The sequence below is a fragment of the Nocardioides convexus genome (assembly GCF_011090295.1).
This window is the reverse complement of sequence record NZ_JAAMYA010000001.1, coordinates 216,533-269,868: the sequence shown is the minus strand read 5'-3', so window position 1 is coordinate 269,868 and position 53,336 is coordinate 216,533. Positions and strand designations below refer to the sequence as shown.

Sequence of the window (53,336 nt, the reverse complement as noted above, 5' to 3'; positions counted from 1 at the left end):
CGGCGTGCTGCAGGTGCTCACGGCCGACGGGCAGGTAGGAGCGGTAGACCGGGAACGCGGCCAGCAGGCTCGACCAGCACCTGGTCCACCTCGGCACGCCAGGCCGGGTCCGGGACGACCTCCGGACTCGGCGGCGATCTCGCGGGCGATGCGTCGTACCTCCGCACGGAGGATGGTGTCCGCGACGTGCCGCTTGTTGGTGCGGACCAGGCTCTGCCCAGGGTGGTACGCCGCCGCGCAGCCGCTCGTCGAGGGCGCCGAGCGCGGACTCGCCGGCGGGGTCGACGAGCACCCGGTCGATGGTCGCGAGCACCTCGTAGCCGGTGGTGCCGGCGGTGCTCCACCGCGCCGGCAGGTCCTCGCCGGGCTCCAGGATCTTCTCCACCACGACCCAGGCGCCCCCGGTGAGACTCGGCCAGGTCGTCGAGGTACGCCGCCGGGTGGCGCAGCCCGTCCGGGTGGTCCACCCGCAGGCCGTCCACCAGCCGCTCGCGGAACCAGCGCGCGATCTCGACGTGGCTGGCCTCGAAGACGTCGCGGTCCTCGACGCGCACCCCGGCGAGGGTGTTGACCGCGAAGAAGCGCCGGTAGTCCATGTCCTCGTCGGCCGTGCGCCAGGAGACCAGGCGGTAGTGCTGGCGCGCGTGGACGACCTGCGGGTCGTCGGTGTCGCCGGCGGTCCCGGGGCTGATCGGGAAGCGGTGGTCGTGGTAGCCGAGCATCCCGTCGCTCAGGTGCAGGTTGCCGATCGGTCCGGCGGCGTCGGGCTGGTCGTCGTCACCGACGACCGGAAGCAGCACCTTGCCGCCGCCGGCGGACCAGTCGATGTCGAAGAAGCGGCCGAACCGCGAGTCGCGGCCGTGCTTGAGCACGTCCCACCACCAGCCGTTGGTGGCCGGGCTCTCCACCCCCACGTGATTCGGGACCACGTCCACGAGCACGCCCATCCCCCGCCGGTGCGCCTCCGCGGACAGCCGGGCCAGGGCGTCCGGCCCGCCCCGGGCCGGATCGACGCGGGTCGGGTCCACGACGTCGTACCCGTGGTCGCTGCCGGGGTGCGCCTCGAGGATCGGGGAGAGGTAGACCCAGCCCACGCCGAGGTCGTCGAGGTAGGCCAGCAGGCTCCCGGGTCGCGTCGAGGTCGAAGGACTCCCGGACCTGGACGCGGTAGGTGCTGCTCGGGACCCGGCTCACTGCTCTCCCGCCATCGAGGCGACCGAGGCCGCCGGGCTGACGTCGGCCTCCGGCTCGGGCTCCTGCCACTGCCTCAGCACGACGACGCAGCGGTGCGGCAGCGCGAAGACCTCTCCCGCGGCGAGCCTTCTTGTCCGGGTCGCAGCCTGCCGCTGGTGTCGAGGACGACCTGCCAGGCGGCGGCGTACTCCTCGTCGGGAAGGGTCACGTCCTGGTCGCCGTCGCCGTTGAGCAGGATGAGGAAGTGGTCGTCGCGGATCGGCTGGCCCTGGCGGTCACGGCCGGCGATGCCGTCGCCGTTGAGGTACATCCCCAACGTGCGCAGGCCCGCCCAGTCGCCGTCCTCCATCGGGCGGCCCTCGGGGTGCAACCAGACGATGTCGTTGAGCCGCTCCCCCTCGCCGGTGCGGACCGTCGTACCGGTGAAGAAGCGCTGGCGGCGCAGCGACGGGTGCTCGCGGCGCAGCCGGGTCAGGCTCGCTGACGAACTCGCTCAACGGGCGGTCGGTGCGCTCCCAGTCGATCCAGGCTGATCGCGGAGTCCTGCGCGTAGGTGTTGTTGTTGCCGTGCTGGGTGCGGCCGGTACCGTCGCCGTGCAGGATCATCGGCACGCCCTGGCTGAGCAGCAGCGTGGCGAGCAGGTTGCGCTGGTCGCGCGCCCGCGCCTCGTTGACGCCGCCGTCGTCTGTCGGCCCCTCCACCCCGTGGTTCCAGGAGCGGTTGTCGTCGGCGCCGTCGCGGCCGTCCTCGCCGTTGGCCTCGTTGTGCTTGGTCTCGTAGGACACCAGGTCGCGCAGGGTGAAGCCGTCGTGGGCGGTGACGAAGTTGATGCTCGCGACCGGACGCCGGCCGGTGTGCTCGTAGAGGTCGGCCGAGCCGGCCAGCCGGCTCGCCAGGGAGCCGAGGTTGTGGTCGCCGCGCCAGAAGTCGCGGACGGTGTCGCGGTAGGCACCGTTCCACTCGGTCCACTGCGGCGGGAAGTTCCCGACCTGGTAGCCGCCGGGGCCGACGTCCCACGGCTCGGCGATCGACTTCACCTGGCTCACGACCGGGTCCTGCTGGACGAGCTCGAAGAAGGTGGCGAGCCGGTCGACGTCGTAGAACTCCCGCGCCAGCGCCGAGGCGAGGTCGAAGCGGAAGCCGTCGACGTGCATCTCGGTGACCCAGTAGCGCAGCGAGTCCATGATCAGCCTGCAGCGAGTGCGGGTTGCCGGCGTTGAGGGAGTTCCCGGTGCCGGTGTAGTCCATGTAGTACTGCTGGTCGTCGTCGACGAGGCGGTAGTACGCCGGGTTGTCGATGCCCTTGAGGCTGAGCGTCGGGCCGAGGTGGTTGCCCTCCGCGGTGTGGTTGTAGACCACGTCGAGGATCACCTCGATGCCCGCGTCGTGCAGGCTCCTTGACCATCGCCTTGAACTCCTGGACCTGCCCGCCGGGGACCGACCCGGCGGCGTACCCGGCGTGGGGCGCGAAGAAGCCGAGGGTGTTGTAGCCCCAGTAGTTGCGCAGGCCGCGCTGCAGCAGCACGTCGTCGTGCACGAACTGGTGCACCGGCATCAGGCTCGACCGCAGTGACGCCGAGGCCCTGCAGGTGCTCGATCACCGAGCGGTGCGCCAGCCCGGCGTAGGTGCCGCGCAGGTTCTCCGGCACGTCGGGGTGGGTCGCGGTGAGGCCCTTGACGTGGGCCTCGTAGATCACCGTCTCGGCGTACGGCGTGCGGGGGTGGCGGTCGCCCTCCCAGTCGAACCACGGGTTCGTCACCACGCCGAGCGTCATCCGGTCCAGCGAGTCCTCGTCGTTGCGGGACTCGGGGTCGTCGAAGTCGTAGCCGAACAGGCTCTGGCCCCAGTCGATGTCGCCGATCGTCGCCTTGGCGTAGGGGTCGAGAAGCAGGCTTCGCGGGGTTGCAGCGCAGGCCGTTGGCGGGGTCCCACGGGCCGTGCACGCGGTAGCCGTAGCGCTGGCCGGGCTGGATCGCCGGCAGGTAGCCGTGCCACACGTAGCCGTCGACCTCGGTCAGGCTCGACCCGGGTCTCCTTCCGGCCGCCGTCCTCACCGACGTCGATCAGGCAGAGCTCCACGCGCTCGGCCACCTCGCTGAACAGCGCGAAGTTGGTCCCGCTGCCGTCGAACGTCGCGCCCAGCGGGTACGCCGCTCCAGGCCAGGTCTCCACCACGTGCACTCCCTCTCCGTCGGAATCCTCCGAGGCAAGGTGTACCCCCCCACCGGTGCTTCACCCAGGCCGTGGGGCGAGTGTCACAGTCGGGAGTTCGGCACGAAGCGCGGCTCCGGGTCCGGATCGTCCCCGCCCGGGCGCACGAACTCGAAGCCGCCGGTGCGCACCAGCACCAGGTCCGGCTCGTCCGCCCGCAGCGTGGCGGCGCAGGTCGCGTGCAGCGGTGGGCGGTGGAAGGCGTTGCGGGCATCCTCCTCGGCGTCGCCGAGGAAGACGATCGGCCGGCCCAGGCTCCCCCGCAGTGCCCGCACACGCGCGCGAGCGCGCACCGCACGACCGTACGACGGTCCGGCGCCCCCACGCTCACGCGCTGGCCTGGTCCGAGCGCGACCACCCGCCCAGCTCGCGGCGGCGCTGCTGGCGCGCCTCCTGCTGGCGGCGGCCGTGCTCCACGGTGACGTTCTCACCCGTGGGCGGCTTGTCGTCGGAGGTCAGCCGGTTGGGCAGCGAGAGCTTCATGACCACCCGCAGCACCTGGCCGTACTGGCGGTGCAGCGGGCCGGTGGTGTACGGGATGTCGTACTTGTCGCAGAGGGCGCGCACGCGGGGCGCGATCTCGGCGTACCGGTTGCTGGGGAGGTCGGGGTAGAGGTGGTGCTCGATCTGGTAGCCCAGGTTGCCGCTCATCACGTGCAGCAGACTTTGCCGCCCTCGAAGTTCGCGGTGCCGAGGATCTGGCGCAGGTACCACTGGGCGCGGGTCTCGTCGTCGAGTCTCGTCCTCGGTGAAGTGCAGCGCACCGTCGGGGAAGTGCCCGCAGAAGATGATCAGGTAGGCCCACAGGTTGCGCATCAGGTTGGCGCTCGCGTTGGCCTTGAGCGTCTCCTTCCAGCGCTTGCCCGTCAGCGCCGGGTAGAGGACGTAGTCCTTGAGGATCTGGTTGCGGCCCTTCTTGAGGATCTGGCGCAGGTGGCGCTTCATCTCTTTCGGGTCCTTCTGGCCCTTCCGGATCGCCTCCAGGTCCAGGTCGTGCAGCGCCACGCCCCACTGGAAGAGCCCCGCCAGCAGCGCGTTGTAGACCGGCTGGCCGAGGTTCACCGGGTGCCACTTCTGCTCCCGCGCCATCCGCAGCACGCCGTAGCCGATGTCGTTGTCGTAGCCGAGCACGTTGGTGAACTGGTGGTGGATGTAGTTGTGGCTGTGCTTCCACTGCTCGGCCGGCTGCCCGGTGTCCCACTCCCAGGTCGAGGAGTGGATCTCGGGGTCGTTCATCCAGTCCCACTGCCCGTGCATGACGTTGTGGCCGATCTCCATGTTCTCCAGGATCTTGGCCAGGCCGAGGCTCACCGCGCTGGCGGCGACGACCGGTCGTCGTACCTTGGCGGGCAGGGGGGCGCTGGCGATCATCCCGATCCGCGCGGCGGCGGCCATCCAGCGCTGGGTGGTGATCACGCGGTTGATGTACGCCGCGTCGCTCGCCCCGCGCGACTCCTCGATCTCGGCACGGATGGCGTCCAGGCTCGCGGCCGATCTGCTCCACCTCCTCGGGGGTGAGGTGGGCGTACTCGGTGACGTCGGCGATGGCCATGGGAGGCTCCTTGGTGGTCGTCGGAGAAGAGGTCGGTCGGTCAGATGTCGAGCACGCAGGCGCCGACCGGGACGGTCACGCAGGTCTGCACCTGCTCGTTGGGCTGGTCGAAGTCGTGGCCGTTGCGCAGGTCGCGCACGGTCCCGGAGATCTTGGTGACGGTGCAGGTGTGGCAGATGCCGACCCGGCAGCCGTAGGGCATGCCCACACCGGCCTGCTCCCCCGCGTCGAGCACGGTGGTGGCGCCGTCGACCTCGGCCGTCTTGCCGGAGTTCTGGAAGGTGATCTCCCCGCCCTCGCCGCCGTCGCCGGAGACCTGCAGGGAGAACCGCTCCAGGTGCAGCAGGTCCTCCAGGTCCGCCTTCGCCCAGTGCTCCTCGACCGCGTCGAGCATCGGCGCCGGCCCGCAGGCCCAGGTTTCCCGCTCGCGCCAGTCCGGGGCGATCTGGTCGAGGGTGGCGAGGTCGAGCATCCCCTCGGTGTCGGTGTGCCGCTGGATCACCGTGAGGCTCGGGTGCTTGTCGTGCAGGGCCTCCAGGCTCCTCGCGGAAGATCATCCGCTCCGGCGAGGTCGAGGAGTAGTGCAGGACGACGTCCGACATGGTGCCGCGCCGGTCCAGCGTGCGCAGCATGGACATCACCGGCGTGATCCCGCTGCCGCCTACCAGGAACAGCGAGCGAGGCGGGGGCGGGTCCGGCAGCACGAAGTCGCCGCTCGGCGTCGCCAGGCGCACGATCGTGCCGGGCTCCGGGCCGTTGACGAGGTGCTCGGAGAGGAAGCCCTCCGGCATCGCCCGCACGGTGATCGCCAGCGTCCGCCCGGAGCGGACCGGCGGCGAGCTCACGGAGTACGAGCGCCAGTGGTACTTCCCGCCCACCTGGACGCCGATCCCGACGAACTGCCCGGGCCGGTGCAGGTAGCGCCAGCCCCAGCCCGGCCGGATCACCAGCGTCGCCGCGTCATCGGTCTCCGGGATCACCCGCTCCACCCGGCCGCGCAGGCTCACGCGAGCTCCACAGCGGGTTGATCAGGGTCAGGTAGTCGTCCGGCAGGAGCGGGGTGGTGAGCTTTGTCGGCAGCCTTGCGCACCCGCTCCCAGGACGGGCCGCGGCGGTCGACTGTGGTCTCCGTCATGCCTTTCAGTGAACCGTTGTGCACTGAAAGTCGTCAAGACGGATGTTGTGCGGGGTGCGGGGTACAGCCCGGAGCCTCTGGTGACCTGGCTGACCCGGGAGGGCCTGGCTCAAGATCAGGACGCGGTGAGGACCGCGCTGCCGCGGAACCGCCGGGCCCGGGCGGCCAGGTCGACCGGTCCCATCCCGGCCAGGCTCCTCGGCCACCACGGCCGCCACCGAGCGGCAGAACGCGGCCGCGTCGTCGTGCTCCGGGACGATCCGGTCGACCAGCCCGGCATCGCGAAGGGCGAAGGCGCCGACCTGCTGGGCGCGGGCCATCGCGGCGGCGTGGCTGGTGTCGCCGTGGCGGATCACGCTGGCCCCCTCGGGCGGCAGCGGGGAGAGCCAGGCGTGCTCGGTGGCGACGATCCTGTCCGCGGGCAGCAGGGCAAGCGCTCCCCCGCCGGTGCCCTCGCCGAGCAGGACGCAGACGGTGGGTGTGGGCAGGGTGACCAGGTCGGTGATCGAGCGGGCGATGAGACCGGCGAGCGCGCCCTCCTCGGCCGCGACCGAGAGCGCGGCGCCGCGGGTGTCGACGACGGTGACCAGCGGGAGCCGCGAACCGGCCGCCAGGCGCATCCCGCGGGCGGCGACGCGCAGCGCCTCCGGCCCGGACGCCTCGCCGTGGGTGCGGTCGTGGCCCACCACGACGCAGGGCGTGCCGCCGAGCGTGGCGAGCGCCAGGACCAGGCCGGGGGCGGTCTCGCCCACGCCGCTGCCGTGCAGCACGACGGCGTCGGCGGCTCCCTCCCCCAACAGACTCGCGTACGCCGGGCCGGCCGGCCTGCCGGGTGCGGGTGATCGCGTCCCAGGCGTCCGGTGCGGCGGGCTCCGGCAGGGCCGGTGCGGCGGTCGGCGAGCCCGGGTGCGCCAGCACGCCCAGCACCCGCCGTACGACGTCGCGGAAGTCCTCGACCGAGCCGACCCCGTCCACGATCCCGTGCCGGTGCAGGTTCTCCGAGGTCTGCACCTCGGCGGGGAAGTCCTCGCCCTCCAGCGCCCGGTAGACCTTCGGCCCGAGGAAGCCCACCAGCGCACCCGGCTCGGCGATCGTGACGTGGCCGAGCGAGGCCCACGACGCCATCACGCCGCCGGTCGTGGGGTGCCGCAGGAAGACCAGGTACGGCAGCCCCGCCGCCCGGTGCGCGGCGACCGCGGCGGCGATGCCGGCCATCCGGACGAAGGCGGGCGTGCCCTCCTGCATCCGGGTGCCGCCCGACGCGGGCAGCCCGAGCAGCGGCAGCCCCGCGGCGGTGGCGCGCTCGACCGCGGCCACGATGCGGTCCGCGGTGGCGCGACCGATGGAGCCCGCGAGGAATCCGAACTCGGAGACGACCAGGGCGACCCGGTGCCCGTCGACGGTGGCCTCGCCGGTGAGGACGGCCTCGTCGAGTCCGGAGCGCTCCGCGGCGGCCGTCAGGCTCGGCGGCGTACCGCTCCTCGATCGGACCGTGCTCGGGCGCCACGTCCCAGGACGCGAACGAGCCGGGGTCGGCGAGCAGGCTCCACGAGCCTGCCGGGCGGAGCGGCGGGGGGTGGTCATGCGGCGGACACTAGGTCCAAGCGAACGAGGTGCGCCTTGGCAATTGCTGCCATGGCGAGCGCGCCGGACCGTCAATAACGTCCAGGACATGGTTGCCCCGCTCGATGATGTCCTGGTGCTCGACCTGACCCGCGCGCTCGCCGGCCCGCACGCCGCGATGATGCTCGGCGACCTCGGCGCGCGCGTCATCAAGGTGGAGAGCCCCACCGGCGACGACACCCGCTCGTGGGGGCCGCCGTTCGTGGAGCCGGAGCAGGGCGAGCGGGAGTCGACGTACTTCCTCTCGGCCAACCGCAACAAGGAGTCGATCACCCTCGACCTCAAGGACCCGGCCGACCAGGACGTGCTGGCGCGCCTCGTCGAGCGGGCCGACGTGCTGATGGAGAACTTCCGGGTGGGCGTGCTCGACCGTCTGGGCTTCCCGGTCGAGCGGCTGCACCAGCTCAACCCGCGGCTGGTCGTCCTGCAGATCACCGGCTTCGGCCACGACGGCCCCGAGGCGAAGCGCTCCGGCTTCGACCAGATCGCCCAGGGCGAGGGCGGGCTGATGTCGCTCACCGGCCTGAGCGAGCCGACCAAGGTCGGCGTACCGATCGCGGACCTGCTGGCCGGCATGAACGGCGCCTACGGCGTGGTGGCGGCCCTCTTCGAGCGCGAGCGCACCGGCAAGGGCCGGGTCGTGCACACCTCCCTGCTCGCCGGCATGGTCGGCGTGCACGCCTTCCAGGGCACCAAGTGGACGGTGGCCGGCGAGGTCCCGGGGCTCGCCGGCGGCCACCACCCCTCGATCGCGCCCTACGGCATGTTCCGCACGGCCGACGGCCCGGTGCAGATCGCGTGCGGCTCCGAGCGGCTGTGGCAGGACTTCTGCCGCGAGTTCGGCGTGGACCCCGCCCGCGAGGGCATGGCGACCAACCCCGAGCGGGTGGCCCACCGCGACGACGTGATCGCGCTCGTCGAGTCCCTGCTCGCCGACCTCCCCGCGGCCGACGTGCTGACCCGGCTGGACGCGGCCGGCGTACCGGCGGGGAAGGTGCGCACCCTCGACGAGGTCTACGACTGGGAGCAGACCCGCTCGCAGGGCCTGCTCATCGACGTCGAGCACGCCACCCTCGGCACCGTGCAGGCTGCCCGGCCCGGCGCTCCGCTTCGACGACAACGACTACGCCGGCGGACGGCCCGAGCACGTCGCTCCCCCGACGCTCGGCCAGCACAACGAGGCGATCCGGGAGTGGCTCGACTCCTGAGCGGTGTCCCCGCTCGGGCCTAGCCTGCGGGTCATGAACCGGACCGACCGTCTCTACGCGCTCGTCGAGGAGCCTGCGTGCGGCCGGTCCGCGCGGGCTGAGCGCCGGCCGTCTGGCCACGCGCTTCGAGGTGAGCGTGCGCACGATCGAGCGGGACCTGAGTGCGCTGGGGCAGGCCGGCGTACCGCTGGCGACGAAGCAGGGCCGCACCGGCGGCTACAGCCTGGACCCTTCGATGAGCCTGCCGCCGCTGAACTTCACCCCGCGCGAGGCGACCGCGGTCGCGATCGCGCTGAGCAGCGGGACCGGTGACGCCGTCTTCGCCCGCGACGCCCGCAGCGCGCTGCAGAAGATCGCCGCCGCGATGCCCGCCCACGCCCTCGCCGAGGCGTACGCCGCCGCGGCCAAGGTGCGCGTCATCGTCCGGCCCGGCGCCGTCCCCGACGCCGACGTGGCCGAGACCATCTGGCGGGCCGTGCACGGCGGCCACGTCCTCCGGATCGGGTACGTCGACGGGGCGGGCACCGAGAGCGACCGGGACGTCGAGCCGCAGCACGTCGTGGTCGCCCCCGGCGGGGCGTACCTCACCGCCTGGTGCCGGCTGCGCGAGGACGACCGGATCTTCCGGATGGACCGGATCTCGCGGGCCGAGCGCTTGGCCGACGTACCGCGGGGGCCGCACCGGGTCATCGAGCCGGAGGCCGTGGGGCACGAGGTCCGCACTCCGGAGAGCGCGTTCGGAAGAGTCGCGGGAACTCCGACATAGGGCTGTCGCCAACCGCTGCGAGCGTGGTCGGCACCCACCCATCCGCACGGAGGAGACACTCGATGAGCGAGACCGCAGCAGCACCCACCCCCGGCACCGTCCCCTGGTTCGAGGTCGCGACCGACGACCCGGCCGCCGCCGAGCGCTTCTACGGCGGCCTGTTCGCCTGGACGTTCAGCGCCGACGAGGCCTCCCAGGCCGGGGGCCTCGACTACCGGCTGGTCACCGGCCCGGCGGGAGGCGCCCCGATCGGCGGGCTGTTCGGCACGGGCGGGCGGTTCCCGTCGCACGCCGTGTTCAGCGTGATGGTCGCCGACGTCGCCGCCACCTGCCGCGCGGCCGAGGAGACTCGGCGGGACCGTGGTCAGCCAGCACCTCGACGTCGGTCCGGGCGTCCCGGCGTTCGCCTACCTGCGCGACCCGGCCGGTCAGCAGATCAGCGTCTTCTCCCCCGCCGCCCCCTGAGGACGGCGAAGGGCCCGACCGCACGCGGCGGTCGGGCCCTTCTTGTCCCCGGTCAGGCTCACCGGTCAGCCCAGGTCGACGATGGCGGCGACGGGGCCACCACCCTCCGGGCCCTGGTGAGCAGCCGAGACGGACACGAACACGGCCGGGTCGCCCGTGACGGCCGCGGTCACGCCGCCGACGCAGGACTTGATCTGGCGGTGCCAGTGCACGTCGGAGTCGTCGAGCATCGCGTTGCGGCGCCCGCGGACCTCGCCGTTCTGCGACGCCTCGCACTTGAGGAAGACGTTGACGAGCCTTGCCGTCGAGGTCCGCCGTGCGGGGACGCTCGGGCAGGTCGAGACCGGCCGACTTGATGGCCTCCCAGATGCCGTCCTGGTCGAGCGCGTCCTTCATGACCGAGTGGCCGATCCGGTACCGGCCGCCGACGCCCTTGGCGTTGCCGACCACGACGATCTGCGCCACGTCGAGTCTCGACGCCCGAGGAGCAGGAGGCGACCGAGGAGTACAGGTCGCGGTTGTTCATCACGTCCGCGTCGGTGGGCATCTCGATCTCGCCCAGCGCGACGGCGATGCCGAGGCCGGTGACACCGTTGGAGAGATCCATCGACTCGTGGGTGTGCTCGGTCCAGACCTCCTTGCCGCGGCTGTGCGCGTCGCGGATGGTGTGGATGGTGAGCAGCGGCGTCTTGGTCTGCACGTAGTGCACGTCCGCGACGTCGGTGATGCCCGCGCGCTCCATGGCGACCTTCACGCCCGCCGCGACCTTCTCGATCATCGCGGTGTAGCCGATCTCCTCGGGCAGGATCGGCTCGCTCATCGCGAAGCCGACGGTGAGCCGCTGCTCCTCACGGCTCGGGTCGTCCTCGGGGACGTCGACCGTGGCGAAGATGGTGGCGTGGGGGCTGATCACGCCGTCGGTGCCGCCGGACCACACGATCGGGACCTGCTTGACCTGGTCCTCGGGCGCGCCCTTGGCGACGAGCACCTCGCGGAAGGCGCGGTCGGCGATGATCCGGGTGTAGTCGTTCACCCCGCCGTTGCCCTCGGTCTTGCCGATGATCGCGATGACGCGGTCGGCGGCGAAGACGCCCTCGTCGATGAGCCTTCGCCGACTCGGAGGCGTCCGCCACGGAGTGGATCGGAACCTTGCGGACCTCGATGGCTGCGGGCATGTCAGGCTTCCTTTCGGTGGTGCTGTCGGTGGGGCTGTCGATGGGGCTGGTCAGGCTGGGACGGACGATCGTGCCGGCCCGTCCGGAGACGGCCTTCACGATGCTGTTGAGGTCGGTGATGACGCCGGCGCGGCCGGACTCCTCGACGAAGCGGCAGATGGCGTCCACCTTGGGACCCATCGAGCCGCCGGCGAAGTGACCCTCCGCGGCGTACCCGCGCATCTCCTCGAGGCTCACCTCGCCGATGTCGCGCGCGTCCGGCGTGCCGAACCCGAGGATGGCGTGGGCGACGTCGGTGGCGATGACGAGTTCGGTCGACCTCGATGCTGCGGGCCAGCAGGGCCGCGCCGAGGTCCTTGTCGATCACGGCCTCGACGCCGGCGAGCGCGCCGTCGGGGCGCTTGATCGTCGGAATCCCGCCGCCACCGTTGGCGATGACCACGAAGCCGGCCTCGACGAGGGCGATCACCGCGGGGGCGTCGAGCACCTCGAGCGGCTCGGGCGAGGCGACGACCCGTCGCCAGCCGCGCTCGCCGCGGTCCTCCCAGGTCTCGCCGTGGTCGATCATCGTGGCGGCCTCGTCGGCGGAGAGGTAGCGACCGACCGGCTTGCTCGGCTTCGCGAACGCGGGGTCGGCGGCGTCGACCCGGGTGCGGGTGACGAGCGCGGCCGTGGGACGGACGATCCCGCGGGCCGCCAGCGCGCCGTCGAGGGCGTTCATCAGGACGTCGCCGAGCGTGCCCTGGGTCTGCGCACCGCACCAGTCCAGCGGGACGGGCGGGACGACCGCGGCGGCGAACTCGTTCTTGACGAGCAGGTTGCCGACCTGGGGGCCGTTGCCGTGGGTGATCACGACGTCCACGCCCTCGGCGACCAGGTCGGCGACGGCCTCCATGGCAGCCTCTGCGGCGGCGATCTGGTCCTCGGGACGGGCCTTGCCGTCGGGCGACGTCATCGCGTTGCCGCCCAGGGCGAGAAGGATCCTCATGCGACGAACGTAGTGAGCCGGGTCACCCCCGTTCATCGTGAGGATCAGCCAATGCCGGGCCTCAACGCTGGCAACTCCTGCCAGCCGAGCTCGCGCGCCAGCACCTCGGCCACGTCCGTCGGCGTCCGGCCGAGCAGCGCGGCCAGCGGGACGGGTCCGGTGGGCAGCCCGTGCTCGTCGTAGTAGTCGAACATCGCCCGTAGCCACGGGTGCGTGTCCGGCTCCGCGTCGACCCGGCGCACGGGCACACCCGCAGCGCCGGCCACGTCGGCGGTGGTGACCAGCGCCGGCCCCCCGAGCTCGTACGTCGCCCCGAGGTGACCCGGCGTCGTGAGCACCACGGCCGCGGCCTCCCCGACGTCGTCGAGGTCGACCAGCCCGAACGGCTTGTCGACGGCGTAGGGCACCGCGAGCTCGCCGGAGCGCAGCGCGGGCAGCAGGTTCTGCACGTAGGCGCAGGGCTGCAGGATCGTCCAGTCCAGCCCGGAGCGGCGCACCAGGTCCTCCGAGACGGCCTTGCCCACGTGGTGCGGCATCGCGGGCACGTAGGGCGAGGCGACCGAGTGGTAGACCACCCGGCCCACCCCCGCGGCGCGCGCCGCGTCCAGCACCGAGCGCACGTACGACGGCTCGTCGGGGTGCAGGTTCGGCGCCACCAGGTGCACCGCGCCCGATCCGTCCAGGGCACCGGCCAGGTCGGCGAAGGCCGCCCTGCCGAGCGGGTGCGTCTCCACACCCGCCCGGGTCAGGGCGGCCTCCACGGCGCGGCCGGTCTTGCCGGTTCCTCCGACGAGCGCGACCTTCACGACGACCCTCAGAGGGTGTCGACGGCGGCGTACGCCGCACCGTCGGCGAGCCGGCCGTAGCCCGGGCCCCGGTCGAAGAAGGCGTCGTCCTCGGCCGGCACCGGACGGGAGGCACGCTCGGCGGCGGTCGCCTCCGCGTCGTACCCGAGGGTGTCGTCGTCCAGCGAGCCGGTCAGCACCACGCCGTAGTCGGCGAGCGCGGCCTCGGCGGAGACCTTCTGCCACACCACGTCGCGCACGACGGTCGCCGGGTCGCGGTCCAGCGGGTTGCCCCAGCCGCCACCGCCGGTGGTGCGGATCCGGATCACCTCACCAGCCTTGACGGGCTCGGCGTCGGCGAGGGCGTCGACCTCGCGCTCGTTCGGTCCGCCGGCGTCGATGACGACCTCGAACGGCTTGCCCGCCTTGCCGCCCTTCACGCCCCAGCAGGCGAGGATCGAGCGGTCCGCGATGGACATGAAGTGGGCGTCCTTGAGCATCCGGATGTGCTTCTCGTAACCGAGACCGCCGCGGAACTGCCCGGCACCGCCGGAGTCCTTGGCCAGGGAGAGCGACTCCACGACGAACGGGAAGCGCGACTCGGTGAACTCGGTCGGCAGGTTCCGCGAGTCCGGTACGACGTGGATGGTGTCCTCGCCGTCGGCGTAGTAGCGACCGCCGGAGCCCCCACCGAGCACCTCGCGCATGAGGTACGAGCGGCCGTCGAGGTCCTCGCCGTACACGCCGGTGTAGCGGATCGTCTCCTGGTCCGCGGGCATCCGGCCCTCGACCGCCTTGGCCAGCACGCCCGCGAGCACGCCGAGCAGGCGCAGGATCACGAAGGTGCGGGCGTTCGTCGGCGCCGGGAACACCGGCGTGAGCAGCGTGCCTGGCGGCGGGAAGCGCATGTCGATGAGCGGGACGACGCCCTCGTTGACGTCGAGACTCGGCCATCCGCTCGGGGGTGTCGGCGAGGTTGCGCAGGATCGGCGCCAGCCACTTCTTGAGGAAGACCCCGTCGGAGTAGTCGCCGCAGTGGTTGATCGGGCCCTTGGCCTGCGGGCTGGTGCCACCGAAGTCGAGCACCGGGCGCTCGCCCTCGGGGTCGTCGGCCGGCGTACGGGTCAGGGTGATCCGCTGGGTGTGCAGGCTTCGGGTCGTCCACGCCGTCGTGCTCGGCGTAGTCCTCCCAGGTCCAGGTGCCGACCGGGATCTTCGACAGGATCTCGCGGCGGTAGGTCTCCGTCGAGCGGTCGATGACCGCGTCGAAGCAGGCCTCCACGGTCTCGATGCCGTAGCGGTCGAACAGGCTCGCCCAGGCGCCGCGCGCCCATCAGGCAGGCCGAGCACTCGGCGTCGAGGTCGGCCGCCAGCGACTCGGGCATCCGCGAGTTGCGGGTCATGATCGTCAGCGCCGCACGGTTGGGCTTGCCGGCGTCCCACAGGCTTGATGGGTGGTACGGCGAGGCCCTCCTCGAACACCGACGTGGCGTGCGAGGGCATCGAGCCCGGCACCGCGCCGCCGATGTCGTCGTGGTGGCCGAAGGCCTGGATGAAGGCGACCACGCGGCGCTCCCCCTCCGGGCCGGCGAACACCGGGACGGTGACGCACAGGTCGGGCAGGTGGCCGATGCCGCCCTCGGAGAGGTAGACGTCGTTGTGGAAGAAGACGTCACCCTCCTGCATCTCCTCGATCGGGAAGTCCCGAGCGACCGGGTGCACGAGCGCGGAGTACGAGCGACCGGTCAGCCTTGCGCAGCAGGCGGTCGTGGATGCCGGCGCGGAAGTCGTGCGCGTCGCGGATCATCGGGCTGCGCGAGGTACGCGCGATGGCGGTCTCCACCTCGTGCTCGACGGCGGCGAGCGAGCCCTGGACGATCTCGACGAGCACCGGGTCGGCGCTCTTGCCGGCGTCGGCGGTCAGCGTCCCGAACGGGAACTGGGTGGGGGCGCGACGCGACGTGGTGTCACCCTCGTGGTGGTGCGGTGCGGGGGCACCCTGGACGGCGGCGGTCTGGCAGACTCAGGCACATGTCAGGCTCTCCTCGGTGCGCGTCACGATGATGTTGGCGTAGTCGTCGACCCGGGCGGTGAAGCCGGGGTGGATGGGCACGGTGGAGCCGAACTCCTCGATGATCACCGGGCCGGTGAGCACCTGCCCGGCGGGCAGGTCGGTGCGCCAGAAGACCGGCGTCTCGACGTAGCCGTCCTCGGCGTCGAAGCAGATCGAGCGGGAGCCGGTCTGCTGCGGCTCCGGCTTGGCCTCGTCGGCGCGCAGGATCTCCGGGCGCTTGATCGGGCCGATGCCCGAGACGCGCAGGTTCACCAGGCTCCACCTGCTGCGAGGGGTCGCCGGAGAAGTCGTAGCCGTAGAGCACCCGGTGCTCGGCGTGGAAGCGGTCGGCGACCGCGGCCATGGTCTCGGCGGTGATCGGACCGTCGGGCACGCCGACGCGCACCTCGAACGCCTGCCCGAAGTAGCGCACGTCGGCGGTCCGGGCGAAGACGTGGTCGGCCTCGGCGAAGCCCTCCGTGGTCAGGGCCGCGGCGGCGCGCTCGGTGAGCACGTCGTACTCGTGCTGGAGGACGGCGGGGTCGAGGTTCTCCTGCAGCGCGACGTGGGTCTGCACGTAGTCGTTCTTCACGTCCACGGTGAGCAGGCCGAAGGCCGAGACGTTGCCCGGGTTCGGCGGGACCAGCACGGTCGGGATGCCCAGGATGTCCATCAGCCGGCACAGCAGCAGCGAGCCGGAGCCGCCGAAGGTGGTCAGCGTGAAGTCGCGGACGTCGAGGCCCCGCTTGACCGTGACCTGGCGCAGCGCGTTGGCCTGGTTCCACGCGGAGATCTCCAGGATGCCGTTGGCGCAGGCCTCCGGCGTGATGCCGAGCTTTGTCGGCGAGCCTGCTTCATCGCGGCCGTCGCGGCGTCCACGTCGAGGGGGATCTCGCCACCCAGCAGGTGCGGGGGGATCCGGCCGAGGAAGACGTGGGCGTCGGTGATGGTGACGTCCGTGCCGCCCTTGCGGTAGCAGATCGGGCCCGGGTCGGCGCCGGCCGAGTGCGGGCCGACCTTGAGCGTGCCCTCGGGCGAGAGCCACGCGATCGAGCCGCCGCCCGCGCCGACGGTGACGACGTCGATCATCGGGATCTTCGACGGGTAGACGCCGACGCTGCCCTCGGTGGTCAGGGTGGGCTCGCCGTCGATGACGACCGAGACGTCGGTCGACGTACCGCCGCCGTCGGAGGTGAGCACCTTGTCGAAGCCGGCGACCTTGGCGATCAGCGCGGCGCCGAGGGCGCCGGCCGCGGGGCCGGACAGGACGGTGGTGATCGGCTGGTGCACGACCTCGTCGGCCGAGAGCACGCCGCCGTTGGACTTCATGACGTAGAACGGCATCGCACGGCCGCCCTGCGCGGCGAGCCGGTCCTTGATGTTGTTGACGTAGCGGCTCAGACTTCGGCTTCACCGCGGCGTCGACCAGCGTCGTCATCGAGCGCTCGTACTCGCGGTACTCGCGCAGCACCTCGCTGGAGATGGAGACGACCGCATCCGGGTGCTCCTCGGCGATGATCGCCCGCATCCGCTCCTCGTGGGCGGGGTTGGCGTAGGCGTGCAGGAAGCAGACGCCCAGGGTGTCGATGCCCTTGGCCTTGAACCAGCGGGCGACCTCGCGGGCCTGCTCCTCGTCGAAGGGCCGGATCTCCTCGCCGGTGAAGTCGAGCCGGCCACCGACGCCCTTGACCAGGTCACGCGGGACGATCCGGTCCGGCTTCACCCAGAAGTAGGAGTTGCCGTAGCCGTCCGGCACGGACTGGCGGGCGATCTCGAGCATTGCCTCGTAGCCCGCGGTGGTGATGAACCCGAGGGCGTCGACCTTGCCCTCGAGCAGGCTGGTTGGTCGCCACGGTCGTCCCGTGGCTCACCGCCACCACGTCGCCGAACTCCGCACCCGCGATCCCGAGCACCTTGTCGATGCCCGCGAGGAACCCGTCAGCCGGGTTCGCCGGCGTGCTCGGGGTCTTCGTGGTGACCACGGTGCCACTGTCCTCGTCGAAGGCCACGACGTCGGTGAACGTGCCGCCGGTGTCGATGCCGATCCTGATCCGCCTCGCTGTCATGCCCCTTATTCAAGTGACCTGCGTCGCGCCGGACGACGGCATCTTCTGCCGACTGATGGGCCGATCGCGGGCAGATCTTGCCCGCGGGTCCCGGATCAGGGGCTCGCGCAGCCACTCGAACGCGCGGGCGACCTGCAGCAGGCGCAGGTCGGCGCCGTGCGGGGCGACGATCTGGACGCCGACGGGGAGTCCGTCGGGCGTCGTACCGGCGGGCACGGAGATGGCCGGGCAGCCGGTGACGGTGATGAAGTACGCCGAGCGCATCCAGTCCAGGTACGACGCCATCGGCTCGCCGTTGATCTCCGTCGGGAACTCCTGCTCCACCGGGAACGGCGGCACCTGGGAGACCGGCAGGATCAGCACGTCGTGCTCGGTGAAGAACTGCCGCATCGTCTCGGCGAGCGCGGTCCGCTGGGTGTAGGCACGCGCGACGTCGGCACCGGTGAGCGGTGCGCCGGCGCGGATGTTGTCGGCGAGCGAGGCCTTGAACGCGTCGGGGTGCTGCTCCAGCAAGGACCCGAGCTTTGGCCTGCATGTGCCAGGCGCGCAGGGTGCGGAAGGTGTCGTCGGCCGTCCCCAGGTCCGGGTACGACGACGCGACCCGCGCACCCGCGGCGGCGAACGTGCGTCCCGCCTCGGCCACCACCGCGGCCACCTGGTGGTCGACGGCGAAGGCGCCGCCGAGGTCGGTGCTGACGGCGACGCGGAGCGCGCGCAGGTCGGCGGGTGCCGGCCCGGCGAAGGTCGAGCCGGGGTCGCCGAGCGCGAGCGGGACCCGCGGGTCGGGGCCGGCGAGCACGGAGAGCAGCAGCGCCAGGTCTCCGACGTTGCGGGCCATCGGGCCGCCGACCGAGGTGGTCTCCCACTGGTTGTAGTGCGGCCACTCGGGCACCCGGCCCAGGCTGGGCCGCATCCCGACGACGCCGCAGAAGGACGCGGGGTTGCGCAGCGAGCCGCCCATGTCGGAGCCGTCCGCGAGCGGCACCATGCCCGCGGCGAGGGCGCAGGCCGCTCCCCCGCTGGACCCGCCCGCCGACCGGGACGGGTCGACCGGGTTGCGGGTCGTGCCGAAGACGGTGTTGAAGGTGTGCGAGCCGGCCGCGAACTCCGGCACGTTGGTCTTGCCGATCGTCACCGCACCGGCCGCGCGGACCCGCTCGACGAGCAAACTCGTCGTGGTCGGGGACGTGGTCGGCGTACAGCGGGGAGCCGAAGGTGGTGCGCCAGCCGGCCACCGTGTGGGTGTCCTTGAACGCGAACGGCAGCCCGTGCAGCGGGCCGACCGGCTTGCCGGACGCCAGGGCCTCGTCGGCGGCGAGGGCGCCGGCCCGGGCCCGCTCCTCGTCGAGGGAGACGATCGCGTTCGGACTCGGGGTTGCGCTCGGCGATCCGGTCCAGGTGCAGGCTCCAGCGAACTCACGGGCGGAGATCTCCCGCTCGCGGATCGCGCGGGCCTGCTCCCGCGCGGTGGCCTCGACGGTGAGGCCGCTCATCGACGACGGCCCAGCAGCCCGCCCACGATCACCCCGGCGAGCGCCAGCGCACCGCCGACCGCGACACCGGTGAGGAAGGACTGGCTGTCGCCACCGCCGATGCCACCGGCGGACGCGGCGGACCGGGGCGCGGACGCGGTGAAGACCGGCGCCTCGCCGGGGGCCGCGGGCTCGACCGAGGTGACCTCGGCGGGCAGCCCGTTGGCGATGACCTTCTCCACGTTGCCGAAGAACTCCGCCGCCATCCGGCGCGAGACGCTGGTGAGCATCCGCTGGCCGACGCCGCCGATCATGCCGCCGACGACCGCGTCGGCGTCGTACGTCAGACTCGGTCTGCTCGCCGGAGCCGGTGAAGCCGACGAGCACGGTGGCGTCGATGGTGCCGGGCGCGCCCGAACCCTTGAGCTTCATCGTCAGGCCCTCGCCCTGGCGCAGGTCCTGCAGCGTGCAGGAGCCGGAGTAGGTCCCGCGGATCGCGGCGACACCGGCGCTGACCGTCATCGCGTAGGCGTTCTCACCCGTCGCCTCGAGTTTGCTCGCAGCCCGGGATCGTCGCCACCAGCACCCGCGGGTCGAGGATGGCCTCCCAGACCTTGTCGACGGGGGCGGCGATGGTGTTCTGACCGGTGATCTTCATCGGGTCTCCTCGGACTGCGCGGACTGGGCGGCCGCCCGGAGCGCGAAGAGCCTCCGACGGCGAGATGGGCATGGCGGTGATGGTGATCCCCTCGGCGTCCTCGATCGCCGCGGCGAGCGCGGCCGAGCCGGGGATGACCCCCGCCTCGCCGGCGCCCTTGATGCCGAGCGGGTTCAGCGGGGACGGGGTCTCCAGGTGGTCGATGTCGATGTGCTCGGGGACCTCGGTGACGTAGGGCATCAGGAAGTCCATGAACGAGGCGTTGAGCAGGCTGGCCGGACTCGTCGTAGGCCATCCGCTCGTAGAGCGCTCCCCCGACGCCCTGCGCGACGCCGCCGTGGATCTGGCCCTCGACGATCATCGGGTTCACGACGTTGCCGCAGTCGTGGACGACGGCGTACTTCACGATCCTGATCTCCGCGGTGTCCGGGTCGGTCTCCACGATGACGGCGTGCATGCCGGAGGCGAAGGTCGCCCGCGGCGGGGAGTAGAAGTCCTTGCCCTCCAGGCCCGGCTCGTCGCCCTCGGCGACCGGCGGCTTGCCGGGGTCGCCGACGCTGAACTGGGTGGCGGCCTTGGAGGCCTCGTCGAAGGCGTAGCGCAGCGGGTTGGAGAGCACCGCGACCGTGCCGAGCGCGATGCTCGACTCCGGCGCGCCCTTGACGCTGACGACGCCGTCGACGATCTCCAGGTCCTCGACGGCGGCCTCGAGCGCGTCCGCGGCGATGCGCAGCGCCTTCTCCCGCGCCCGCAGCGCGGCCAGGTGGATCGCGGACCCGCTCATCACGGCCGCGCGCGAGGCGAAGGTGCCCACGCCGTAGCCCATCCGGCGGGTGTCGCCGGTGGTGATCTCGACGTCCTCGAAGGGGACGCCGAGCGCGTCCGCCACGATCTGCGCGAACGCCGTCTGGTGGCCCTGACCCTGGCTGGTCAGGCCGGTGGCGACCTTCACCTTGCCGGAGGTCTCGATGTGCACGTGCGCCCCCTCGTAGGGGCCGACGCCGGTGCCCTCGACGTAGCAGGCGAGCCCGATGCCGAGCCTGCGCCCGGCGGCGGCGGCCTCGGCACGCAGCGCGGGGAACTCGTCCCAGCCGACCAGCGCCTTGACCTTCTCCAGCATCTGCGGGTAGTCGCCGGAGTCGTACTCCAGGGCGCGCCCGTCCTGGAAGATCAGGCCGTGGTCGTAGGGGAACTCGTCGGGCTGGATGAAGTTCGCCGCCCGCACCTCCGCGCGGTCCTTGCCGAGCGCCGCGGCGATCGCGTCCATCGTGCGCTCCATGACGAAGCAGCCCTGCGGCCGGCCGGCGCCGCGGTAGGGGGTGACGATGACGGTGTTGGTGTAGAGCGAGTCGAAGCGCACCCGGTAGGCACCCGGCTTGTAGGGGCCGAGCAGGCTGGGTGGAGGTGATGATCGGGACGATCAGGCCGTACGGCGTGTAGGCGCCGTGGTCGTGCCAGAAGCGCACGTCCAGGCCGAGGATCCGGCCCTCGTCGTCGTAGCCGACGTCGACGTGGTGCACCTGCGCCCGCTCGTGCGCGGAGGAGATGAAGTGCTCACGGCGGTCCTCGGTGAACTTCACCGGCCGGCCGAGCGTCTTGGCGGCCAGCGGCACCAGCAGGCTCCTCGGGCCACGGGTGCACGATCTTGACGCCGAAGCCGCCGCCCACGTCGGGGGTGATCACGTCGACCTGGCCCAGGTCGAGGCCGAGCCTGGCGGCGATCGCCGCGCGCACGCCGGTCGAGGTCTGGGTGGAGGTCCACACCTGCAGGCGGTTCTGGTCGGGGTCCCAGCGTGCGGCGGTACCGCGGCCCTCCATCGGCATGCAGGCGCTGCGCTCGATGTCGAGGTCCAGGCTCAGCGTGTGCGGGGCCGCGGCGATGGCCGCCGGCGCGTCGCCGTTGGACTGCTCCGTCGTCGCCGCCACGTTGCCCGGTACGTCGTCGTGGACCAGGTGCTCGGCGGCACGTGCCGCCTCGATGCCCACCACGGCGGGCAGCGAACCGAACTCGACGGCGATCCGCGCGATGGCGTCCTCGGCGACGTACCGGTCCTCGGCGACGACGATCGCGATCGCCTCGCCGACGTAGTTGACCTCGTCCTTCGCGAGGGCGTACTGCGTGCGGCCCTCGGTGAGCGTGGGGTGCGGGATCAGCAGCGGCAGCGGCTCGGCCATCGCGCCGGTGAGGTCCTCGTGGGTCCACACCAGGTGCACGCCCTCGACGTCGAGCACGGCGTCCACGTCGATGGAGACGATGCGGGCGTGCGCGTGCGGGCTGCGCAGCACGGCGACGTGGAGGGCGTCGAGGGCCACGTCGTCGACGTAGCGGCCGGTGCCGCGGACGAGGCGGTCGTCCTCGACCCGCGGGACCTTCGCGCCGAACATCTTGGTCGTCATGCGGTCTCCTCGTCCCGGGCCAGGCTCGGCGGCGCGGCCGACGGCCTTGACGATGTTCTGGTAGCCCGTGCAGCGGCACAGGTTGCCGGCGACCATGTCGCGCGCCTCGTCCTCGGTGGGGTCGGGGTTCTCGGCGATGCCGGCGGTGATCGTGGTGAGGAAGCCCGGGGTGCAGAAGCCGCACTGCAGGCCGTGGCACTCGCGGAAGGCCTGCTGGACCGGGCCGAGCGATCCGTCGGGCCGGGCGAGGCCCTCCACGGTGGTGATCTCGTAGCCAGCCGCGGAGACCGCGAACATCAGGCAGGCCCGGGTCGGGGCGCCGTCGACGAGGATCGTGCACGCGCCGCAGACGCCGTGCTCGCAGCCGACGTGGGTGCCGGTGAGCCCGAGGTCGTGGCGCAGCGCGTCCGACAGCAACCGGCGCGCGGGCACCTTCACGTCGTGGCGGACCCCGTTGACGCTCAGGCTGGATCTCGTGGATCTGTTCGGTGCTCACGCCTGCTGCTCCTTTCGAGCGTTCTGGTACGCCGCGGTCACGACCCGCGCGGTCAGCACCCGGGCGAGGTGCGCGCGGTAGTCGGCCGTGGCGTGGATGTCGGTCTCCGGCTCCAGCACGGCGAGCGCCGCGTCCGCCGCGCGGTCGAGCGCGGCCGCGGTGACCTCGCCACCGAGCGCGTCGGTCAGGTCGACCACGGCGGGGACGTCGGACACCGAGAGGTAGCCGGCACGCACGTTCGTCACCCGGTCGCCGTCGACGGCGACCATCGCGGCGACGCCGCACATGGCGTAGTCACCGTGGCGGCGCGCGATCTCCTCGAAGGCGACCCCGGTGCCCGCGGCGAGAGCCGGGAAGAAGGCCTCCACCGCGATCTCGTCGTGGTGCAGGCTCGACTCGAGCGGTCCGACGTACAGGTCCTCGACGGCGATGGTGCGCCGTCCCTGCGGCCCGGTGACGTCCACCGAGCCCCCGAGCAGGCGCAGCACCATCGGCATCTCCGCGGCGGCGTCGGCGTGCACGAGCGAGCCGACCGTCGTACCTCGGTTGCGGATCGTCGCGTGCGCGACGTTGGCCAGCGCCAGGGACACCAGCGGCTGGACCCGGGCGACGCCCGGGTCGGCCAGCACCCGGGCATGCCGGGCCAGGGCGCCGATGCGGACACCGGAGGCGTCGGCGACGACGTGGTCCAGGCCGGGCAGCGCGTTGATGTCGACGAGCACGGCCGGCGCCGCCAGCCGCATCGACAGCAGCGGCACCAGGCTCTGGCCACCGGCGAGCACCTTGGCCTCCGGGTGCCCGGCCAGGGCCTGGAGGGCTTCCTCCAGGGTCCCCGGCCGGACGTAGTCGAACGGTGCGGGCTTCACAGCCTCTTCGTCACCTCTCCCGAAGTCGCGTCGGCCGTGCGGCCCTTGACCATGTGGAAGAACACGATGACCAGGATCGTGCCGAGGGCGATGCCGCTCAGGCCGAAGTCGTCGCTGAACTTCAGGGAGACCCCGCCGATGCCGGCGATGAGGCCGGCGGCGAGACCCACCATGTTGACCGGGTTGCCGAAGTCCACCCGGTTCTCGACCCAGATCTTCGCGCCCACCAGGCCGATCATCCCGTAGAGCACCACGGTGATGCCGCCCAGGACCCCGCCCGGCGTCGCGTTGACGATCGCGCCGAACTTCGGGCACAGGCCGAGCAGGATCGCCACGATGCCCGCGACGTAGTAGGCCGCCGTGGAGTAGACCTTGGTCGCACCCATGACGCCGATGTTCTCGGCGTACGTCGTGGTGGGCGAGCCACCGAAGGCACTGGCGAAGGCGGTCGCGAGGCCGTCGGCGCCGATGGCGCGGCCCATGTAGGGGTCGAGGTTCTCGCCGGTCATCTCGGCGACCGCCTTGACGTGGCCGGTGTTCTCCGCGATGAGGGCGATGACGCCCGGCAGGACGAGCAGGATGAAGGTGAGCGAGAAGGCTCGGGCCGTGGATGACCGAGACGCCGTCGCCGAGCCTTGCCGCTGGGGAAGCCGATCCAGTCCGCCGCCTTGACGCCGTCCCAGGACACGCGGTCGTGCTCGACGAGGGCGCCGTTGCTGCTGCCGGTGATCGAGTTGATGCTGCCGAAGACCTTGTCGGCGAGGACGGAGGCCACGTAGCCGAAGACGAGTGCGAGGAAGACCGCGATCCGCGACCAGAAGCCCGGCAGCAGCACGGCGGCCGCAACCATGAAGGCGGCGGTGAGCAGCGCGATCCACTGGTCCTGCGGCCAGTAGACGCCGGCGACCACGGGCGCCAGGTTGAAGCCGATCAGCATGACGACCGCACCGGTGACGGCGGGCGGCAGGATCGCGTGGATCAGCCGGGCTCCGGCGAAGTGGACGAGGACGCCGATGGCGGCGAGCACCAGACCCGCGACCAGGATCGCGCCGGTGACGTCGGCGGAGTCGCCGCCCTGGGTGCGGATCGCGGCGACCGCGGCGACGAACGACGCACTGGTGCCGAGGTAGGCTGGGGATCCGGTTGCTGCAGATCAGCAGGAAGCCGATCGTGCACACACCCGAGAGCATGATCGCGAGGTTGGCGTCCAGGCCCATCACGAGCGGGAACACGAACGTGGCGCCGAACATGGCGACCACGTGCTGGGCGCCGAGCCCGACGGTGCGGCCCCACGGGAGCCGCTGGTGCGGTCCGACCGCCTCACCGGGGGCCGGATTCACGACCTCCCACTTGAACATCGACATGGCTGTCCCTCCTTGTCCGGGCGGCCCGGGCGGGCTGCATCAGGGGCTCCCGAGAGGACCCAACCTATTGAGGCCCAGGTCACACCTCATTGGCCAGATTCGCCCGAAAGTGGGGCGGGGAGATGTGGGAACTTGCCCCTCGGGGTGCTTGCACGGCCGATCGGGCCGTCGGCGTAACGCGGGTGTAGCCCGGCGGACATCCCGGCTCGCCTACGCCGCTGCTAGCACCCTCAACGGCGGACGACCTCGAGCACCTTCAGCGCGACGGCGACGTCGAGGCGGAGGTTCTGGTCGGAGGCGACCGGGCCGAGCAGCCGCTCGAGCCTTCGCGACCCGGTAGCGCATGGTGTTGTAGTGGAAGAACTGCGTGCGCGCGGCCTCGGCCACGTTGAAGTTCGTGTTGAGCAGCACCTGCAGGGTCTCCCGCAGGGTCGCGGCCTCCTCGGTCGCGTCGGCCAGGCTCGCCGAGCACGTCGTGGGCGAAGGCACGCAGGCTCCTCGCTGTCGGGGACCATCGCGATCAGGCGGTGCAGGCCGAGGGTGTCGAACCACGTCGTACCGCCGCCACCGCCGACCCGGCGGCCGACCTCGACGGCGCGGCGGGCCTGGCCGTAGGCTCTCCGGCAGCCCGCCCACCCCGTCGCTCACCCGGCCCACGCCGGAGGAGAAGGGGCGGCGGCCGCCGCCCTTGTCACCGGCGACGGCGCGCACCAGGCGGCGGACCAGGGCGGCGGCCTCCTCCGGCTTCTCCGCGGGGAGGACGGCGACCACCTCGGAGCCGAAGTCCGCGACCGGGATGCTGCGGTCGGCGGAGCCGGCGACCTGGCGCCAGGCGTTGGCGAAGCGCTGCTGCCACTGACGCTGGTCCTCGACGCTGGCGTGCCCGGGCGCGGGGTCGAGCCTGCGCGACGACCACCACCATCGGGCCGCTCGACTCCCAGCCGAAGCCGACCACGTGCTCGCGGACGAACTCCTCCGATCCCGCACGGCGCAGGAAGATGTCGCGCAAGAAGTCGCCGCGGTACTTGTTCTCCACCGCCGAGACCGCCTGCTCGCGGGTGATCGCCAGGGCCACCGCGGTGGCGGCGCGCTGGAGGGCGAGTCTGCTCGACCGGCTCCAGGTCGCGCTCGACGACGGCGATCAGGTGGCCGAGGGCCTGGGTGGGAGCGGCGACCGCCAGCCGGTGGATCCGTACGTCGCCCAGGGGCGGGTTGTCGTCGCCCACCTCGTCGAGCCACTCCACCCGCAGCCGTCCGGTCTCGTCGGTGAGCTTGGCCTCCGCGATCCGGGCGCGGGTCGCGTCGTCCAAGCGGGCGGCCCGCTCGCGACCGTCGGTGGTGGTGACCGCGACCTGGGCGCGCAGCACCTCGCCGATGGTGCCGACGAGCTCGTCCAGGTCGGCGCCGGCGAGCACGAGCCTGGGCGAGGGACTCGGCGAGGTCATCCACGTGCATGAGGCCATCGTCCGCGATGAGGGCGGGCACGGCGCCTATCAACTGTTGCCCGTGTTCGGGGCCGACATTGGCAATGCTCACCATTCGATCCACGATAGCCCAGCACTAGCGTCCCAGGAGTGCCGCCTCCGACGACCTCCGCGACCCTGCCCGCGGCCCGGGTGGCGGGCGCCGGCAGCGCGGTCCTGCGGGGTCTGCTCGCCGGTGCTCCGCAGACCGGCACGGTCGTCCACGCCGGGGAGCACGCGGTCTACGCCCGCTTCCCGGTCGGGGTCGTCGGCGTGGTGGCCCGCAGCGCGGTCCACGTGCCCGCCGCGATCGCGACCACCCTGCTCCGCCTGCCCCCCGTCGCGGTCGGCGCACCGGCCCGGATCGGCGGCGGCACCCTCGACGCCGGCCCGCTCAGCGTCGGCGTGGACCGGCTCGTCGCGACCGACGCACCGCCGCTGCCGGACCCGGCCGCCGCGGCCGCGCTGCTCGCGCCGGCCCTGCCCGACCTCGCCGTCGTACGACGCCAGCCTGCCCTCCGACGCCCTCGACGCCCTCGCCGCGGGCGAGCCGGCGGCGGTCCTCGCACTGGTCGGCCGCGGGGACGGGCTGACGCCCGTCGGTGACGACGTGCTCGCCGGCTGGCTGGTGACCGCACGGGCCGCGGCCCGTGACCTCGCCGCAGTCGCAGCCGCCGTCGCCGCCGCGGCGCCGCGGACCACCGACCTCTCCGCGACCCTGCTGGCGCACGCCGCCACCGGCGCCGCCATCCCGCACTTCCGTGCCCTGCTGCTGGCGCTCGCCACCGGCACCGGCGTGACCCCGGCCGCCGCGGACCTCGTCGCGGTCGGCCACACCTCCGGCGCCGGGATGCTCCTCGGCGCCGCCCTCGCTCTCCCCCGTCCCGTCCCCCGAACCCGAGAAGGGAGTCCTCGATGACGCATCAGCACGTCGAGATCCGCTCCGGCGCCTACGCCGACAGCGTCGCACTGCTCCAGGTGAGCCGTGACGTCGCCGCCACACCCGGCGTCGCCGCCGCGCAGGTGGCGATGGCCACCGAGACTCAACGTGGAGGTGCTGCAGGGCATGGGCTTCACCCTGCCCGCCGCCTCGGCCAACGACATGGTCGTCGCGCTCCGGCTCGACGACGAGGACGCGCTTCCTGCCGCGCTCGCCGCCGTGGACGCCGCGCTGGCCGCGGTACGCGGCGGCTCGTCCGGTGGCGGCGAGGTGGCCGAGCCCGCGCGGACGACGGCATCCGCGCTGCGCCGTACCGGTGGGGGGCTGGCGCTCGTCTCCGTGCCGGGCGCCTCCGCGCTGGTCGAGGCGATGGACGCCCTCGACGCGGGCTGCGACGTGATGATCTTCAGCGACAACGTCCCGGTGGAGCAGGAGCCTGGCGCTCAAGCGGATCGCCCGCGACCGCGGCCTGCTCGTGATGGGCCCCGACTGCGGCACCGCCGTCGTCGGCGGCGTGGGCCTCGGCTTCGCCAACACCGTGACCCCCGGCAAGGTCGGCATCGTGGCCGCCTCCGGCACCGGCTGCCAGCAGGTGCTCGCCCTCCTCGACGCCGCGGGCGTCGGGGTCGCCGCCGCGCTCGGCGTCGGTGGCCGCGACCTGTCCGCCGCGATCGGCGGGATCTCCACCACCACCGCGCTGGAGCGCCTCGATGCCGACCCCACGGTCGAGCACATCGTGGTCGTCTCCAAGCCCCCGGCGGCGGAGGTCGCCGCCTCCGTGGAGCGGTACGCCGACGGCCTGGCCACTCCGGTGCGCTTCGCCCTGCTCGGCGAGGGCCAGCCGGACCTCACCACCCAGGTGGAGGCGCTGCTCGGCGACCTCGGCGTCGACGTGCCGGAGTGGCCCACGTGGGGCACCGCGGCGGAGCCCGCCGACGGCGGCGCGCTGCGCGGTCTCTTCGTCGGCGGCACCCTGTGCGACGAGGCGATGCTGCTGGCCGCCGCGGAGCCTGGGCGGGATCCGCAGCAACATCCCGCTCTCCGACGATCTCGCCCTCGACAGCAGCCTGCTGAGCCCGGGGCACCTGATGATCGACTTCGGCGACGACGGCCTCACCCGTGGCCGGGCGCACCCGATGATCGACCCGACCCTGCGCCTGGAGCACCTGGCGAAGGTCGCGGCGGACCCCGAGACCGCGGTGGTCCTGCTCGACGTGGTCCTGGGCCACGGCGCGGAGGCCGACCCCGCCGCCGGCCTGGCACCGGCGATCGCGGCGGCGCGGGCCGCGCGCGACGTACCGGTCGTCGTGGCGTGCGTCGGCACGTCCGCCGACCAGCAGGACCTGACCCGTCAGGCCGAGGCGCTGGCGGCTGCCGGCGCCGAGGTCCACCTGTCCAACGCCGCCGCCACCCGCCGTGCGGTCGCCCTCGCCACCGGAGCCTGCCCGATGAACCCCAGCCAGTCCCCCGCCGGCGTCGCCACCGCCGGTGCCGACATGTTCGCCGACGCCGTCGCCGCGCAGGCCGTCCCGGTCGAGCGGGTCGCCTGGCAGCCGCCGATGGACGGCACCGCCGAGGACCTCGCCACCGTCGCCGCCGACCCGCTGCGCCGCGACGCCAACGCCCTCGCGGTCTCCCGGATGCTCGACGTGCAGGCCATGCTCGTCGGCGTCGCGCCGGCCTCGGAGTCTGCTCGGCCTGGAGAAGGGCCAGTTCCTGCACGCCGGACCGCCCATCGAGTGGTCGCGCGCGTCCGGCCCGCTGCGCGGCGCGCTGATGGGCGCCGCCGCCTTCGAGGGCCTCGTCGAGGATCCCGAGGACGCCGAGAAGGCTCTTCGCCGACGGCGGTGAGGTCTCGCTCGAGCCGTGCCACCACCGCAGCGCGGTCGGCCCGATGGCCGGCGTCGTGTCGCCGTCGATGTGGATGTTCGTGCTCGAGGACCCGGCGACCGGCAAGCGCACCTACTGCTCGCTCAACGAGGGTCTCGGCAAGGTGCTGCGGTACGGCGCCTACGGGCCCGAGGTGCTGGAGCGGCTGCGCTGGATGCGCGACGTCCTGGGCCCGCTGCTGGGCGAGGCGGTCACCGCCGCGGGGCCGGTCGACGCGACCGCGATCCTCGGCCAGATGCTGCAGATGGGCGACGAGGCGCACAACCGCAACCGCGCCGGCACGCTGATGCTGCTGCGCGACCTGGCGCCGTCGCTCGTGCGCTCCTCGCGCAGCGCCGAGGAGGTGGCCGAGGCGTTCGCGTTCATGGGCGGCAACGACCACTTCTTCCTCAACATCGCCATGCCCGCCTGCAAGGCTGGCGCTCGACGCGGCGCGCGACGTTCCGGGCTCGACGATGGTGGTCGCGATGGCCCGCAACGGCACGGACTTCGGGATCCAGGTCTCCGGCACCGGCGACCAGTGGTTCACCGGTCCGGCGCAGGCTCGCCGACGGGCTCTTCCTCGGCGACTACGGCCCCGACGACGCCAACCCCGACATCGGCGACTCCGCGATCACCGAGACCGCCGGCATCGGCGGCTTCGCGATGGCCGCCGCGCCCGCCATCGTCCGCTTCGTCGGCGGCACCGTGCCGGACGCGCTGGCCACCAGCCGCCGGATGCGCGAGATCACCATCGGCGAGAACGACCGCTGGCCGATCCCGGTGCTCGACTTCGCCGGTGCCGCGACCGGCATCGACGTCACCTCGGTGTGCCGGACCGGGATCCTGCCCCAGATCAACACCGGCATGGCCGGCAGGGTCGCGGGCGTGGGCCAGGTCGGCGCCGGGCTGGTGACGCCGCCGGCGTCGATCTTCCCGGCCGCGCTCGCCGAGTCGGCGCGTCGTACCCGCGACCGGGGCCAGGACTGACGCGCGGGCTCAGGCCTTCTTGGCCGCGCGCACGAAGAGCGTGAGCAGGGTCGTCACGACGGCCTTGAGCGCGGCCTGCTCGACGAGCGGCACGCGCTGGCCGGCGGTGAGCGTCCACGTGACGCGGGTCCCGTCGCCGGCCGGCGCGAGCGTGACCTCGCCGCTGTAGTCGCGGAACGGCACGCCGCTCAGGGCCTTGTAGCCGAGCACGTGGTCCGGGTCGAAGCGGGTGATCTCCTCAACGATGGCCGGCGCGGGCCCGGGCGCCTTGATCGAGCGGACCGCGCCGACGCCGTTGCGCTCGGGGGTCCCCTCGCGGGTGATGGTGACCGTCATGCCCGGGCCCCACGAGGCCATCGCCTCGTGGTCGGCCAGCGCCGCCCAGACCTTGTCGACGGGAAGCGGGAGGGTGGCCGTGGCGGTTGCCTGCATGCCGGGCATCGTAGGCGCGATCCGGGGGCGCGCGCCGTGACGGTGCTCACCTCTTGGGGCTCACTCCTCGGGGCTCACCCCTCGGCCTCAGCCCTGGCGCATCTTCGCCAACCGGGAGCGCAGCGCGCCCACCCGGTCGGCGTTCGCCTTCGACTCGACATAGGTCTCGCCGTAGGTCCACAGCAGCGCGTCGTCCAGCCGTCGTACGGCGCCCGGCGGGTAGCGGTAGTCCATCCGCTCCGCCAGCAGGTCGGCGTCGATCCCCCGCAGCACGTCACCCAGCGCCGCGAGCGAGGTGATCCCCAGGCTCCAGCACCAGCGCGGCGATCCACTCGTAGTGGTCGGTGCGCGAGGGCGGCGCGTCGGCGTACTGCCCGGCGAGGAAGGCGGCCAGGCTCGCGCGGCGGGATCCGCGGGTCGTCGTCGGCCACGTCCGCGCCGGAGGCGGTGACGCCCTGCTGGATCCGCTGCCGGATCGTGGAGAACTCGCGGTCCGCGAGCTCCAGCAGCCCGGCCGCGAGCGTGAAGCGGCGGTCGAAGTCGGGCACGTGCTCGTCGGGGATGGTGCCCTTGTAGCGGATGTCGTGCTCGAACTCCGCCCACGCGTGCTGCAGCACGGTGCGGATCTGGATCTGCGCGATCCGGTCCATGCCCTCCACGTCGATGAGCAGGTGGCGGCTGGCGTAGCCGAAGCGCCCCTCGCTGGCGGTCTCCTGCCCCATGTCGCGGTCGTCGATGACGGTCGCCTCGTCGGCGAGCAGGTCAGCGACGGCCTGCACGTCGGCGTGCACGTAGGTGATCACCCGCACGCCCACCTGGTCGGTGATCTCGCGCAGCGGGTCGGTGAAGACCGGGCGGCCGCCCACCGTGCGGGCGGCCTTCGCGGCGAAGGAGTTCACCGACTTCGCCCGGCCGGTCACGGTGAGGTAGTTGATGCCGGCCTCGTCGAGGACCCGGGTCACCAGGTCGACGTACTGGTCGGTGGCGGCGCTCAGCGCGGGCCAGCCCTCGGCGTACTCCCGGACGGCGGCGCCGAGGTCCAGGCCCGCGGGCGCACTCCCCCGCGGCGTCGGCGCCAGGTCGGCGGGCAGCGTGGGGGTGACGATGTAGCCGGTCTCCAGGTCGCCGTACGTCGTGGTGTCCTGCGGCCGGCGGTCGGCGAAAAGCCCGATGTAGGCGCAGATCACCGCGTCCACCTGGTCCTCCACGACCCGCAGGCTCGCTCTTGCGCCCGGCCTGCTCGACCGCGGAGCGCAGCGCCCGCCACGGCGGGCCGTCCACGTGCAGCGCCGGGTCGGCGTCGGCCATCCCCTCGACGAGGTGCACCAGCGCGAGCAAGCTCGGCGCGCAGCCGATCCAGGTCGCGACCGGGCTTGTTCTTGTACTTCAGCGTCCGGCCGAGCCGGAAGAGCGCGACCGTCGCCGGGTGCGGGTAGACCTCGATCGCCCGCCGGGCGCGGCCCGAGCGCGGGTTGATGTCCAGGCCGAGCCGCGCCGCGACCCGGGCCGCGCGGGGCTGGTCGCGGAACTCCGGCTTCCCGGTGTTCGAGGGGTGCGCGCCGGCGTCGAAGCGGGCGAAGTCCTTGTTGAGCGCCGCCTCGGCGGGCCGGTTGCCGCTCGGGTTCCGCACGATCAGCGGTGCGTCCAGCGCGACCAGGCAGTCCCCCCTGGACGTACGGCGCCACCAGGGCCTCGATCTCGTCGTCACCGCGCGCCGCACCCACCGCCAGCAGGTGGCCGGCGGCGTCCAGCACCGCCACGCCCGTGGGCTGGCGCTCGCCCCAGGCCAGGTCGACGCCGACGTAGTACATGCCGCGACCCTATGCTGTCGCCATGTCCGGCCGCCCGGAACCGCCCCTGCCGGAGGAGCCCACCTGGGCGCTCTACGACGAGCCGGCGCCGGCCCGTCGCCGCACCGGCGTGCTGCTCGGCGCGGGTCTCGCGGTGCTGCTCGCCGGTGGCGCGGCGTGGTCGCTGGCCACCAGCGACCCGGAGCCGCCCACCACGACGTCGCGCACCGTGACCGAGGTCGACTCCGACTCCCACGCCGACGTGCAGCGCTTCACCTCCGCGGGCACCGACCGGCTGGTCGCGGCACTGCGGGGCCGGACCGGGTCCACGCAGGTGCTGGAGGCGATCCTGTTCCCCGGCACGGCGGTCCTGGTCGTGCCCGGCGCGGGCACCCCGCAGCGCTGGGAGTGGGACGGCGAGCACCTGCGCCACGCCGGCACCGGCGCATCCTTCCGCGAGCCCTTCGACCTCACGAGGGTCGACGGCGACCTCCTCGGCCGGCTCTGCGGTGACCCCACGCAGGCCTGCACCGTCGTGGCGGGCCGGCCGCTCGCCGGGCAGGGCGACGCGTGGCTGACCGTCACGGGCGGGGACGGCGTGCGTCGTACCGATCTGCGGGGCGGGGCGGCCTGAGCCTCAGCGCACGCCCCAGGAGTAGGTCTGCTTGCGCAGCCGCAGGTAGACCAGCGTCTCGGTCGAGATCACGCCCGGGATGCTGCGGATCCCGCGGGAGATGATCTCCAGCAGGTGGTCGTCGCTCTCGCACACGACCTCGGCGAGGACGTCGAAGGATCCGGCGGTGATCACGACGTAGTCGACCTCGTCGATCGCGGCGAGGGCGTCGGCGATCGGCTCGAGCTCGCCGGTGGCCCTGATCCCGATCATCGCCTGGCGCGCGAAGCCCATCTCGACCGGGTCGGTGACCGCGACGACCTGCATCACCCCGCCGTCGACGAGGCGCTGCACGCGCTGGCGCACGGCGGCCTCGGAGAGCCCGACGGCCTTGCCGATGGCGGCGTACGAGCGCCGGCCGTCCTCCTGCAGGCTCGGCGATGATCGCCTTGGAGACGTCGTCCAGCGGAGCGGGCTTGGGCTTGGTCACCCGGGGATCCTCACAGGTCACGCCGCCTTCACGCAACGTGCATGTTCGGATTCCGTTGCGATCACGTCAACTGTCGACGGAATCCCTTGTCATGTGACCCACCTCATGTCACGATGCGCAGACCGACGCAGGAGGTGGGAGAGCCTTGGGAGGACCGGGCATCAGCCGGCGGACCGCGTTGCGCGGAGGGGCAGGGGTCGCGTTCGGCGCGGCCAGCCTGGCCGCGCTGCCCTTGTTCCGCACGCCGGACCGCAAGCAGGACCCCGCGTCCTGCACGACGCGCGACCTGTCCGGCTCGGACCGGCGCCTGGTCGTGTCGAACTGGCCGGGCTACATGGACGAGGACGGCGACGGGGCGGTCTCCACGCTGACGGAGTTCCAGCGTCGTACCGGCATCGAGGTGGACTACACCGCCGACGTCAACGACAACACCGAGTTCTTCGCCAAGGTCGTCAACCAGGCTCGGCTCGTGCCAGAGCCTCCAAGCGGGACATGTTCATGCTCACCGACTGGATGGCCGCACGGATGATCCAGGTCGGCTGGATCCAGCCGCTGGACAAGGCCAAGGTGCCCAACCTGCACGCCAACCTCATCGACTCCCTGGCGCACGTGGGCTGGGACGAGGACCGGACCTACTCCGCGCCCTGGCAGAGCGGCCTGACCGGCATCGCCTACAACAAGAAGAAGGTCAAGGAGGTGCGCTCCTTCGAGGAGCCTGCTCTCCCGCAAGGACCTGCGCGGCCGGGTCACCCTGCTCAAGGAGATGCGCGACACGATGGGGCTGACCCTGCTCTCCCAGGGCGCGGACCCCGCCGACTTCACCGATGCCCAGTGGCAGGACGCCGTGGACCGGGTGCGCAAGGCCCGCAGCGACGGGCAGATCCGCGCCTTCACGGGCAACGAGTACATCCAGGACCTGGCGGCCGGCAACGTGCTCGCGTGCGAGGCCTGGTCCGGCGACGTCGCCGCCGCCGACGACCCGAACCTGGTCTTCGTCGCGCCCGAGGAGGGCCAGATGATCTGGGCCGACAACATGCTCGTGCCCAACCTGGCGACCCACCAGGGCAACGCCGAGAAGTGGATCGACTACTACTACGAGCCTGAGGTCGCGGCGCGGCTCGCGGCGTACGTCTGGTACATCTGCCCGGTCAAGGGCGCCCGTGAGGCCATGGAGAAGGTCGACCCCGACCTCGTCGACAACGAGCCTGATCTTCCCGAGCGCCGAGTCGCTGGCCACGACCCATTCGTTCATGGCCCTGGAGGAATTCAAGGTCCGCGCCTACGAAGGAGATTTCGCCGATGTCACTGGCGGCTGACCACCCTGCCCGCAACCTGCGGCTGACCGCGCTGACCAAGGAGTTCGCGACCTTCACCGCCGTACGGGAGCCTGGACCTGGAGGTCCCGGCGGGCACCTTCTTCGCCCTGCTCGGGCCGTCCGGCTGCGGCAAGACCACCACGCTGCGGATGGTCGCCGGCCTGGAGACGCCGACGTCCGGCTCGATCCACCTGGGCGAGGACGACATCACCTGGGAGAAGCCCTACCGGCGCCCGGTCAACACGGTCTTCCAGAACTATGCGCTCTTCCCCCACCTCGACATCCACGAGAACGTCGCCTTCGGCCTGCGCCGTCGCAAGGTCAAGGACGTCGACCGGCAGGTCGGCGACATGCTCGAGTCTGGTCGAGTCTGGAGGCGCAGGCGAAGAAGAAGCCGCCGCAGCCTGTCCGGCGGCCAGCAGCAGCGGGTCGCGCTGGCCCGGGCGCTGATCAACCGCCCCGAGGTGCTGCTGCTCGACGAGCCGCTGGGTGCCCTCGACCTCAAGGCTGCGCCGGGCCATGCAGATCGAGATCAAGCGGATCCAGACCGAGGTCGGCCTCACCTTCGTGCACGTCACGCACGACCAGGAGGAGGCGATGACGATGGCCGACACGATCGCGGTGATGAACGGCGGCGTGATCGAGCAGATGGGCTCCCCCACCGAGGCTCTACGAGAACCCCCGCACCACCTTCGTCGCCAACTTCCTCGGCCAGTCCAACCTCATCCCGGGCACCGTGACCGGCGAGGCGGGCGACGTCGTACGGGTGGACATGCACGGCACCCAGGTCTCCATCCCCGCCGAGCGGGCCCACGTCCGGGCGGGCAACGGCTGGATCGGCGTGCGTCCGGAGAAGGTGCTCGTCGCGCCCGAGGGCGAGCCGATCGACGCCCCCGGCAACCACCTTCCGGGCGGGGTGATCACCGACGTCGCCTTCGTCGGGGTGAGCACGCAGTACCTGGTCCGGATGCCCTGGGGCCAGGAGGCTGATGTCCTTCGAGCAGAACACCGGGCGGCGCCCGATCCTCGCCCCCGGCACCAAGGTCGACGTCTCCTGGCGCCCGGAGTTCGCCTTCCTGCTGCCCGCCGACCAGGACGTCAACGCGGGCGTGCTGGAGGAGGCCTGATGCGCCGGGGGAGGTACACCGGCTACTGGCTGATGCTGCCGGCGGCGCTGTGGCTGGCCCTCTTCTTCGTCATCCCGTTCTACTCGCTGCTGGCCACCAGCCTCTACGACCCGCAGGGCTCGGTGCTGACGGGGTACGACGTGACGTACCACGTCGCGAACTTCGCCGACGTGCTGCGCGAGCACTGGGACGAGTCTGTGGCGCTCGCTCTGGTACGCCGGGCTGGCCACCCTGATCTGCCTCGTCCTCGGCTATGTGCTCGCCTATGCGATCGCCTTCAAGGCCGGCCGGTGGCGCACCTTCCTGCTGGTCCTGGTGATCGCACCCTTCTTCACCAGGCTTCCTGGTCCGCACCCTGTCCTGGAAGCCTGATCCTCGCCGACGACGGCTTCATCGTGGACGCGCTCCAGACCGTGCACCTGCTCGGTGAGGACGGCCGCCTGCTGGCCACCCCGGTCGCGGTGATCGCGGGCCTGGTCTACAACTTCCTGCCGTTCATGGTCCTGCCCCTCTACGCCAGCCTGGAGAAGATCGACGGCCGGCTGGTCGAGGCCGCCGGCGACCTCTACGCCTCCCCCGCGCGCGGCTTCCTCAAGGTCACCCTGCCGCTGTCGATGCCCGGTGTCGTCGCCGGGACGCTGCTCACCTTCATCCCCGCGGCTGGTGACTACATCAACGCCGAGTCTGCTGGGCAGCACCAACCAGCGGATGGTCGGCAACGTCATCCAGGACCTCTTCACCGACTCGAACGACTACGCCGCCGCGGGCGCGCTGTCGGTCACCCTCATGGCGATCATCGTGGCGATGGTCGTGGTCTACATCCGCAAGGCGGGGACGGAGGAGCCTGCTGTGAACGGACTCCAGCGGGCCGGCCGGTGGGTCGGCGACCACCTCGTCCTCGCGCTCGGCGCGCTGGTGCTCGTCTACATGTTCGTGCCGATCGCGATCGTCATGCTGATGAGCCTTCAACGACAACAGCGGCTCGCGGAACGTCTACGCCTTCCAGGGCTTCACCCTGCACAACTGGACGAACATGTGCGGCCCCGACGGCATGTGCGAGGCGGTCCTGCGGAGCATCGGCATCGGCCTGGCCGCCACCCTGGTCGCCACTGTTCTCGGCACGCTGGCCGCCTTCGCGCTGGTCCGCCACGACTTCCGCGGCCGCTCGGCGATGAACACCATCATCTTCCTGCCGATGGCCTCCCCCGAGATCGTGATGGGCTCCTCGCTCCTCGCGCTCTTCGTCGCCGCCCACCAGGGTGGACGGCTCGGTCTCGTCACGATCTTCATCGCGCACGTGATGTTCTGCCTGTCGTTCGTGATCGTGACCGTCAAGGCCCGCCTCGCCGGGCTGGACGCGAACCTGGAGCAGGCCGCGATGGACCTCTACGCCAGCGAGGCCACCACCTTCTGGCGGATCACCTTCCCGCTCGCCTTCCCCGGGATCGCGGCGGCCGCGCTGCTGAGCTTCTCGCTGTCCTTCGACGACTTCATCATCACCAACCTGAACGCCGGCCAGACCGTCACCTTCCCGATGTACGTCTGGGGCGTGCACCAGCGCGGCGTGCCGATGCAGGTCAACGTGATCGGCACGATCATGTTCCTGGTCTCGCTGCTGATCGTCCTCGGCAACATGATGGCGACCCGCAGGAAGCCCGCCTGAGCCCGATGCATCGGCGAAACCGATGACTTGCGCCAAAAGGATCCGTTTGCCAGAGAGGTGAGCCCGTCACGACCATGGTGGCGCGCCTCACAACCTTTGGAGAACCACCATGACCGATCAGTCCGTCGTCGAGAAGCACACCATCGGCTACGTCCCGCCCGAGGACCGCCACGGCAAGGTGCGCGACCTCTTCACCCTGTGGTTCGGGACGAACATCGCCCCCCTGCCCGTCGTCACCGGCGCTGCCGGCGTCACCGTCTTCGGCCTCGACCTCTACTGGTGCCTGGCCGCCGTCGTGGTCGGCCACCTCGTGGGAGGCGTCTTCATGGCGCTGCACTCCGCACAGGGCCCGCAGATGGGCATCCCGCAGATGATCCAGAGCCGCGGGCAGTTCGGCTCCTACGGCGCCCTCATCGTCGTCGTCATCGCCGCGGTCATGTACCTCGCGTTCTTCGCCTCCAACATCGTCCTCGCCGGGCAGTCCCTGCACGGGATCGCCGACCCGATCCCGGTCGAGGCCGGCATCGTGCTCGGTGCGCTGGGCTCGGGCCTGATCGCCGTCATCGGCTACAAGGTCATCCACGCGCTCAACAAGGTCGCCACCTGGGTGCTGGGCATCGGCATCGTGCTGGGCACCGTCGCGATCTTCGTCGCCGGCGTGCCCGCGGGCTTCTGGACCCAGGGCGGCTACAGCACCGCCGGCTTCCTGGCGACGATCTCGCTCGGCGCCCTGTGGCAGATCGCCTTCGCGCCGTACGTCTCCGACTACTCGCGCTACCTGCCCGCCGACGTCGGGGTCCGGGCGACCTTCAACGCGACCTACCTCGGCTGCACCCTCGGCTCGATCCTGCCCTTCGCCTTCGGCGCGATCGTCGCCCTGGCGATGAAGCCGGGCGTCGAGGTGATGACCGGCGTCCGTGACACCACCGGCGCCTTCGGCACGCCGCTGCTCGTGCTCTTCCTGCTCTCGGTGATCAGCCACAACGCCCTCAACCTCTACGGCACCGTGCTCTCGATCATCACCTGCGTGCAGACCTTCGTCGCCCGCTGGATCCCCACGGCGCGCAGCCGCCTCGTGCTGTCGCTCGTGGTGATGGCCGCGTCGACCTACTTCGCCATCGGCGTCTCCGGCGACTTCATCGGGCACTTCGTCGACATCGTGCTCGCGCTGCTCGTCGTGCTCGTGCCGTGGACCGCGATCAACCTGATCGACTTCTACCTGATCCACCACGGCAGCCTACGACATGGACTCGATCTTCGCCGCCGACGGTGGCATCTACGGACGCTTCAACGGCCAGGCGATCATCGCCTACGTCATCGGCATCCTCGTCCAGGTCCCGTTCATGGCCACGCCGCTCTACACCGGGCCGGTCGCCGACAGGCTCGACGGCGCCGACCTGAGCCTGGATCATCGGGCTCGTCGCCACCGCGCCGGTCTACTACCTGCTGGCGCGCGGCCGGAAGCTCGCCCCGAGCGAGCCTGGCCCCGGTGGCGGCGCACGCCTGAGCGTCCCTCGGCAACCGCACCCGGCGGGCAGGTCGCGTCAGCGACCTGCCCGCCGCCGTGCTGCTCTGACCGAGGAGCGGACGAAGGCCTGCGCGCGGGCGGTGAGGCGCACGCCCCGCATCGACGACAGCACGACCTCGAGAGGCTCCACGGGGTCGGTGATCTCGAGCGTGACGACCTCCGCGCCGTCGTACGTCGTGGGGCTGGCCGGGCGCTGGTTGAGCACCGACCAGCCCTGGCCGTTGGCGACCATCGCCCGGACCGTCTCGAAGCCGGCGCTGCGGTGCCGGATCTCGGGGTGGAAGCCGGCCGACTCGACGATGCGCGCGAGGTAGTCCCCGCTGTGCGGCAGGTCGAGGAGCACCATCGGGTCGCCCGCGAGCCTCCTTCAGCGCGACCTTCTTGCGGCGCGCGAGCCGGTGTCCCCGGCCGACGAGCACGTAGGGCGCGGCGAGGCCCACCCGCACGTGGTCGATGTCGTCGTCGAGGTCGTAGCCGTACATGAGCGCCAGGCTCGCAGCGTCCCGAGCGCAGGGCGTGCTTGAGCGCGGCGTGCTCGTCCTCCACGACGGAGACCCGGATGCCGGGGTGGTCGGCCTCGCAGGCGGCGAGCAGACGCGGCGACTCGAAGGGGCCGAGCGTCGTGAAGCAGCCGACGGCGAGGTCGCCGACGAGCGCCTGGCCCGCGGACCGGGCGACCTCGACCAGGCTCGGTGGTGTGCACGAGGTAGCTGCGCAGCTCGCGGTGGAACTCCTCGCCGGCCGCCGTCAGCGTCAGCCCCCGCGCGTGGTGACGCAGCAGCAGCCTGGACGCCGAGGCTCCTTCTCCAGGCTGCGCGACGGCCGTCGAGACGGCGGACTGCGACACCATGAGACTGCTTCGAGGCGGCCGTCATGCTGCCGAGCCTCGGCGGCCGCGGCGAAGTACCGCAGCCTGCGTCAGGGTGAAGGCAGGGTCGGCCATGGCGACCATCCTGCCGGAACTCATTCCGGGACGGCGTCGGACGCGTCGAGGTTCGCGAGCGCCTCGGGACGCAGCAGGGCGTCGAGGACGGCCGGGTCGAGCCCGCCGGTGGCGAGGGCCAGGTCGCGGACGGCACCTGCCCCGCTCAGCGCGGCCTTGGCGATCTCCGCCGAGCGGGCATAGCCCAGCAGCGGGGTGAGCGCCGTGGCGAGCCCCGCGTTGGCGGCCGCGGACGCGGCCAGGCTTCGCCGGGTCGACCGTGATGCCGTCGACGCACAGGCTCACGCAACGCGTCGAAGGCGGCGGCGGTCCAGGAGAAGCCCTGGAGCAGGCCGTGCCCCATGACCGGCTCGAACGCGTTGAGCTGCAGGCTGGCCGGCCTCGGCCGCCATCGTGACGGTGAAGTCGTTGCCGATCACCCAGAAGGCCACCTGGTTGACCATCTCCGGGATGACCGGGTTCACCTTGCCGGGCATGATGCTCGACCCCGCCTGGCGGGCCGGGAGCCTGGAGCTCGCCGAGGCCCGCCTGCGGGCCGGAGCCCAGCAGCCGCAGGTCGTTGCAGATCTTGGACGCCTTGACGACGATCCGCTTCAGCACGCCGGAGACCTGCACGAAGGCGCCGGTGTCGCCGGTGGCCTCGACCAGGTCGCCCGCTCCGACGACGGGCAGGCCAGTGATGTCGGCGAGGTGCTGCACCGCGCGGCGCCGGTAGTCGGGGTGGGCGGTGATGCCGGTGCCGATCGCCGTCGCGCCGAGGTTGATCTCGCAGAGCAGCGCGCGCGAGTCGGCGAGGCGGGCCAGGCTCCTCGCGCAGGGTCGTGGCGAAGGCGCCGAGCCTCCTGCCCGACGGTCATCGGGACCGCGTCCTGGAGCCTGCGTGCGGCCGATCTTGGGGATGGCGCGGAACTCCGCCGCCTTGCGTGCGAAGGAGCCGGCCAGCGCATCCGTCGCCTCGGCGAGCACGTCGATCGCGGCGACCAGCGCCAGGCGCACGGCGGTCGGGTAGACGTCGTTCGTCGACTGGCAGCGGTTGACGTGGTCGAGCGGGTGGACCTCGTCGTAGTGCCCGAACGGCAGGCTGAGGATCTCCAGCGCCCGGTTGGCGATCACCTCGTTGGCGTTCATGTTCGTCGAGGTGCCGGCGCCGCCCTGGATGACGTCGACGACGAACTCCTCGTCGAGCACGCCGTCGCGGACCTCCTGCGCGGCCGCGGCGATCGCGTCGTACCGGCGGTCGTCGAGCAGGCCCGACTCGTGGTTGGCCCGGGCCGCGGCGAGCTTGACCGCACCGAGCGCGGCGACGAGCTCGCGGTGCGCGCCGACAGGCGTGCCGCTGATCGGGAAGTTCCGCACGGCGCGGGCCGTGTGGACGCCCCAGTAGGCGGTCGCGGGGACGTCGAACGGGCCGAGCGAGTCGTGCTCGGTGCGCGTCAGTGGGACGTCGAGGGCGCTCATCGTGCGCTCGCCTCGCCGGCGACGTCGAGCGCCGTCCAGGCCAGCGCGGTCGCGGCGTCGAGGATCGCCCGCTCGGCGTCCCCGCCGACGCAGTGCGCGGCGAACTCGGGCTGGTGGTTGAGGGCGGACCCGGAGCCGATGCCGACGTAGGGGTGGATCGCGTTCACGACCTGGGAGACGTTGCCCATGTCCGTGGACGCCCGGTTCATCCGGCGGGCGGGCGAGCGGTCGTCGAAGACCCGGCCCAGCGCCTCCGCGTTGCGCCGGTACGACGCCAGCGCGGGCGCGAACGTGCGAAACTCGGCGTAGGGCTTGCTCTCCGGCTCGACCGTGAGCGTCGCGCCGGTCGCGAGCGCGCCGGCCTCGAAGCAGCGCCAGACCTTCTCCTCGGTCTCGGCGAGCCTGGGCGAGGCTCTCGGCACGGACGTACCAGCGGCCCTCGGTCCGCGCGGGGATCGCGTTGGGCGCCTCTCCCCCGTTGGTCATCACGCCGTGCACCCGCACCGTCGGCGGCGACTGCTGGCGGAGCAGGCCGATCGCGACCTGGGCGATCGTGAAGGCGTCGGCAGCGTTGATCCCCTGCTCGGGGTACGCCGCCGCGTGGGCCGCCTTGCCGCGGTACTCCACGTGCGAGTGCGACACCGCGAACGGCTCCGCCTCGGCCACGTCGACCGGCGCGGGGTGGGCCATCATCGCGAGGTCCAGCCCGGCGAAGGCGCCGCGCTCGAGCAGACTCGATCTTGCCGCCGCCGCCCTCCTCGGCCGGCGTGCCGTAGACCTCGATCGTCAGCCCGGCGGCGTCCGCCAACGGGGCCAGGGCGCGCGCGGCGCCGACCGTGATCGCGGAGATCAGGTTGTGGCCGCAGGCGTGGCCCAGGCCCGGCAGGGCGTCGTACTCGGCGCAGAGGCCGAGCCGGAACGGGCCGCTGCCGAAGGTGGCCAGGAAGGCCGTCTCCAGGCCGAGGTAGCCCGGGGTCACGGTGAACCCGGCCTCCTCCAGCGACTCCGCGACCCAGCGCGAGGAGCCTGTGCTCCTGCCAGCCGGTCTCGGGATGGGCGTGGAGCCTGCTCGGAGAGCCGGATCAGGCGCTCGGCGTCACCCTGCACGGTCGCCGCGGCGTGCTCCCTCATCGTCACTCGTCCCCCGGCACGCCGTACGACGGCGCGGTGGTGGGGTCCAGGCCACGGGTCACGTAGTCATCGCGCTGCGGCAGCCAGACCCGCAGCAGGCTCGCCGAGGTCCTCGACGGGCTGCTCGCTCCAGTCGACGCGCAGGTCGGTGACCCGCCAGGCGACGTCGCGGACGACGGACAGCCCGGCCGAGTGGAGCGGCCCGGCCTCGCCGCCGGCGGCGAGCCCGGCCTCCAGGGCGGCGAGCAGGCGCTCCTCCAGGCTCACCGGTCGCGGTCGTGAACGCCGCGGCGACGGCGTCCACGACCGCGGTCCCGGCCAGCAGGTTGCCGGCCGCCACCACGTCGGGCGCAACGACGTGGTGGTGCACACCGAGCGAGCCGCTCCCGCTGAACGCGGCGCCGGACCCGTCGAGGCCGAGCACCGTCGGCTGGCGGTGCTCCACTTGCTCGCGGCCCTCGGTGACCGCCGCCAGGGCCGCGCGGGCGTCGAGCCCCGAGCCGAGGGCGTCGAGCAGCGCCGTACCCAGTCGTGGGTCGGTGATGTTCTGCGAGGACGCGCCGCCGACACCGGGGCGCAGGTGGATGCAGCGCGCCGCGACCGCGGGGCTGGAGGAGGTCACCGCGATGCCGACGGCACCCCTGCCGTCGGTGCCGAGGACGGAGAAGGTCACGAGATCACCGCGATGGCGTCGACCTCGACCAGCCACTCGGGGCGGGCGAGGGCGGAGACGACGATGCCGGTCGAGATCGGGTGCACGCCCTTCGTCCAGCGCCCGATGGTCCGGTAGACGGTCTCGCGGTAGCGCGGGTCGACGATGTAGATCGTGAGCTTGACCAGGTGCTCCATGCGCGCGCCGGCCTCCTCGAGCAGCATCTTGATGTTCGCCATCGCACGCTCGGTCTGCGCCTCGACGTCACCGATGCCCACGGACTCGCTGGTGTCGAGGTCCTGGCCGATCTGTCCGCGCACGTAGACGGTGTTGCCGGCGACGACGGCCTGGCACAGGTCGTTGTCGAGGTTCTGCTCCGGATAGGTCACGCTGGTGTTGAACGGGCGGATGCGGGTGTGCCCGCCGACGACGATGCTCTGGCTGCTCTCGCTCTGGGTGGTCTCCACGGGACCAGTCCACTCCTCGCCGGTCCATGTGTCCAACAGATGTTTCCGAGAACAGCCATCGGTCGAGGTGATGCAAGCCTGCAGGGCGTCGTTGCATCTGTCGAGCCGATGGACAAGGCCAACAACATCTGTTGGACAGGGCAAGGTCGGCGGCTGAGGATCGTCGTATGACCACCGAACAGACCGAGGTCCTCGTCGTCGGCGCCGGCCAGGCCGGCGTGGCGATGAGCGAGCACCTGAGCGACAACGGCATCCCCCACCTGGTGCTCGAGCGCGACCGGATCGCCGAGCGCTGGCGCACCATGCGCTGGGACTCCCTCGTCGCCAACGGTCCGGCCTGGCACGACCGCTTCCCCGGCCTCGAGCTCCCGGACGTCGGTGCCGACGAGTTCGCCGGCAAGGACCAGGTCGCGGCCTACTTCGAGGCGTACGCCGAGAAGATCGCCGCCCCGATCCGCACCGGCGTCGAGGTCCGCTCCGTCACCCGGAACGAGGGCCGCCCCGGCTTCCACGTCGAGACGTCCGAGGGCACCATCGACGCCCGGTACGTCGTCGCGGCCACCGGTCCCTTCCAGCGTCCCGTCGTCCCACCGATCGTGCCGACGGGCGCGGTGCCGCTGCAGATCCACTCCAGCGACTACCGCAACCCGGACCAGGCTGCCCGAGGGCAACGTCCTCGTCGTCGGCGCCGGCTCCTCCGGCGTACAGATCGCCGACGAGCCTGCAGCGCTCGGGCCGTCAGGTCCACCTCTCGGTCGGACCGCACGACCGTCCGCCCCGCAGCTACCGCGGCCGTGACTTCTGTTGGTGGCTCGGCGTCCTCAACCTCTGGGACCTCGAGACCCCGCCGGCCGGCGCCGAGCACGTCACCATCGCGGTCAGCGGTGCCCGTGGCGGCCACACGGTCGACTTCCGCGCCCTCGCCGCGATCGGCATCCAGGCTGGTCGGCCTCACCGACGAGCTTACGACGACGGCGTCCTCCGCTTCCGCGCGGACCTCGCCGAGAACATCGCCCGTGGGGACGCCAACTACCTGGCCCTGCTCCGGGCCGCCGACGAGTACGTCGCGCGCAACGGCCTCGACCTCCCCGAGGAGCCGCAGGCCCAAATCCTCGGCCCCGACCCCGACGCCGCGCTCGACCCGGTGCTGTCGGTCGACCTCGCCGAGGCCGGCATCACCTCGATCGTGTGGGCCACCGGCTTCGCGCTCGACTACGGCTGGCTCCAGGTCGACGCCTTCGACGACGCCGGCCGCCCGCAGCACCGCCGGGGCGTCTCCGCCGAGCCCGGCGTCTACTTCCTGGGCCTGCCGTGGCTCTCCCGCCGCGGGTCGAGACTTCATCTGGGGCGTGTGGCACGACGCCAAGCACGTCGCGGGCCACATCGCCACCCAGCGCGGTTACCTCTCCTACGGCACCTGACCCACGAACCGTGCCTCATGGCACCACGAACCGTGCCTCATGGCACCACGAACCGTGCCTCATGGCATCACGAACCGTGGCTCATGGCACCACGAACCGTGGGATGTGGCACCACGAACCGCGGGCGACGGTACGACGACCTCCTATCGCCGCCGTCGACGTCGCCACCGGTACGACGGATCGTCCGGCCCCCGGGCGTACACCCGCTTCGTCGGTCGCTCCGGTGAGCGGGCGGCGATGGCCTCCTCGAGCTCGGCCAGCCAGATCTCGCGCTCACGAGGCCCGAGGTCACGCTTGGTGACCACCAGAAGGATCCAGTCCTCGACGTCCACGAGGCTCCCCGCGCCGGTCGTCGTCGTGCTCCCTGTCGTGGTGCGAGGTGTGGTGCTCCTGGCCGTCGTACTCGACTCCGATACGAAGTGCGGCGTAGGCGTTCTCGATCCTGAACCGCCGCCCGTCGGGCCGTCGTACCCACACCTGTGGTGCCGGCACAGGCAGCCCCGCGTCGTGGATGATCAGACGGATCCACGACTCGGGCTGCGAGTCGGCCTCGTCGGTCGAGAGCGGGACCAGCTCGCGCAGTCTGCCGGCATCCGCGCCTTCCCCTGTAGCGCGGCAACATCAGGGTGAGATCCCGCACCGTGATGCCGTACGCGCGGCGAAAGGCGTCGAGGACCGCGATCGCCCGCGAACGTCCCCTGAGGCACGCAAGGTCGCACGCGGTCCTGATCGGCGTCGTGACACGAACGCCCCGCACGGTCATGATCTCGGACGGCAGGAGGTCGCGCTCGCCTCCGAACACGTCCGATCGGACCGACGCGTTCCAGCCGGCGATCGAGACGACGTCGACGGCCGGCAGTACGTCGCGCTCCGCCAGGTCGAAGACATCCACACCGTGCAACCATGCGGCGGTCCGGTCGCACACGACGGCGTGCGGAGCCATCACGCACGACACCGCCGCCACGCGCAGGCTCCATGGTGTCGGGCTCGCTCGCGTCGACGTACACACCGGTGAGGACTCGCCGTACGACGCCGTCGGCGAGCCACGTGCGCAGCCTGACCACGCGTGACGGCGTGCTCGCGCGCGGTCGTCGTCGCAAAGGGTCGGCCCGCGGCCCTCTCCAGGAATTCCATGCGCTCGACCGTCCACGAGCGGTGCCCGCCCCGCCAGCCGCGCCGGGTCGTGCTGTGGACGACACCCGTCATCCACAGGCACCTAGGCCCGTGACGTACGGCGGGGTGACGGGTGTGAACCATCGGAGACCACTCGCGATGCCACACCCCACAGTTCGTGGTGCCACACCCCACAGTTCGTGGTGCCACCTCCCACGGTTCGTGGTGCCACACCCCACGGTTCGTGGTGCCACACCCCACGGTTCGTGCCGGACGCACCGCACCCCGGCCCCACGAAGGGGACCGGGGTGCGGTTCTCTGCGCCCGGCTGGCACGGTTGCGCCTCACGCCAGCCTGGGTGACCTCTCGCCGGAACGGTACGACGTCGTTGGACGGCGACTCGGCGTCGAACTCCTCCGCGGCGCGGCGCCCCGACCAGACCGCCGCGGCGATCGTGCCGGGGGCCCAGGCGTCGCCGATGCCGCGCACGGAGAGCAGGCTCGCCCGCCTCGCGGCGCTCGACGAGCCTCGAGGTAGAGCCTCCTCCCTGGGCAGCCGGGCGGTGACCATGACGACGGCGTCGCAGTCGAGGTCACGCTCGGCGCCGGCGTACACGTCGCGGACCGTCACCCCTCCGACGCCGACCGCGACGACGGCGTGGTCGGTGACGCGGGTGACGCCGTTCTCGATGAGGCGGCGCTGGATGCGGTTGATCTCGAAGGTGTTGTTGGTCCACGCCGACACCTGCGAGGCGGTGGTCACGACGGAGACCTCGTAGCCACGCTGCGCCAGCAGACTCGGCGAGCACACCGCCCAGGTAGTAGTGGTCGTCGTCGTAGACCACGACCTTCCTCCCGGACGGCAGGCGTCCGGCGAAGACGTCGTCAGGCCCCAGCACCTGGGCGCCCTCGGCGATCGGGAGCGGGGTGGTGTGGAAGCGGGCGACGCCGTCGGTGCGCCACGTGGAGCCGGTGGCGACCAGCACGTGCTGGAACCCGAACTCGACGATGTCGTTCGCACTCATCGGGCTCTCGCGGTAGATCTCCACGTTGGGCGGCTCGGCGAGGGCGGCCTCGCGGTACTCCCTGACCCGCCCCCAGGCCGACAGCCCCGGCAGGGCGGACTCCTGGGTCACCCGGCCGCCGAGCTCGCGGCGCGCCTCGACCAGGGCGACGTCGTACCCGCGGACACCGAGCGCCCGGGCGGCCTCCAGCCCGGACGGGCCGGCGCCGACCACGAGGACCTGGCTGTCGCTCTCCTTGGCGCGGACCCGCTCGGGGTGCCAGCCGCGGCGCCACTCCTCCCCCATGCTCGGGTTCTGCGTGCAGCGGATCGGCGACATGGTGAGGTCGCCCGAGACGCAGATGTTGCAGCCGATGCACTCGCGGATCAGGTTGAGCCGGCCGTCGCGGATCTTGTTCGGCAGGAACGGGTCGGCGATCGAGGGGCGAGCGGCACCGATCAGGTCGAGGATGCCGGCCTTGACCTGGCGCACCATCGCGTCGGGCGAGGTGAACCGGCCGACGCCGACGACGGGCTTGGTGGTGAGCTTCTTCAGACCGGCGACGAACTCCTCCTGCCGGCCCTCGGGGGCGAACCGCGAGGTGACGGAGTCGCCCTCCCAGCCTGCCCATCGCGAAGTCCCACAGGTCCGGCAGACTCGCCGAGGCTCGCGCAGCACGCCCTCGATGTCCTCGCGGGTGATACCGCCGTCGATCTCCTCCTCGACGGTGATCCGGCAGGCGACGGCGGCCCGGCCGGCGACCTCCTCGAGCGTGTCCTCGATCGACCCCCTGAGCAGACGCATGCGGTTCTCGAGCGGGCCGCCGTACTCGTCGGTGCGGTTGTTGTAGCGCCGCGAGAGGAAGTGGTGCGGGGCGCCGTAGCCGTGCGCGCCGTAGACGTAGACGATGTCGTAGCCCGCCTCCAACGACCGACGTACGGCGTTGCGGTGCCAGCGCCGCAGGTCGGCGATGTCCTGCGCTGTCATCGCCCGGGCCTGGACGGGCGCGATGGTGTCGGGGGCGACGGGCAGGTGCTGCGGCCCGAGAGGGGTCTCGCGGCTGAGCCTGGTTCGGCGCGTTCATGCCGTTGTGCGCGAGACTCGATGCCGGCGAGGCCACCGCCCTCGTGGATGGCATCGGCGATCCGCTTCAGTGCGGGCAGGTCCTGGTCGTCCCAGATCCGCAGACTCGATGAACGGCGCGATGTCGGACGTCGCATGGATCTCGACCTGCTCGGTGCACACCACCGACCAGCCGCCCTCGGCCTTGATCTTGCGCATCGCGGCCTGCGCACTGGGGTCGCGGTAGCCCATGCCGTTGCAGTGGGGCACCTGGTAGAAGCGGTTCCTCGCGGTGACCGGTCCGATCCGGACCGGCTCGAACAGCACGTCGTACGGCGCGGCCACGGTGGGCTGGTCGCTCATCGGGCGATCTCCTCGGTGTCGGGCGTGATGGTGGCACCGGAGGCGCGCACCGGGGCACCGAGGGCGTAGCCCACGGCGCAGAGGGCGAGCAGGAAGGCAAGGGTGCCGAGCGTGAAGACCTCGAAGGTGGCCTGGCTGACGCCCCAGTACTCCTTGAAGGGGTACTCCTCGCCGAACAGCCGCTCCAGGGTGCCCGGGAAGACGGCCACCCACGAGCCCAGCAGCACCCAGGCGAAGGCGATCCAGCCGAGCACGGCGAACTGGCGGTCCGAGACGGGCACCCGGAACGGGCGCTCCCGCTCGGGGTAGAGCGTGCGCAGCCGGATCGCGGCGGGGATGACGAGCAGGTAGCTGAGCAGGAAGGTCGAGATGGAGATGGTCAGCACCACGCCGAAGATCGAGGCGCCGTCACCGGTGACCTGCATCGCGACGAGCATGAACGTGGTGGACACGACGCCGGAGAGCATGTTGACGCGGACCGGCGTGCCGAGGCCGCGGTGGAAGCGGCCGAAGAAGCCGCCGAAGAACGAGCCGTCGGCCGCGGTCATCGCCTGCATCCGGTCGGAGATGATCATCCACGCCGCGCCCTGGCTCATCAGGATGTAGACGAAGACGACGGCGGTGAGTTCGAGCAGGGCGTCGGCCGCGCCGCCGTAGACGGAGTAGACCGTGCCGACGGCGTCGAAGAGTCCGCCGATGCCGGTGATGTCCTCGGCCGGTACGACGAGCAGGATCGCCATGATCGGGACGAGGTAGCAGGCCGCGGCGGTCGCGCAGGAGCGGAAGATCGAGACCGGTACGTCGCGGGCGGGGTTCTCCATCTCGCCGGCCGCGCTGTTGGAGGACTCGAAGCCGAGGTAGGCGAAGAGCAGGATCGGCACCGAGCCGAAGAGGCCGAGCAGGGTCGGGCTGAAGTCCCCCGGGTGGAGGGCGACGACGCCGTTCTGGACGGCGTAGACGATCGTGGTCAGCACGAAGAACGCCAGCAGGCCGACCTTGAGCAGCGCACCGCTGGTCGGCAGCCACTTGCCCTTCTGCAGGCTCACCACCGCGGCGAGGACCGTGATCCAGATGAAGACGACCTTGAACAGGTAGTCACCGAGGGAGCCGTGCTCGATGGGGGTCAGGTAGCTGCTGACGGTCTCCGCGGCGAGGAAGGCCATCGACCCGCCGACCCAGACCGGCTGGGTGATCCAGGTCAGGATCGCGGCGACCGCCGCGGCGGGGCGGCCGAAGGCGTCGCGGACCCAGGTGTAGGCGCCGCCCTCCTCGCTGAAGGCAGCGCCGGTCTCGGCGAAGATCAGCCCGTAGGGGACGAGGAAGAAGACGGCGAGCACGAGGGCCCAGGTGAATGCCTCGGCGCCGTACCCGGAGACCTGGCCGAGGGTCTCGAGGCCGACGACGGCGGCGATCAGCAGGAAGACGATGTCGAAGCGTCGCAGCGACTTGTGCAGCAGGGCGTGCTGCTCGGCGGCGAGCTCGGTGGGCTGGTTGGACACGATGACCCCTTGGTCGCTCAGTGGTTGATCCACACGGTCTTGAGACCGACGTACTTGTCGAGGGCGTGGAGGGACAGGTCGCGGCCGAAGCCGGAGCCCTTGAACCCTCCGAAGGGCGTCCACGCGCTGAAGGCGTCGACCCCGTTGACGGTGACGGTGCCGGCGTGGATCCGCTCGGCGAGCCGGTGGGCGCGGCGCAGGCTGCCGGTCGCGACGGAGGCGGCCAGGCCGTACGCCGTGTCGTTGGCGAGCGTCACGGCCTCCTCCTCGGTGTCGAAGGGGGTCACGGCCAGCACCGGGCCGAAGACCTCCTCGCGAGCCAGGCTCCGAGGCCGGGTCGACGTCGTCGAAGACCGTCGGCGAGACGAAGCAGTCGCTGCCGTCGCGGGTGATCCGCTCCCCGCCGGTGACCAGCCGGGCGCCCGCGGAGCGGGCTCCGTCGACGAAGCGCATGACCCGGTCGGTCTGCTCCGGGGAGACGACCGCGCCCATGCCTGCGGCGGGGTCGAGCGGGTCGCCGGGCGCGTAGGACGCGGCCTCGGCCGCGACCAGGGCCACGAACTCCTCGTGCACCTCGCGCTGGACCAGGACGCGGGAGTGGGCCGAGCACACGGCGCCCTGGTTGAACCAGATGCCGAAGGCACTCGCCCTCGCCGCGGCGGCCGGGTCGTCGGCGTCGGCGAAGACCAGGTGCGGGCTCTTGCCGCCGCACTCGAGCCAGACCTGCTTGAGGTTCGACAGGCCGGCGTACTGGAGGAAGAGGCGGCCGACCTCGGTGGAGCCGGTGAAGGCGAGCACGTCGACGTCGGGGTGCAGGCCCAGCGCCCGGCCGGTGGTCTCCCCCAGTCCGGGGACGACGTTGAGGACGCCGTCGGGGATGCCGGCCTCCGCGGCCAGGCTCGGCGATGCGCAGCGCCGAGGAGGGCGACTGCTCGGCGGGCTTGAGCACCACGCTGTTGCCGGCGGCCATCGCGGGCGCGACCTTCCAGGCCAGCATGTCGACCGGGTAGTTCCACGGCACGACGGCACCGACGACACCCAGCGGGACGCGACGGATCAACGCGGTCGTGCCCGGCGGGGTGGGGGCGACCTCGTCGTTGATCTTGTCGATCGCCTCGGCGTAGTAGCGGAAGAGGCCGACCGAGAACGGGAGGTCGAGGTCGTGGGCGTCCACGACGCGCTTGCCCATGTCGAGGGAGTCGAGCACCGCGAGGCTCGACGGCGTGCTCGGCGAGCAGGTCGGCGAAGCGCAGCATCTTCGCGCGGCGCTCGGTCACCCCCGCACGGCTCCACGTGCCGGCCTCGAAGGTGGCCCGCGCGGAGCGCACGGCCCGGTCGACCCCGGCCGCGCCGCCGTCGGCGACCTCGGCGAGCAGGGCTCCGGTGGCGGGGTTGCGGTTCTCGAAGGTCTCCTCCCCCGTCTCCACGAAGCCGCCGCCGACGAAGGCGCGGGTGGGAACGGTGACCTTGGCGGCCTCCGCGATCCAGTCCTGGTGAGTGCGCATGGGCGATCCTTTCTTTGCGCTGCACCGCAAATATGACCTAGCGCACATGACCTGTCAACGACATGTCCGCGGAATTCACACAGGCGTTACGGTGGGCCCATGGCACGACGCAAGGACCAGGCCGCCCGGCGCGAGCACCTCATCTCCGCCACCCTGGAGACGATCGCCGCACACGGCCTGGCCGGGGCGACGATGAAGAACATCGCCGAGACCGCCGACATCTCCCCGCGCCTGGTCGCGTACTACTACCCGGAGCCTGGAGAGCCTGATCGAGGCGGCCCACCAGGCCGCGACCGACCGCTACTACTGGGCACGCCAGCGCGACCTCGAGGGCGACCTGACGCCCACGGAGAAGCTCGCCCGCCTCATGTACTCCGGCCTCCCGCGGGGCGAGGACCTGCTGCTGAGCCAGGTGCTCGACGAGATCTCGGTGAGCGCGAGCCGCAGCCCGATGCACGCCACCTTGATGACCCTGCTCTTCGACCGCGAGGTCTCGCTCTACACCGCCGTCCTCGAGGTCGGCGCTGCCCTCGGGACCTTCGCACTGACCGACGCCGCCGAGGTCGTCGCCCGCAATTTCGTCGCGCTCGAGGACGCCCTCGGCCTGCACCTGCTCGCCCACAACTCCTCACTCACCCTGGAGCGGGCCGAGCAGCAGGCTCGCCAGCCTACGCACTGTCCGCGACCGGGGTCCGGGTGGTGCCGCAGGCGCCCACGAACGTTGCGTCACGCCGCAACTAATCCCCCACCCGGCGTACGACGAGAGCCGGCCCGGTCCGCCTGGACCCGGCCGGCTCTCGCCGTGTTCCCCGTCTAGAGGAGGCCGGCGGCCTCGGTGAGCACCGCACGCAGCCTTCTGCTCGATCTCGTCGAAGTGCGACTGGTCGCAGATCAGCGGCGGCGAGAGCCTGGACGACCGGGTCGCCGCGGTCGTCGGCGCGGCAGTAGAGCCCGGCGTCGTAGAGCGCCTTGGAGAGGAAGCCGCGCAGCAGGCGCTCGGACTCGGCCTCGTCGAAGGTCTCCTTGGTCGTCTTGTCCTTGACGGTTCTCGATGCCGTAGAAGAAGCCGTCGCCGCGGACGTCGCCGACGATGGGCAGGTCGAGGAGCCTTCTCCAGGGTGCCGCGGAAGGCGCCCTCGCGCTCCAGCACGCCCTCGTTGATCTTCTCGTTCTCGAAGATCTCGAAGTTCTTCAGCGCGACCGCGGTGGAGACCGGGTGGCCGCCGAAGGTGTAGCCGTGCAGGAACGTCTCGGTGCCGTGGGCGAAGGGCTCGTAGAGGCGGTCGCTGGCGATCATCGCGCCGAGCGGGGCGTAGCCGGAGGTGATGCCCTTGGCGGAGGTGATGATGTCGGGCTGGTAGCCGTAGCGCTCGGCACCGAACATGTGGCCGAGGCGGCCGTAGGCGCAGATCACCTCGTCGGAGACCAGCAGGACGTCGTACTCGTCGCAGATCTCACGGACCCGCTGGAAGTAGCCCGGGGGCGGCGGGAAGCAGCCGCCGGCGTTCTGGACCGGCTCGAGGAAGACGGCCGCGACCGTGTCGGGGCCCTCGTTCTCGATCGCGACCGCGATCTGGTCGGCGGCCCAGCGACCGAAGGCCTCCGGGTCCTCGCCGTGGATGGGCGCGCGGTAGATGTTGGTGTTGGGGACCCGGAAGGTCGAGGGCACCAGCGGCTCGAACTGCTGCTTGAGGCCGGGCAGGCCGGTGATCGAGAGTGCACCGTGGGTGGTGCCGTGGTAGGCGATGGCCCGGCTGATCACCTTGTGCTTCATCGGCTTGCCGGTGATCTTGAAGTAGTTCTTCGCCAGGCTTCCACGCCGACTCGACGGCCTCGCCGCCGCCCGAGGTGAAGAAGACCCGGTTGAGGTCGCCGGGCGCGTAGCCCGCGATCTTCTCGGCGAGTCTCGATCGCGGTCGGGTGCGCGTAGGACCACAGCGGGAAGAAGGCGAGACTCGGCGGCCTGCTTCGCGGCGGCCTCGGCGAGGTCGGTGCGGCCGTGGCCGAGGCTGGCTGACGAAG

Annotated in this window: 58 protein-coding genes and 20 pseudogenes (1 of these 78 cut by a window edge); 17 read left to right on the top strand and 61 right to left on the bottom strand. The window is 72.0% G+C overall.

All coding sequences use genetic code 11. The features are described from left to right. Positions 1-17: 17 nt before the first annotated feature. From G5V59_RS02005 to G5V59_RS01940, 14 genes and pseudogenes are all read right to left on the bottom strand, one after another. A complete protein-coding gene (locus G5V59_RS02005) occupies positions 18-872 on the bottom strand; it encodes a hypothetical protein (RefSeq protein ID WP_278260261.1) in 855 nt (284 codons plus the stop codon). 84 nt (positions 873-956) lie between these two features. Next, positions 957-1,094, bottom strand: a pseudogene (locus tag G5V59_RS02000) (alpha-amylase family glycosyl hydrolase); the annotation flags it as partial. A gap of 173 nt (positions 1,095-1,267) precedes the next feature. After that, on the bottom strand, positions 1,268-1,543 hold the full coding sequence (locus G5V59_RS01995) for a hypothetical protein (RefSeq protein ID WP_278255405.1): 276 nt from the start codon (positions 1,541-1,543) through the stop codon (positions 1,268-1,270). After that, positions 1,470-1,691, bottom strand: a complete 222-nt coding sequence (locus G5V59_RS01990) for a hypothetical protein (protein WP_278255404.1) — start codon at positions 1,689-1,691, stop codon at positions 1,470-1,472. Before G5V59_RS01990 ends, G5V59_RS01995 begins: the two co-directional genes overlap by 74 nt. Then, complete coding sequence (locus G5V59_RS01985) at positions 1,666-2,379, bottom strand: hypothetical protein (RefSeq protein WP_278255403.1); 714 nt, start codon at positions 2,377-2,379, stop codon at positions 1,666-1,668. The genes G5V59_RS01990 and G5V59_RS01985 overlap by 26 nt, the downstream gene beginning before the upstream one ends. Before the next feature lie 2 nt (positions 2,380-2,381). Further along, a complete protein-coding gene (locus tag G5V59_RS01980; protein WP_278260260.1) occupies positions 2,382-2,600 on the bottom strand; it encodes a hypothetical protein in 219 nt (72 codons plus the stop codon). Then, on the bottom strand, positions 2,563-2,970 hold the full coding sequence (locus G5V59_RS01975) for a hypothetical protein (RefSeq protein ID WP_278260259.1): 408 nt from the start codon (positions 2,968-2,970) through the stop codon (positions 2,563-2,565). Before G5V59_RS01975 ends, G5V59_RS01980 begins: the two co-directional genes overlap by 38 nt. 314 nt (positions 2,971-3,284) lie before the next feature. Next, a pseudogene (locus tag G5V59_RS01970) lies at positions 3,285-3,368 on the bottom strand (hypothetical protein); the annotation flags it as partial. Between the two features lie 83 nt (positions 3,369-3,451). Next, the gene (locus G5V59_RS01965) at positions 3,452-3,700 is read right to left on the bottom strand and encodes a hypothetical protein (RefSeq protein ID WP_278255402.1); all 249 of its coding nucleotides are present in this window, start codon (positions 3,698-3,700) and stop codon (positions 3,452-3,454) included. Positions 3,701-3,734: 34 nt separating this feature from the next. Next, positions 3,735-4,673: pseudogene (locus G5V59_RS01960) on the bottom strand (acyl-CoA desaturase); the annotation flags it as partial. 326 nt (positions 4,674-4,999) lie between these two features. After that, complete coding sequence (locus G5V59_RS01955) at positions 5,000-5,353, bottom strand: 2Fe-2S iron-sulfur cluster-binding protein (protein ID WP_278259581.1); 354 nt, start codon at positions 5,351-5,353, stop codon at positions 5,000-5,002. 370 nt (positions 5,354-5,723) lie between these two features. Beyond that, positions 5,724-5,837, bottom strand: a pseudogene (locus G5V59_RS01950) (hypothetical protein); the annotation flags it as partial. Between the two features lie 125 nt (positions 5,838-5,962). Then, a complete protein-coding gene (locus G5V59_RS01945; RefSeq protein WP_278255401.1) occupies positions 5,963-6,094 on the bottom strand; it encodes a hypothetical protein in 132 nt (43 codons plus the stop codon). A 33-nt stretch (positions 6,095-6,127) separates the two neighbouring features. Continuing rightward, positions 6,128-7,678, bottom strand: a complete 1,551-nt coding sequence (locus G5V59_RS01940; protein WP_278255400.1) for a carboxyl transferase domain-containing protein — start codon at positions 7,676-7,678, stop codon at positions 6,128-6,130. An 88-nt stretch (positions 7,679-7,766) separates the two neighbouring features. Between G5V59_RS01940 and G5V59_RS01935 the strand changes: the two genes are divergently transcribed. Then, positions 7,767-8,948, top strand: a complete 1,182-nt coding sequence (locus G5V59_RS01935) for a CoA transferase (protein ID WP_341350816.1) — start codon at positions 7,767-7,769, stop codon at positions 8,946-8,948. 50 nt (positions 8,949-8,998) lie between these two features. Then, entirely contained in the window at positions 8,999-9,691 is a 693-nt protein-coding gene (locus G5V59_RS01930; protein ID WP_278259580.1) for a WYL domain-containing protein, read from the top strand. A gap of 530 nt (positions 9,692-10,221) precedes the next feature. Here G5V59_RS01930 and G5V59_RS01925 read toward each other — a convergent pair. The 23 genes and pseudogenes from G5V59_RS01925 to G5V59_RS01815 all read right to left on the bottom strand — a co-directional run. After that, positions 10,222-10,419 (bottom strand): annotated as a pseudogene (locus tag G5V59_RS01925) (ring-opening amidohydrolase); the annotation flags it as partial. Then, positions 10,326-11,216: a ring-opening amidohydrolase gene (locus G5V59_RS01920; protein ID WP_278259579.1), complete on the bottom strand. Its 891-nt coding sequence runs from the start codon at positions 11,214-11,216 to the stop codon at positions 10,326-10,328. The gene G5V59_RS01920 and the pseudogene G5V59_RS01925, both read right to left, overlap by 94 nt. A 116-nt stretch (positions 11,217-11,332) precedes the next feature. After that, complete coding sequence (locus tag G5V59_RS01915; protein WP_278255399.1) at positions 11,333-12,319, bottom strand: hypothetical protein; 987 nt, start codon at positions 12,317-12,319, stop codon at positions 11,333-11,335. 44 nt (positions 12,320-12,363) lie between these two features. Next, positions 12,364-13,125, bottom strand: a complete 762-nt coding sequence (locus tag G5V59_RS01910; protein WP_278255398.1) for an NmrA family NAD(P)-binding protein — start codon at positions 13,123-13,125, stop codon at positions 12,364-12,366. Between the two features lie 8 nt (positions 13,126-13,133). Then, positions 13,134-14,012 carry a hydantoinase B/oxoprolinase family protein gene (locus G5V59_RS01905; protein WP_278255397.1) on the bottom strand — a complete coding sequence of 293 codons (879 nt, stop codon included), beginning with the start codon at positions 14,010-14,012 and terminating at the stop codon, positions 13,134-13,136. Continuing rightward, a complete protein-coding gene (locus G5V59_RS01900) occupies positions 13,940-14,269 on the bottom strand; it encodes a hypothetical protein (protein WP_278260258.1) in 330 nt (109 codons plus the stop codon). The genes G5V59_RS01905 and G5V59_RS01900 overlap by 73 nt, the downstream gene beginning before the upstream one ends. Before the next feature lie 60 nt (positions 14,270-14,329). After that, positions 14,330-14,386 (bottom strand): annotated as a pseudogene (locus G5V59_RS01895) (hypothetical protein); the annotation flags it as partial. Between the two features lie 236 nt (positions 14,387-14,622). Then, positions 14,623-14,790: pseudogene (locus tag G5V59_RS01890) on the bottom strand (hydantoinase B/oxoprolinase family protein); the annotation flags it as partial. Beyond that, entirely contained in the window at positions 14,777-14,995 is a 219-nt protein-coding gene (locus G5V59_RS01885) for a hydantoinase B/oxoprolinase family protein (RefSeq protein WP_278255396.1), read from the bottom strand. The gene G5V59_RS01885 and the pseudogene G5V59_RS01890, both read right to left, overlap by 14 nt. 132 nt (positions 14,996-15,127) lie before the next feature. Next, the gene (locus G5V59_RS01880) at positions 15,128-15,430 is read right to left on the bottom strand and encodes a hypothetical protein (RefSeq protein ID WP_278255395.1); all 303 of its coding nucleotides are present in this window, start codon (positions 15,428-15,430) and stop codon (positions 15,128-15,130) included. 367 nt (positions 15,431-15,797) lie between these two features. Beyond that, positions 15,798-15,935 (bottom strand): annotated as a pseudogene (locus G5V59_RS01875) (hydantoinase/oxoprolinase family protein); the annotation flags it as partial. Continuing rightward, on the bottom strand, positions 15,872-16,501 hold the full coding sequence (locus G5V59_RS01870; protein ID WP_278255394.1) for a hydantoinase/oxoprolinase family protein: 630 nt from the start codon (positions 16,499-16,501) through the stop codon (positions 15,872-15,874). The pseudogene G5V59_RS01875 and the gene G5V59_RS01870, both read right to left, overlap by 64 nt. A gap of 220 nt (positions 16,502-16,721) precedes the next feature. Next, positions 16,722-16,937, bottom strand: a pseudogene (locus tag G5V59_RS01865) (hydantoinase/oxoprolinase N-terminal domain-containing protein); the annotation flags it as partial. Next, a complete protein-coding gene (locus G5V59_RS01860) occupies positions 16,852-17,223 on the bottom strand; it encodes a hydantoinase/oxoprolinase N-terminal domain-containing protein (RefSeq protein WP_278255393.1) in 372 nt (123 codons plus the stop codon). The pseudogene G5V59_RS01865 and the gene G5V59_RS01860, both read right to left, overlap by 86 nt. 9 nt (positions 17,224-17,232) lie before the next feature. Next, positions 17,233-17,613: an amidase family protein gene (locus tag G5V59_RS01855; RefSeq protein ID WP_278255392.1), complete on the bottom strand. Its 381-nt coding sequence runs from the start codon at positions 17,611-17,613 to the stop codon at positions 17,233-17,235. A gap of 250 nt (positions 17,614-17,863) precedes the next feature. Further along, a pseudogene (locus G5V59_RS35475) lies at positions 17,864-18,358 on the bottom strand (amidase family protein); the annotation flags it as partial. A 109-nt stretch (positions 18,359-18,467) separates the two neighbouring features. Further along, positions 18,468-18,716, bottom strand: a pseudogene (locus G5V59_RS35470) (amidase); the annotation flags it as partial. Between the two features lie 497 nt (positions 18,717-19,213). Further along, positions 19,214-20,713, bottom strand: a complete 1,500-nt coding sequence (locus G5V59_RS01845; RefSeq protein ID WP_278255390.1) for a molybdopterin cofactor-binding domain-containing protein — start codon at positions 20,711-20,713, stop codon at positions 19,214-19,216. 100 nt (positions 20,714-20,813) lie between these two features. Next, a pseudogene (locus G5V59_RS01840) lies at positions 20,814-20,933 on the bottom strand (molybdopterin cofactor-binding domain-containing protein); the annotation flags it as partial. Then, entirely contained in the window at positions 20,908-22,188 is a 1,281-nt protein-coding gene (locus G5V59_RS35465; protein ID WP_341350815.1) for a 2Fe-2S iron-sulfur cluster-binding protein, read from the bottom strand. The pseudogene G5V59_RS01840 and the gene G5V59_RS35465, both read right to left, overlap by 26 nt. Before the next feature lie 54 nt (positions 22,189-22,242). Continuing rightward, a complete protein-coding gene (locus tag G5V59_RS01825; protein ID WP_278255389.1) occupies positions 22,243-23,112 on the bottom strand; it encodes an FAD binding domain-containing protein in 870 nt (289 codons plus the stop codon). A 44-nt stretch (positions 23,113-23,156) separates the two neighbouring features. Further along, positions 23,157-24,476 (bottom strand): annotated as a pseudogene (locus tag G5V59_RS01820) (solute carrier family 23 protein); the annotation flags it as partial. Between the two features lie 210 nt (positions 24,477-24,686). Further along, entirely contained in the window at positions 24,687-25,931 is a 1,245-nt protein-coding gene (locus G5V59_RS01815) for a helix-turn-helix domain-containing protein (RefSeq protein ID WP_278255388.1), read from the bottom strand. A 119-nt stretch (positions 25,932-26,050) separates the two neighbouring features. Between G5V59_RS01815 and G5V59_RS01810 the strand changes: the two genes are divergently transcribed. From G5V59_RS01810 to G5V59_RS01790, 5 genes are all read left to right on the top strand, one after another. Next, positions 26,051-26,545, top strand: coding sequence for a hypothetical protein (locus G5V59_RS01810; protein ID WP_278255387.1), 495 nt, complete (start codon positions 26,051-26,053; stop codon positions 26,543-26,545). A gap of 4 nt (positions 26,546-26,549) precedes the next feature. Next, on the top strand, positions 26,550-26,858 hold the full coding sequence (locus G5V59_RS01805) for a DUF2877 domain-containing protein (protein WP_278255386.1): 309 nt from the start codon (positions 26,550-26,552) through the stop codon (positions 26,856-26,858). Next, complete coding sequence (locus tag G5V59_RS01800) at positions 26,855-27,358, top strand: hypothetical protein (RefSeq protein ID WP_278255385.1); 504 nt, start codon at positions 26,855-26,857, stop codon at positions 27,356-27,358. The genes G5V59_RS01805 and G5V59_RS01800 overlap by 4 nt, the downstream gene beginning before the upstream one ends. Further along, positions 27,358-28,656, top strand: coding sequence for a hypothetical protein (locus G5V59_RS01795; RefSeq protein WP_278255384.1), 1,299 nt, complete (start codon positions 27,358-27,360; stop codon positions 28,654-28,656). The genes G5V59_RS01800 and G5V59_RS01795 overlap by 1 nt, the downstream gene beginning before the upstream one ends. A gap of 89 nt (positions 28,657-28,745) precedes the next feature. Continuing rightward, complete coding sequence (locus tag G5V59_RS01790) at positions 28,746-29,738, top strand: hypothetical protein (RefSeq protein ID WP_278255383.1); 993 nt, start codon at positions 28,746-28,748, stop codon at positions 29,736-29,738. 9 nt (positions 29,739-29,747) lie between these two features. Here the strand turns inward: G5V59_RS01790 and G5V59_RS01785 are convergent, their stop codons facing one another. After that, positions 29,748-30,170: an SRPBCC family protein gene (locus G5V59_RS01785; RefSeq protein WP_278255382.1), complete on the bottom strand. Its 423-nt coding sequence runs from the start codon at positions 30,168-30,170 to the stop codon at positions 29,748-29,750. Between the two features lie 74 nt (positions 30,171-30,244). Next, the gene (locus G5V59_RS35460; RefSeq protein ID WP_341350814.1) at positions 30,245-31,981 is read right to left on the bottom strand and encodes a DUF429 domain-containing protein; all 1,737 of its coding nucleotides are present in this window, start codon (positions 31,979-31,981) and stop codon (positions 30,245-30,247) included. Positions 31,982-32,003: 22 nt separating this feature from the next. On the opposite strand from G5V59_RS35460, the gene G5V59_RS01770 reads away from it, so the two are divergent. Then, a complete protein-coding gene (locus tag G5V59_RS01770; protein ID WP_278255381.1) occupies positions 32,004-32,594 on the top strand; it encodes a hypothetical protein in 591 nt (196 codons plus the stop codon). 3 nt (positions 32,595-32,597) lie between these two features. Here G5V59_RS01770 and G5V59_RS01765 read toward each other — a convergent pair whose 3' ends face one another. Continuing rightward, entirely contained in the window at positions 32,598-32,939 is a 342-nt protein-coding gene (locus tag G5V59_RS01765; protein ID WP_278255380.1) for an Lrp/AsnC family transcriptional regulator, read from the bottom strand. Between the two features lie 302 nt (positions 32,940-33,241). On the opposite strand from G5V59_RS01765, the gene G5V59_RS01760 reads away from it, so the two are divergent. From G5V59_RS01760 to G5V59_RS01730, 7 genes and pseudogenes are all read left to right on the top strand, one after another. Further along, a complete protein-coding gene (locus tag G5V59_RS01760) occupies positions 33,242-33,592 on the top strand; it encodes a hypothetical protein (protein WP_278255379.1) in 351 nt (116 codons plus the stop codon). A gap of 234 nt (positions 33,593-33,826) precedes the next feature. Further along, positions 33,827-34,405: an extracellular solute-binding protein gene (locus G5V59_RS01755; RefSeq protein WP_341350813.1), complete on the top strand. Its 579-nt coding sequence runs from the start codon at positions 33,827-33,829 to the stop codon at positions 34,403-34,405. Positions 34,406-34,450: 45 nt separating this feature from the next. Next, positions 34,451-34,807, top strand: a pseudogene (locus G5V59_RS01750) (ATP-binding cassette domain-containing protein); the annotation flags it as partial. A gap of 91 nt (positions 34,808-34,898) precedes the next feature. Then, positions 34,899-35,369: a hypothetical protein gene (locus tag G5V59_RS01745; protein ID WP_278255378.1), complete on the top strand. Its 471-nt coding sequence runs from the start codon at positions 34,899-34,901 to the stop codon at positions 35,367-35,369. Continuing rightward, positions 35,263-36,141: pseudogene (locus tag G5V59_RS01740) on the top strand (hypothetical protein); the annotation flags it as partial. The gene G5V59_RS01745 and the pseudogene G5V59_RS01740, both read left to right, overlap by 107 nt. Before the next feature lie 416 nt (positions 36,142-36,557). Continuing rightward, positions 36,558-37,169 (top strand): ABC transporter permease, encoded by a 612-nt coding sequence (locus G5V59_RS01735; RefSeq protein WP_278255377.1) that lies wholly within the window; start codon positions 36,558-36,560, stop codon positions 37,167-37,169. 109 nt (positions 37,170-37,278) lie between these two features. Then, positions 37,279-38,676, top strand: a complete 1,398-nt coding sequence (locus G5V59_RS01730; RefSeq protein WP_278255376.1) for a cytosine permease — start codon at positions 37,279-37,281, stop codon at positions 38,674-38,676. Between the two features lie 37 nt (positions 38,677-38,713). Here G5V59_RS01730 and G5V59_RS01725 read toward each other — a convergent pair. The 11 genes and pseudogenes from G5V59_RS01725 to G5V59_RS01680 all read right to left on the bottom strand — a co-directional run. Next, positions 38,714-39,049, bottom strand: a pseudogene (locus G5V59_RS01725) (LysR substrate-binding domain-containing protein); the annotation flags it as partial. 15 nt (positions 39,050-39,064) lie between these two features. Then, positions 39,065-39,544, bottom strand: coding sequence for a hypothetical protein (locus tag G5V59_RS01720; protein ID WP_278255375.1), 480 nt, complete (start codon positions 39,542-39,544; stop codon positions 39,065-39,067). Between the two features lie 116 nt (positions 39,545-39,660). Beyond that, a complete protein-coding gene (locus G5V59_RS01715) occupies positions 39,661-39,804 on the bottom strand; it encodes a hypothetical protein (RefSeq protein ID WP_278259574.1) in 144 nt (47 codons plus the stop codon). A 117-nt stretch (positions 39,805-39,921) separates the two neighbouring features. Continuing rightward, positions 39,922-40,116, bottom strand: a complete 195-nt coding sequence (locus G5V59_RS01710; protein WP_278259573.1) for a hypothetical protein — start codon at positions 40,114-40,116, stop codon at positions 39,922-39,924. Positions 40,117-40,210: 94 nt separating this feature from the next. Continuing rightward, a pseudogene (locus G5V59_RS01705) lies at positions 40,211-41,191 on the bottom strand (lyase family protein); the annotation flags it as partial. After that, positions 41,095-41,307 carry a hypothetical protein gene (locus G5V59_RS01700; RefSeq protein WP_278260257.1) on the bottom strand — a complete coding sequence of 71 codons (213 nt, stop codon included), beginning with the start codon at positions 41,305-41,307 and terminating at the stop codon, positions 41,095-41,097. The gene G5V59_RS01700 and the pseudogene G5V59_RS01705, both read right to left, overlap by 97 nt. A gap of 262 nt (positions 41,308-41,569) precedes the next feature. After that, positions 41,570-41,788 (bottom strand): annotated as a pseudogene (locus tag G5V59_RS01695) (amidohydrolase); the annotation flags it as partial. Between the two features lie 109 nt (positions 41,789-41,897). Continuing rightward, positions 41,898-42,077 (bottom strand): annotated as a pseudogene (locus G5V59_RS35455) (amidohydrolase); the annotation flags it as partial. Next, positions 42,074-42,229 (bottom strand): hypothetical protein, encoded by a 156-nt coding sequence (locus tag G5V59_RS01690; RefSeq protein ID WP_278255374.1) that lies wholly within the window; start codon positions 42,227-42,229, stop codon positions 42,074-42,076. The gene G5V59_RS01690 and the pseudogene G5V59_RS35455, both read right to left, overlap by 4 nt. Before the next feature lie 66 nt (positions 42,230-42,295). Further along, a pseudogene (locus tag G5V59_RS01685) lies at positions 42,296-42,851 on the bottom strand (DUF1028 domain-containing protein). Positions 42,852-42,898: 47 nt separating this feature from the next. Next, positions 42,899-43,348 (bottom strand): RidA family protein, encoded by a 450-nt coding sequence (locus G5V59_RS01680; RefSeq protein WP_278255373.1) that lies wholly within the window; start codon positions 43,346-43,348, stop codon positions 42,899-42,901. 167 nt (positions 43,349-43,515) lie between these two features. Here G5V59_RS01680 and G5V59_RS01675 point away from each other — a divergent pair, with 167 nt between their 5' ends. Further along, positions 43,516-44,769 (top strand): NAD(P)-binding domain-containing protein, encoded by a 1,254-nt coding sequence (locus G5V59_RS01675; RefSeq protein WP_278255372.1) that lies wholly within the window; start codon positions 43,516-43,518, stop codon positions 44,767-44,769. 143 nt (positions 44,770-44,912) lie between these two features. Here the strand turns inward: G5V59_RS01675 and G5V59_RS01670 are convergent, their stop codons facing one another. From G5V59_RS01670 to G5V59_RS01630, 9 genes are all read right to left on the bottom strand, one after another. After that, positions 44,913-45,074 carry a hypothetical protein gene (locus tag G5V59_RS01670; protein WP_278255371.1) on the bottom strand — a complete coding sequence of 54 codons (162 nt, stop codon included), beginning with the start codon at positions 45,072-45,074 and terminating at the stop codon, positions 44,913-44,915. Between the two features lie 637 nt (positions 45,075-45,711). Next, positions 45,712-45,975: a hypothetical protein gene (locus G5V59_RS01665; protein WP_278255370.1), complete on the bottom strand. Its 264-nt coding sequence runs from the start codon at positions 45,973-45,975 to the stop codon at positions 45,712-45,714. A gap of 251 nt (positions 45,976-46,226) precedes the next feature. Then, positions 46,227-46,478 (bottom strand): hypothetical protein, encoded by a 252-nt coding sequence (locus G5V59_RS01660; RefSeq protein ID WP_278255369.1) that lies wholly within the window; start codon positions 46,476-46,478, stop codon positions 46,227-46,229. After that, entirely contained in the window at positions 46,475-47,872 is a 1,398-nt protein-coding gene (locus tag G5V59_RS01655; RefSeq protein ID WP_278255368.1) for an FAD-dependent oxidoreductase, read from the bottom strand. The genes G5V59_RS01660 and G5V59_RS01655 overlap by 4 nt, the downstream gene beginning before the upstream one ends. Positions 47,873-47,965: 93 nt before the next feature. Beyond that, complete coding sequence (locus G5V59_RS01650) at positions 47,966-48,310, bottom strand: hypothetical protein (protein WP_278255367.1); 345 nt, start codon at positions 48,308-48,310, stop codon at positions 47,966-47,968. Next, complete coding sequence (locus G5V59_RS01645; RefSeq protein WP_278259572.1) at positions 48,307-49,812, bottom strand: APC family permease; 1,506 nt, start codon at positions 49,810-49,812, stop codon at positions 48,307-48,309. The genes G5V59_RS01650 and G5V59_RS01645 overlap by 4 nt, the downstream gene beginning before the upstream one ends. Positions 49,813-49,826: 14 nt before the next feature. After that, positions 49,827-50,105, bottom strand: a complete 279-nt coding sequence (locus G5V59_RS01640) for an aldehyde dehydrogenase family protein (RefSeq protein WP_278255366.1) — start codon at positions 50,103-50,105, stop codon at positions 49,827-49,829. Further along, the gene (locus tag G5V59_RS01635) at positions 50,093-50,983 is read right to left on the bottom strand and encodes an aldehyde dehydrogenase family protein (RefSeq protein ID WP_278259571.1); all 891 of its coding nucleotides are present in this window, start codon (positions 50,981-50,983) and stop codon (positions 50,093-50,095) included. The genes G5V59_RS01640 and G5V59_RS01635 overlap by 13 nt, the downstream gene beginning before the upstream one ends. Further along, positions 50,866-51,339, bottom strand: a complete 474-nt coding sequence (locus G5V59_RS01630) for a hypothetical protein (protein WP_278255365.1) — start codon at positions 51,337-51,339, stop codon at positions 50,866-50,868. Before G5V59_RS01630 ends, G5V59_RS01635 begins: the two co-directional genes overlap by 118 nt. A gap of 74 nt (positions 51,340-51,413) precedes the next feature. Between G5V59_RS01630 and G5V59_RS01625 the strand changes: the two genes are divergently transcribed. Next, positions 51,414-52,055, top strand: a complete 642-nt coding sequence (locus tag G5V59_RS01625; RefSeq protein WP_278255364.1) for a TetR family transcriptional regulator — start codon at positions 51,414-51,416, stop codon at positions 52,053-52,055. Here G5V59_RS01625 and G5V59_RS01620 read toward each other — a convergent pair. Then, positions 51,943-53,336, bottom strand: partial view of an aminotransferase class III-fold pyridoxal phosphate-dependent enzyme gene (locus G5V59_RS01620; protein WP_278259570.1) — the 3' portion only. It continues 184 nt past the right edge of the window; the window shows 1,394 of its 1,578 coding nt (coding positions 185-1,578); its start codon lies beyond the right edge, outside the window; its stop codon occupies positions 51,943-51,945. The genes G5V59_RS01625 and G5V59_RS01620 overlap by 113 nt on opposite strands.

Bases quoted from the DNA above. Each gene is read 5' to 3' on its own strand.
- G5V59_RS01995 (WP_278255405.1), bottom strand. From the start codon at position 1,543: ATGGAGGACGGCGACTGGGCGGGCCTGCGCACGTTGGGGATGTACCTC.
- G5V59_RS01985 (WP_278255403.1), bottom strand. From the start codon at position 2,379: ATGGACTCGCTGCGCTACTGGGTCACCGAGATGCACGTCGACGGCTTC.
- G5V59_RS01980 (WP_278260260.1), bottom strand. From the start codon at position 2,600: ATGGTCAAGGAGCCTGCACGACGCGGGCATCGAGGTGATCCTCGACGT.
- G5V59_RS01975 (WP_278260259.1), bottom strand. From the start codon at position 2,970: ATGACGCTCGGCGTGGTGACGAACCCGTGGTTCGACTGGGAGGGCGAC.
- G5V59_RS01955 (WP_278259581.1), bottom strand. From the start codon at position 5,353: ATGCTCGACGCGGTCGAGGAGCACTGGGCGAAGGCGGACCTGGAGGAC.
- G5V59_RS01945 (WP_278255401.1), bottom strand. From the start codon at position 6,094: ATGACGGAGACCACAGTCGACCGCCGCGGCCCGTCCTGGGAGCGGGTG.
- G5V59_RS01940 (WP_278255400.1), bottom strand. From the start codon at position 7,678: ATGACCACCCCCCGCCGCTCCGCCCGGCAGGCTCGTGGAGCCTGCTCG.
- G5V59_RS01935 (WP_341350816.1), top strand. From the start codon at position 7,767: ATGGTTGCCCCGCTCGATGATGTCCTGGTGCTCGACCTGACCCGCGCG.
- G5V59_RS01915 (WP_278255399.1), bottom strand. From the start codon at position 12,319: ATGAGGATCCTTCTCGCCCTGGGCGGCAACGCGATGACGTCGCCCGAC.
- G5V59_RS01905 (WP_278255397.1), bottom strand. From the start codon at position 14,012: ATGCGCTTCCCGCCGCCAGGCACGCTGCTCACGCCGGTGTTCCCGGCG.
- G5V59_RS01870 (WP_278255394.1), bottom strand. From the start codon at position 16,501: ATGCCGTTCTACGTCATGAAGTCCAACGGCGGCGTGCTCTCGGCCGAC.
- G5V59_RS01860 (WP_278255393.1), bottom strand. From the start codon at position 17,223: ATGACAGCGAGGCGGATCAGGATCGGCATCGACACCGGCGGCACGTTC.
- G5V59_RS01855 (WP_278255392.1), bottom strand. From the start codon at position 17,613: ATGCGGCAGTTCTTCACCGAGCACGACGTGCTGATCCTGCCGGTCTCC.
- G5V59_RS01815 (WP_278255388.1), bottom strand. From the start codon at position 25,931: ATGCACGTGGATGACCTCGCCGAGTCCCTCGCCCAGGCTCGTGCTCGC.
- G5V59_RS01800 (WP_278255385.1), top strand. From the start codon at position 26,855: ATGACGCATCAGCACGTCGAGATCCGCTCCGGCGCCTACGCCGACAGC.
- G5V59_RS01795 (WP_278255384.1), top strand. From the start codon at position 27,358: ATGGGCCCCGACTGCGGCACCGCCGTCGTCGGCGGCGTGGGCCTCGGC.
- G5V59_RS01785 (WP_278255382.1), bottom strand. From the start codon at position 30,170: ATGCAGGCAACCGCCACGGCCACCCTCCCGCTTCCCGTCGACAAGGTC.
- G5V59_RS35460 (WP_341350814.1), bottom strand. From the start codon at position 31,981: ATGTACTACGTCGGCGTCGACCTGGCCTGGGGCGAGCGCCAGCCCACG.
- G5V59_RS01770 (WP_278255381.1), top strand. From the start codon at position 32,004: ATGTCCGGCCGCCCGGAACCGCCCCTGCCGGAGGAGCCCACCTGGGCG.
- G5V59_RS01755 (WP_341350813.1), top strand. From the start codon at position 33,827: ATGCGCGACACGATGGGGCTGACCCTGCTCTCCCAGGGCGCGGACCCC.
- G5V59_RS01745 (WP_278255378.1), top strand. From the start codon at position 34,899: ATGCAGATCGAGATCAAGCGGATCCAGACCGAGGTCGGCCTCACCTTC.
- G5V59_RS01735 (WP_278255377.1), top strand. From the start codon at position 36,558: ATGTGCGAGGCGGTCCTGCGGAGCATCGGCATCGGCCTGGCCGCCACC.
- G5V59_RS01730 (WP_278255376.1), top strand. From the start codon at position 37,279: ATGACCGATCAGTCCGTCGTCGAGAAGCACACCATCGGCTACGTCCCG.
- G5V59_RS01710 (WP_278259573.1), bottom strand. From the start codon at position 40,116: ATGCCCGGCAAGGTGAACCCGGTCATCCCGGAGATGGTCAACCAGGTG.
- G5V59_RS01700 (WP_278260257.1), bottom strand. From the start codon at position 41,307: ATGAACCGGGCGTCCACGGACATGGGCAACGTCTCCCAGGTCGTGAAC.
- G5V59_RS01690 (WP_278255374.1), bottom strand. From the start codon at position 42,229: ATGAGGGAGCACGCCGCGGCGACCGTGCAGGGTGACGCCGAGCGCCTG.
- G5V59_RS01675 (WP_278255372.1), top strand. From the start codon at position 43,516: ATGACCACCGAACAGACCGAGGTCCTCGTCGTCGGCGCCGGCCAGGCC.
- G5V59_RS01665 (WP_278255370.1), bottom strand. From the start codon at position 45,975: ATGACGGGTGTCGTCCACAGCACGACCCGGCGCGGCTGGCGGGGCGGG.
- G5V59_RS01655 (WP_278255368.1), bottom strand. From the start codon at position 47,872: ATGACAGCGCAGGACATCGCCGACCTGCGGCGCTGGCACCGCAACGCC.
- G5V59_RS01650 (WP_278255367.1), bottom strand. From the start codon at position 48,310: ATGAGCGACCAGCCCACCGTGGCCGCGCCGTACGACGTGCTGTTCGAG.
- G5V59_RS01625 (WP_278255364.1), top strand. From the start codon at position 51,414: ATGGCACGACGCAAGGACCAGGCCGCCCGGCGCGAGCACCTCATCTCC.